Origin of the sequence: Streptomyces sp. CB01635, assembly GCF_002803065.1 — a bacterium.
Taxonomy (GTDB): Bacteria; Actinomycetota; Actinomycetes; order Streptomycetales; family Streptomycetaceae; genus Streptomyces.
On sequence record NZ_NNBL01000001.1, the window covers coordinates 57,672 to 98,721 of the forward strand.

A 41,050-nucleotide genomic window follows, 5' to 3' on the forward strand; every position below is an offset into this window, starting at 1 on the left:
CCGTAAACCCCTGAACGTTCGCTCGAATGGGTGATCCGTTTCACGCTGGGCGAGAGGGGGACTGCTCCACGTGATGGGCTCGGTAGCATCAAGCACCGGCCCGGGCGGGAACCCCGCAGACCGCCGCCGGTCGACGCAGCCGGAGGTGCTCATGAGTGCGGAGGCGACCAATCCCGCGACGCCGGGCCCGGTCACACCGGGCGCGCACCGCCGGCGCGGCCGTCCCCGGATCGACCTGCGCCGCATCGGCTGGGCCGCGCTCCTCGGCCCCGCCGCGGGCAACCGGCTGCCCGACGCGATCGGACACGTGGTCGAGGCCCACCGGGCCCACCACCCGGAAGCCCCCCTTGAGCCGCTGCGCCGGGCATACGTCCTCGCCGAGTCCTCCCACCGGGGACAGATGCGCAAGAGCGGCGAGCCCTACATCACACACCCCCTCGCCGTGACGCTGATCCTCGCCGAGCTGGGCGCCGAGACCACGACGCTGACCGCGTCCCTCCTCCACGACACCGTCGAGGACACCGAGGTGACGCTCGATCAAGTGCGTACGGAATTCGGCGAAGAGGTCGCCTATCTCGTCGACGGCGTGACCAAGCTCGAAAAGGTCGACTACGGAGCGGCCGCCGAACCCGAGACCTTCCGCAAGATGCTCGTCGCCACCGGCAACGACGTGCGGGTCATGTCGATCAAACTCGCCGACCGGCTGCACAACATGCGCACCCTCGGCGTGATGCGCCCCGAGAAACAGGCGCGCATCGCCAAGGTCACCCGGGACGTGCTCATCCCGCTCGCAGAACGCCTCGGCGTCCAGGCACTCAAGACCGAGCTCGAGGACCTCGTCTTCGCGATCTTGCACCCCGACGAGTACACGGTGACCCGCGAGCTCATCGCGGCCAACGACGCGCGGCACACCGACCCCCTCGCGGAGATCGCCGAGGACGCCCGCGCCGTCCTGAAGGACGCCGGGATCACGGCCGAAGTACTGATCAGGCCACGGCACTTCGTCTCCGTGCACCGGTCGAGACGCAAGCGCGGAACACTGCGCGGTGCGGACTTCGGGCGCCTGCTGGTGCTCGTCGGCGAGGACGCCGACTGCTACGGGGTGCTCGGCGAGCTGCACACGTGCTTCACGCCGGTCGTCTCGGAGTTCAAGGACTTCATCGCTGTACCGAAGTTCAACCTGTACCAGTCGCTGCACACAGCCGTGTCGCGCGGTGACGGGGAGGTCGCCGAAGTCCTCATCCGTACCCACCAGATGCACAAGGTCGCCGAGGCCGGCGTCGTCGCCCTCGGAAATCCCTACGCTCCTCCTTCGGAGGAGCAGGCCGACAGCGACGGGGAGCGCGCCGACCCGACCAGGCCCGGCTGGCTCTCCCGCCTCCTCGACTGGCAGGAGGCCGCCCCGGACGCGGACACCTTCTGGTCGACGCTGCGCGAAGACCTCGCCCAGGACCGCGAGATCACCGTCTTCCGGCCCGACGGCGGCACGCTCGGCCTGCCCGCGGGCGCCAGCTGCGTCGATGCCGCGTACGCCCAGTACGGCGAGGACGCCCACGCCTGCATCGGAGCCCGCGTCAACGGCCGGCTGGCGACGCTCAGCACGGTCCTGAGCGACGGGGACACCGTTCAGCTCCTCATGGGCCAGGACCCCGCTTCCGAGCCCTCCAGGGACTGGCTCGACCACGCCCGTACGCCCGCCGCGCGCATCGCCATCCGGCGCTGGCTCACGACCCACCCGGCCACACCCCAGCCCGAGCCCGAGGACCGGCGCACCCCGGAGCCGGCCCCCAGGACGCCTCAAGGCGCACCTGCGGGCCGCCCCGCCGAGGCGAACGCCGTCGTGGACCAGCCGGGCGCCACGGTCCGCCTCGCGGGCTGCTGCACGCCCGTGCCACCCGACGCGGTGACCGCCTTCGCCGTACGCGGCGGTGTCGTGACCGTGCACCGCGCGGAGTGTCACGGCGTGGAGCGCATGAAGAGCGCGGGGCGCGCCGAGGTCGGCGTGCACTGGGGCGACACCACGCAGTGCCGGGTCTCCCTGATCGCCGAGTCCTTCAGCCGGCCGCATCTGCTGGCCGATCTCACCGAAGCCATCGCCTTGGAGAGCGTCGCCGTCATCTCCGCGACCGTGGAACCGCCGACCCAGGGCCGTGTGCGCCACACCTACACGCTCCAACTCCCCGACGCGACAACGCTCCCCGCACTGATGCGCGCCATGCGCAACATCGCAGGGGTGTACGACGTCAGCCGCGCGCAGCACTCCGCCCAGACCAGCTCGTAGGGTCTCGTTCGGGTGGGTGTGGCGCGTCCCGCCCGGGTCCGGACGCGGGCGCTGGTAGCCGTAGTTCATGCTGCTCACCCCCCGCACCATCCGCATGGGCGCCGCGCTCGTCGCCGCGGCCGCCTCCACCGCACTTCTCGCCGCGAGCGCCCCGCCGCCGGCCGTCCCGCTGGGCATCGGAGACCGGCTCTTCCCGCACCTGGGCAACCCTGGTTACGACGTGGAGTCGTACGACATCGCGTTCACGTACCACGGCGACAACAAGAAGCCGCTCGATGCCGTCACCAAGATCGAGGCCACGGCGACCGCCCGCCTCGAGCAGGTGAATCTCGACTTCTCGCACGGAACCGTCCGCTCCGTGGAGGTCAACGGCAGTCCCGCGCGGTTCGACACCAGCGACGAAGACCTGGTCGTCACGCCCGAGAGGGCCGTCCCGGAGGGTGCCCCGCTGGAGATCACGGTGCGGCACACCAGCAACCCGGTGCCCGGCAAGGAGGAGGGGGGCTGGGTGCAGACCAAGGACGGTCTCGCCATGGCCAATCAGGCCGACGCCGGGCACCGTGTGTTCCCGAGCAACGACCATCCTTCGGACAAGGCCCTGTTCACGCTCCGGGTCACCGCCCCCAAGGCGCTCACGGTCGTGGCCAACGGGGTGCCCTTCCTGAAGATGCGCCACGGCGCGGACACCAGCTGGTCGTACCGCACCCTCCACCCCATGGCCACCGAGCTGGCGCAGGTCTCGATCGGTAACTCCGCGGTGCTGCATCGGGAGGGGCCGCACGGGCTTCCCGTCCGCGACGTGGTGCCCGCCAAGGACCGGAAGGTCCTCGAACCGTGGCTCAAGAAGACGCCCGCCCAGCTCGCCTGGATGGAAGGGAAGGTCGGCAGCTACCCCTTCGAGAACTACGGCCTCCTGATCGCCCAGGCCCGGACCGGCTTCGAGCTCGAGACCCAGACGCTCTCCCTCTTCGAGAAGGAGATCTTCACGGAGCCCGCGTACCCCGCCTGGTACATCGACTCGATCATGGTCCACGAGATGGCGCACCAGTGGTTCGGCGACAGCGTCAGCCCCCGCACCTGGTCCGACCTGTGGCTGAACGAGGGGCATGCCAGCTGGTACGAGGCCCTCTACGCCCAGGAGAAGGGCCACCAGTCCATGGCCAAGCGCATGCGTGCGGCCTACCGCGCCTCGGACGGCTGGCGCGCCGCGGGTGGCCCGCCGGCCTCCCCCAAGGGCCCGAAGCCGGGCCAGAAGATCAGCATCTTCCGGCCGGTGGTCTACGACGGCAGCGCCCTCGTCCTCTACGCGCTCCGCCAGGAGATCGGCACCCCGGCCTTCGAGCGCCTGGAGCGCGACTGGGTGCGCACGCACCGTGACGGCACGGCGAGCACGGCGGACTTCATCAGCCTGGCTTCGCAGACCTCGGGCCGCGATCTCCAGGGCTTCCTCCGGGCCTGGCTCTACGGGAAGAAGACGCCGCCGATGCCGGGGCACCCGGACTGGAAGTCGACGCCGGTGGCGAAGGCGAAGCCGGCCAAGGGGTAGGCCATCGACCGGCGGCGCACAGCCCAGGCAGGACAGGCTTCGGGCCCGGCGCCGGCGGGCAATAAGTCGGGTGACGAGACGGGCCGTACCGTGCGACCATCTTTCAGGTCGGCGGCACGGCCGCCCCGGGAATCTACGGACGCCCCGGGACGTTGTGTCAGTCGATGGACCACGCTGTCATGCGCGGACCGTCACCAGTTCGTATCACCTCGACGTAAGGATCCAATGACCTCCTCTTCTTCCCCTTCCCAGGACGCGCAGAGCTTCGCGCAGAACAACCCCGAAGGTCTTCGGGCCGATGCCCTGATGGAAGAGGACGTCGCCTGGAGCCACGAGATCGACGGAGAGCGGGACGGCGACCAGTTCGACCGCTCCGAGCGTGCGGCCCTGCGCCGCGTCGCCGGCCTCTCCACCGAGCTCGAGGACGTCACCGAAGTCGAGTACCGGCAGCTCCGCCTGGAGCGGGTCGTGCTCGTCGGTGTGTGGACCTCGGGAACGGTGAACGACGCGGAGAACTCCCTCGCGGAGCTGGCCGCCCTCGCCGAGACCGCCGGCGCCCTGGTGCTCGACGGCGTCATCCAGCGCCGGGACAAGCCCGACGCGGCGACGTACATCGGCTCGGGCAAGGCACTGGAGCTGCGCGACATCGTCCTCGAGACCGGAGCCGACACCGTCGTGTGTGACGGTGAGCTCAGCCCCGGCCAGCTCATCCACCTCGAAGACGTCGTCAAGGTCAAGGTGGTCGACAGGACCGCCCTGATCCTCGACATCTTCGCCCAGCACGCCAAGTCCCGAGAGGGCAAGGCGCAGGTCGCCCTCGCGCAGATGCAGTACATGCTGCCGCGACTGCGCGGCTGGGGTCAGTCGCTCTCCCGGCAGATGGGTGGCGGTGGCTCCTCCGGCTCCGGCGGCGGCATGGCCACCCGTGGTCCCGGTGAGACCAAGATCGAGACGGACCGGCGACGGATCCGCGAGAAGATGGCGAAGATGCGCCGGGAGATCGCGGAGATGAAGACCGGCCGCGAGATCAAGCGCCAGGAGCGCAAGCGCAACAAGGTGCCTTCGGTGGCCATCGCCGGATACACCAACGCGGGCAAGTCGTCCCTGCTCAACCGCCTGACGGGCGCCGGTGTCCTGGTGGAGAACGCCCTGTTCGCCACCCTCGACCCGACCGTCCGCAGGGCGGAGACGCCCAGCGGCCGGCTGTACACGCTGGCCGACACGGTCGGCTTTGTGCGGCACCTGCCTCACCACCTCGTCGAGGCGTTCCGCTCCACGATGGAGGAGGTCGGTGAATCCGACCTGATCCTGCACGTGGTGGACGGATCGCACCCGGCGCCGGAGGAGCAGCTGGCCGCCGTACGCGAGGTCATCCGCGACGTGGGCGCCACGAAGGTGCCCGAGATCGTGGTGATCAACAAGGCGGACGCGGCCGACCCGCTCGTCCTCCAGCGGCTGCTGCGCGTCGAGAAGCGCGCGATCGCGGTGTCGGCCCGCACCGGGCTCGGCATGGACAAGCTGCTCGCGATCATCGACGACGAGCTGCCGCGTCCCGAGGTCGAGATCGAGGCGCTCGTGCCGTACACGCATGGCCAGCTGGTCGCGCGTGCGCACGCCGACGGCGAGGTGATCTCCGAGGAGCACACCCCGGACGGCACCCTGCTCAAGGCGCGGGTGCACGAGGAACTCGCCGCAGAGTTCGCGCCGTACCTTCCGGCGGCGGCCGCGAGCTGACGCTCCGGCAGCAGCCGGGCCTCCTGTGCCGACGGCGAGGGCCCGCCCCCAACTTCCTGGGGGCGGGCCCTCGTTCGTTCGGTGAAGCCGGCGGTTACTGGCTGCCGTACTTCTCGCTCATCGTGTCGAAGACCTGCTGGGCGCCCTTGCCCAGCTGCGGTCCGGCCAGCCAGGTGTTCCCGGCCGGGCCGATCGACGTGTTCGACACCAGCTGCGTCTTCCCGTCGACCATCCGGAACCAGCCGCCACCGGACGAACCGCCGGTCATGGTGCAGCCGATGCGGTACATCGTCGGCATGTCGGGGCTGAGGGAGAGACGGCCCGGGCGGTCGATGCACTTGTGCATCAGCTGGCCGTTGAACGGCGGCGCGGCCGGGTAGCCCCAGGCGCCCATGCTGCTGACCGACTGGACCGCCGGCTCGGAGAAGTCGACGGGCAGCGCGTTGCCGACGGTCTCCTCAAGAGACTTGGAACCCTGCTCCGGCTTCACGTGCAGCACCGCGTAGTCGTACGGAGCGCCCGCACCGCCCGACTCGGCGCCCGTGTCGATCCACTCGTTGGAGGTGGAGGCCCAGTCGGCCCAGAAGGTGCCGTACGGGGCGATCTCCTGCGGGGCCGCGTTCTGCAGCTGCGCCTCGGACTTGCCCAGGTCGTTGTAGGCCGGGACGAAGGCGATGTTGCGGTACCAGCCGCCCGCCGAGCCCGCGTGCACGCAGTGACCCGCGGTCCAGACGAGGTTGGACTTGCCCGGGTTGCGCGGGTCCTTCACGACGGTGCCGGAGCAGACCATCGAACCCTCGGGCGAGTCGAAGAAGACCTTGCCGACCGGGGCGGCGTTGTCGTGGTACGGGGTCTTCTCGGGCACGGCCTTGACGGGCTGCGGCTCAGGGTCCGTGGCGCCCTGGTCGGCCGAGGCGTCCTTCGCGGCGATCGTCTTGTCCGGGTCCTTGGCGGACTTCATCCGCTCGGGCTTCCAGTGGTCCTTGATGACCGGGTTGACGAAGTCCTTGGCCTCGCGCAGCCAGTCGTCCTTGTCCCAGTTCTTCCAGGCGCCGTTCTGCCACTTGTCCGGGTCGATGCCGTGCTTCTTGAGCTGGTCGGCGATGCCCCCGGGCAGCTGGCCGTTGGATCCGTCGCCGGCGCCCTGTGAAGCGGAGGCGGCCGACTTGTCACTCGTCTTGTCGTCGCTCGGGCCGCAGGCCGTGGCGGTGAGCGCCAGGGCCGCGGCGAGCCCCGTAGCGGCGAGGACGGTACGCCGGCCCCGGCTCCGCATGGATGACGGACGTGTGGAACGCATGGTGCAGTTACCCCCGTTGAGCGAATATGTCATGAGCTTGTCAGGTCCGGACTGGGCTCCGTGCGGAGATCTCGGACGCAGCACCCCACTATGCCTGTGGAGTTGGGGACGAACGGCGGCGGGGTGGTGAAGGTTGCGTCACCCCGCCGCCGCCCATTGCCTGCCGGTTGGCGGTGCCTGCGTGCGGGCTGCCTACGGGCGGTACCTGCCTACTGGCCGGCGTACTTCTTGCTGACCGCGTCGTAAATTCCCTTGGCCTCCTTGCCGAGGCGCGGGCCCGCGAGCCAGCCGGCCGTCACCGGGCCGATCGACGTGTTCGACACCAGCGACGGCTTGCCGCTGGAGCCTTGCGCGATCCAGCCGCCACCGGACGAACCGCCGGTCATGGTGCATCCGATGCGGTACATCGTCGGCTCGGCCTTCGCCAGCGAGAGCCGGCCCGGCTTGTCGGCGCACTGGTACAGCGTCTGGCCGTCGTACGGCGGCGCTGCCGGGTAGCCCTTCGCCGTCATCGTCGCGATCTTGGGCACCGCGGGGGCGTTGAAGTCGACCGGTACGGCCGTACCGACCGCCTCCTCAAGGGACTTGCCCTCGCTGCCCTTCTCCGGCGTGACCTGGATGACCGCGAAGTCGTACGGCGCGCCCTGCCCGCCCGTCGGGCCGCCCTGCTCGATCCACTGGTCGGACGTCTGCGCCCACGCGCCCCACCAGACGCCGTACGGAGCGACCTCTTCCTTGGTGGCGGTCTTGAGCTGCTCGTCCGACAGGCCCGCGTTGTTGTACGAGGGCACGAAGGCGATGTTGCGGTACCAGCCGCCGTTCTTGCCGGCGTGCACGCAGTGGCCCGCGGTCCACACCATGTTCGACTTGCCCGGGTGTGCGGGGTCCGTGACGACCGTCGCCGAACAGACCATCGACCCCTCGGGGCCGTCAAAGAAGAGCTTTCCGGCGTACGGCGCGCTGTCGTGGTACGGCGTGCCGACGGCCGCGGCCTTCACCGGCTGCGGCGTCGGGTCCGTCACACCCTGGTCGCCCGAGATGTCGTTGTCGTCGACCTCGTTGTCCGGGTTCTTGTCGGCGTCACGCATCCGGTCCGGGTCCCACAGACCGTCGATGATGGGGTTGACGTAGTCCTGCGCCTCACGCAGCCACTTGTCCTTGTCCCAGTTCTTCCACTCGCCGTTCTTCCACTTGTCCAGATCAATACCGTGCTCCTTGAGCCGGTCCTTGATGTCGTCCGGGATCTGGATCTTGTCGCTGCCGCCCTGCGTCGCGGCCGCGGTCGGCTTCGAGTCCGCGTTGTCGTCGCCAGGACCGCACGCGGTGGCGGTGAGCGCGAGCGCCGCACCGATGGCGAGAGCGGCCGCCACGGGGGAGGTTCTGCGGCGCACGCTCCTCCCGAGCTGAACGGTCAAGAGCGGACGTATGGGTCGCATGTCGTGAATCCCCCTGGGCTCCGAGAACTGTGCAGTGCCGGCCGCCGGCGGTCGTGAACCGGTCGCGCCACGCTCGGCACTTGCTGTGCCTCGCCCCGCGACCGAACCCTCCGCCCTCCGTCGAACGGCAACCCACCCTATGCGCGCGCTGCGGGTGACTATCCACGGAACGGCAACGGTTCCGTCACGGCAGGGATCTTCCGCGGGCCAAGGATTTTCCGCCGACCCGTGATCCCGCGCAGTCACCGTCGTTGGTACGTACGGGGGATTCGGCGCCGCCGCTCGATCCTTGGGGTTCGGCCCCGGACATACGTACGTCAACTGATCCCCCCACACCGAGAATTCGACCGGATCCAGCGGGATCCAGGGGGAGGACCAGCAGTCGTGGCCGTCACCGAGCCTGCGCCCGCGGCGGTGCCCGCGGGGTATGAGGGAGGCGCCGCCCGTGAGGGCGCTGCCCAAGAGGGGATCCTGCGGCGGCAGTCCGCGCGGGAATCGGCGGCCCGCACTTATGCGCGCGCCCTGCCGATCGTGCCCGTGCGGGCGCGCGGCCTGACCATCGAGGGCGCCGATGGACGCCGGTACCTCGACTGCCTCTCCGGCGCGGGCACGCTGGCCCTCGGCCACAACCACCCCGTCGTCCTCGAAGCGATCAGGCGCGTACTCGACTCCGGCGCCCCCCTGCACGTGCTCGATCTGGCCACCCCCGTAAAGGACGCCTTCACGACGGAACTCTTCCGCACGCTGCCCGCCGGGCTCGCCGAACGGGCACGGATCCAGTTCTGCGGACCGGCCGGCACCGACGCGGTGGAGGCCGCCCTGAAACTCGTCCGCACGGCCACCGGCCGCAGCGGAATGCTCGCCTTCACCGGCGCCTACCACGGGATGACCGCGGGGGCGCTCGAAGCGTCCGGCGGGGCGCAGGACGTCAGGGTCGCGCGGCTGCCCTATCCGCAGGACTACCGCTGTCCCTTCGGCGTCGGCGGCGAGCGCGGCGCCGAACTCTCCGCGCGCTGGACCGAATCCCTCATCGATGACCCCAAGTCGGGGGTGCCGCACCCCGCCGGCATGATCCTCGAACCCGTCCAGGGGGAAGGCGGAGTGATTCCCGCGCCCGACTCCTGGATGCGCCGGATGCGCGAACTCACCGCGGCACGCTCCATCCCGCTGATCGCCGACGAGGTCCAGACCGGAGTGGGCAGGACCGGCACCTTCTGGGCCGTCGAACACAGCGGAGTCGTGCCCGACGTCATGGTCCTGTCCAAGGCGATCGGCGGCAGCCTTCCCCTGGCCGTCGTCGTCTACCGGGACGACCTCGACGTCTGGCAACCCGGGGCCCACGCCGGCACGTTCCGCGGGAACCAGCTCGCCATGGCCGCCGGCGCCGCGACCCTCGCCTATGTCCGGGAGAACCGTCTCGCCGAACGCGCCGCCCTCCTGGGTGCCCGCATGGTGGGTCAGCTCCAGGGTCTCGCCGCCGAACACCCCTGCATCGGGGACGTACGGGGCCGCGGTCTGATGATCGGCGTCGAACTGGTCGACGTGGGCGCCGCCCAGGACCCGAACCGGCCCGCCGGACCCGACGCGCGCCCGCATCTTCCCGCGCCCGAACTCGCCGCGTCCGTGCAGCACGAATGCCTCCGTCGTGGACTCATCGTCGAGCTCGGCGGCCGCCACTCCAGCGTCGTACGCCTCCTGCCGCCCCTCACGATTACCGACGAACAGGCTGCCGCGGTCGTCGAGCGCCTCGCAGACGCCCTGGTCGAAGCGGCCCGCACCCATCGGGGATAGCCCAGCCAGGACGGGCGCGTTCCGAGGCCCCACCCACCGGGCCGGGACCGCCACGACACCGACGATCACGACACGGACCACCACGGACAGCCGCGGAACACCGGACAGTCCGGACAACCGCATCACGGAGTCAACTACCCCACAAGGAAGCCCCGTTGAACGCCACTCCCGCACCCGACGACCGACACCGCCCCCAGGCGAGCGGAGCCTGCGACACGCAGCCCCAACTAGCCCCGGAATGCGGGACGACGGTCCCCCGGCAGAAGGACGGCAGCCAGGAGGCCGAGCATCTGCACGGCTCCACCGCCGACCTGCTGGAGCATCCCGACCCCGGCACCGCGGCCCAGGCCGCGGCCGTCGAGAACCTGCTCCGCTGCTGGGTGCGGGAGAACGATCTGGCCGAACCCCCGCACGGCACTCTGCGTATCCCTCTGCCCGCAAGTGGCACCGCCCTCCTCATCCCTGTCCACCACTGGTCCGTGACCGGCTGGCACCGGTTCGGCATGCCCCATCTCCAGGACGGCCCGCTCGACGCCCCGCGCGTCGACGCCGTCACAGTCGCCGCCCTCCTGAGCCGCGAGGCATCGGGGCCGGGAAGTGCGCCCGCGGTGCGGGGCGGAGTCCCGGCGAGGGACGCCGGCGGAAGCGGCGCCGATGTCGCCGCACGGGTGGGAGTCGTCCCGGGGCCGGCGCATACGCCGGACACCACGTCCGGCACGCACGCCGGGCCCGAGCCGGTCAACGGCCCGGCGCCGACCGCCTCGTCGCCGACCCCGAGCGTTCCCGCGCGCACGCAGGCCGTCCCGGAGGCCGTCGCTGCTGCCTCCGCCTCTATGGCCCCTCACCCGGAGACGCAGTCACCCCATCCCGAGCCCTCTCGCCCGACCACCCCCCACCACTCCCACCCCACCCCCTCCGGCGACGGAGCCGACCTGGTGGGGCGCGTGGCCGACTCGGTTCGCCGCACCGCCGACTTCATCGCTCACCGGCGCAGCAACCCCCGCGACACGACCGACCTCTTCCTGGCCGCCGAACAGTCCCTCCTGCTCGGCCACCCCCTGCACCCGACCCCGAAGAGTCGCGAGGGCCTGTCCGAGGCCGAATCCCGGCTCTATTCACCCGAGTTGCAGGGGTCCTTCCCCGTGCACTGGATGGCGGTGAACCGCTCGGTGCTCGCGATGGACTCGGCCTGGACCCAGCGAGGCCGCCCCCTCCCCGCGGACCAGCTCGCCCTCCAACTGGCCGGGACGGAACTGCCCCTGCCCGACGGCCACGCCGCGCTGCCGCTGCACCCCTGGCAGGTACGCGAGCTCAAGCACCGCCCCCAGGCTGCGGCCCTTCTGGACGCCGGCCTTCTGCGTGACCTCGGTCCGCATGGCGCCCCCTGGTACCCCACCTCCTCCGTCCGTACCCTCTACCAGCCCGACGCGTCGGCCATGCTGAAGCTCTCGCTCGGCCTGCGCATCACCAATTCCCGTCGGGAGAACCTCCGTAAGGAACTCCACCGCGGCGTCGAGGTTCACCGACTGCTGCGCACCGGCCTCTTCGAGCAGTGGCAGGCCGCTCACCCGGGATTCGACATCGTTCGCGACCCGGCCTGGCTCGCCGTCAACGGCCCGGACGGCGAACCGGTGCCCGGCCTGGACGTGATGATCCGGAACAACCCGTTCGCACCCGGAGATGACGCAGCCTGCATTGCCGGCTTCGTGTCACCCAGGCCCCCGGCTCTGGCCCATGGGCAACGGGACCGCCAGCTCATGCGCTCCCGTCTCGCCGAGACCATCACCCGCCTCGCCGGCCGCACCGGACGCCCCCGCGGTGCCGTCGCCGCCGAGTGGTTCCTGCGCTACCTGGAACACGTCGTGCGCCCCGTGCTCTGGCTCGACAGCACCGCCGGCGTAGCCCTGGAGGCCCATCAGCAGAACACGCTGCTGCTGCTCGACCCCGAAGGCTGGCCCGTCGGCGGCCGCTACCGCGACAACCAGGGCTACTACTTCCGCGAGTCCCGGCGCGCCGAGCTGGACGGCCGGCTGCCCGGCATCGGCAGCCACAGCGACACCTTCGTCTCCGACGACGTCACCGACGAAAGGTTCGCCTACTACCTCGGGATCAACAACATCTTCGGTCTCATCGGCGCCTTCGGCTCCCAACAGCTGGCGGACGAACGGCTGTTGCTCGCCGCCTTCCGCGGGTTCCTCTCCGATGTCGCGTCAGGCCCGGACAAGCTCCGCACCCCTCTGCCCAGATACCTCCTCGACTCCCCGGCCTTGCGCTGCAAGGCCAACCTCCTCACCCGCCTGCACGGACTCGACGAACTCGTGGGCCCCGTCGACACCCAGTCCGTCTACGTCACCATCGCCAACCCCCTTCATTCCTGAGGAACATGCCCCACCCCATCCCCTGAGAGGAACGTCGCCGTGTCATCCACCGACGCGCGCACCGACGCCGGAGTCACGCCCGCCACCGCCCCCACCGATGCCGTCACCGACGAGATCACCGACACGGGCCCCGGCGCCGACGAGCTCACTGGCTCCGATCCCGGCGGCGGCACGGATGTTGCCGACACCCTGGACCTGCGTCTGCCCGACGAACTCATCGACCTGATCGCCGGGCAGGATGAACCCGGCGGACAGATCAACGGCAGCGCGGGCGAGGGGACCGATGCGGGTTCCGGCGACTACGGGCACGCAGGTGACGGAACGCGAGCGCACGTACCGGGCGGCACCTCGACGGCCCTGGCGGACGACGACCTGCTCGACAACGTCGGAGCGTGGCGACCGGTCACCACACGTTCCGGCGTCTTCCAGCTGGTTCCCGTCCGTGTCGAACGCGACCTGGCGCTGATCAGTCGCTGGATGAACGATCCAGCCGTAGCTGCCTTCTGGGAACTTGAAGGCCCGGAGAGCGTCACGGAGAACCATCTCCGCCCCCAGCTGGACGGCGACGGGCGCAGCGTCCCCTGCCTCGGCGTACTGGACGGCACCCCGATGAGCTATTGGGAGATCTACCGCGCCGACCTCGACCCGCTGGCGCGCCACTACCCCGCCCGCCCGCACGACACAGGTGTTCACCTCCTTATCGGTGGTGTCGCGAACCGCGGCCGCGGGCTCGGCACAGGCCTGCTCAAGGCCGTCGCCGACCTCGTACTCGACCATCGCCCGCGCTGCGCACGTGTCGTCGCAGAGCCGGACCTTCGCAACACCCCCTCCGTATCAGCGTTCTTGGGTGCTGGCTTCCGCTTCTCCGCCGAGGTGGACCTCCCCGACAAGCGAGCCGCACTCATGATCCGAGACCGGGCCCTGCGCGCTCTGCTGTGAGCCCGTCACTCTTAGTACACCGCTCACCCCGATCCGGTTCCCTCCCGAGGAGTCCCCGTGCCGAATCCGTCCGAGCCCCAGATGTCCGCAGCGTCCTCCGCTCTGTACGACCCAGCGGAGCTGACCTCAGAGAACTGGGAGCGCGCCGCAGCCCGGCTGCTGGCGAAGATGATCGGGGAGTTCGCGTACGAGGAGATCATCGAACCGAAACGGGAGCCGGTGCCGGAGCAGGGACATGGGTCGGGGCATGGGCCAGGGCTGTTGCGGACAGACCTGTACACCCTTTCCGTCGACGGATCCCACGTGCCGCCGGGCAGCGCGTTCCGGTTCAGGGCCCGCCGGGGCGCGTACGGCAGCTGGCTCGTAGATCCGGGCAGCATCCAGTGGATCGCCGGCCGCCGGGAGAAGACCGCCGGCCGCCCCGCGCAGACGGACATGGACATGGATGGGGACGCCACCGAGCCCCAGCTGTCACTCACCGCAGCGAACCCGCCGGAACCCTTCACCGACCCCCTCGCCTTCCTCCTCCGCGCCAAGCACGTCCTCGGCCTCGACGGCGCCACGCTCGGGCATCTCATCCGCGAGCTCACCGTCACCCTTGCCGCCGACGCCCGTCTCGCCGACACCGCGCTCGACGCGGCCCAGCTCGCCGATCTCGGATACGCCGAACTGGAAGGCCACCAGACGGGCCACCCCTGGCTCGTCCTCAACAAGGGCCGCCTGGGGTTCTCAGCCTCCGACACGGCCCGCTGGGCCCCCGAGGCCCGTATCTCCGGGACGCTCCCGTGGATCGCCGTCCACACGAGGATCGCCGCCTACAGAGGCGTCGCGGACCTGGCGACAGCAGATCGGCTGTACGACCGCGAGCTCTCTCCGGCGGCGCGGGACTCCTTCGCCGAAGCTCTCCGGCAGCGCGGCCTGGACCCGCAGGCCTACCTGTACCTACCAGTACACCCGTGGCAGTGGAACAACATCGTGCTGCCGCTCTTCGCCGGCCCCGTCGCGACGGACGCCATCGTGCCGCTCCCCACCGACGGCGACGTGCGCCTGCCCCAGCAGTCCATCCGTACGTTCCTCAACATCTCGCGCCCCGACCGCCACACGGTGAAGCTTCCGCTGTCCGTACTCAACACCCTTGTGTGGCGCGGCCTGCCCACAGAGCGCACGCTCGCGGCACCGTCGGTCACGGCGTGGATGCACTCCCTCCGCGAAACAGACCCCTTCTTGAAGGACGATTGCGGGGTCATCCTCCTGGGAGAGGTGGCTTCGGTCGCCGTCGAGCACCCCGCATACGACGGCCTCGAAGAAGTCCCGTATCAGTACAAGGAGTTGCTGGGCGCCATCTGGCGCGAACCGGTCTCCCGGTATCTCGCCCCCGGCGAGCGGGCCCGCACCCTGGCCTCTCTGCTCCACGTAGACCCGCACGGCCGGGCATTCACCGGGGAGCTCGTCGCCCGATCCGGGCTGACCCCCGAGGTGTGGCTGCGCCGGCTCTTCGCGGCCCTGCTGCCCCCGCTTCTGCACTTCCTCTACCGCTACGGCACCGTGTTCTCCCCGCACGGGGAGAACGCCATCGTCGTCTTCGACGACCACGACGTGCCGGTGCGGCTCGCGGTGAAGGACTTCGTCGACGACGTGAACGTGAGCGCCGAGCCGCTGCCCGAACACGACCGCATGCCGCACGACGTACGCGAGACCCTGCTCACCGAGCGGCCCGCCTTCCTGACCCAGTTCATCCACTCAGGGCTCTTCGTCGGCGTCTTCCGGTATCTGGCGCCCCTGTGCGAGAAGGAACTGGGGGTCACGGAGGAGAAGTTCTGGTCCCTGGTGCGCGCAGAGATCGTGCGGCATCAGGCGCGCTTCCCCGAGCTCAAGGAGCGGTACGAGATGTTCGACCTCCTCACTCCCCGTATCGAGCGGCTCTGCCTCAATCGCAACCGACTGCACCTGGACGGTTACCGCGACCGGTCGCAGCGCCCCCACGCGGCCGTGCACGGCACGGTGCCCAATCCGCTGCACCAGCCGTGAGCGCGGGATTGTCAGTGGTGCCCCGTAGGGTGGTCGAGCTATGACGAAGCCCTCCCTCCCCGAGCTCCTGCACGCCGCCGTCGCCGCCGTCGGCGGTACGGAACGACCTGGCCAGGTGACCATGGCCGAGACCGTCGCCGAGGCGATCGACGGCGGTTCCCACCTGCTCGCCCAGGCAGGCACGGGTACCGGTAAGTCCCTCGGCTACCTGGTCCCTGCCCTGGCGCACGGGGAGCGGGTCGTGGTCGCGACGGCCACTCTGGCCCTCCAGCGCCAGCTCGTAGAGCGGGACCTGCCGCGCACGGTCGACGCGCTGCACCCCTTGCTGCGCCGGCGCCCCCAGTTCGCCATGCTCAAGGGCCGGTCGAACTATCTGTGCCTGCACCGCCTCCACGAAGGAGCGCCGCAGGACGAGGAGGAGGGGCTCTTCGACCAGTTCGAGGCGGCCGCTCCGACCAGCAAGCTCGGCCAGGACCTGCTGCGGATGCGGGACTGGGCCGACGAGACGGAGACGGGCGACCGGGACGATCTGACCCCCGGAGTCTCCGACCGGGCCTGGTCCCAGGTGTCGGTCTCCTCCAGGGAGTGCCTGGGCGCCACCAAGTGCGCGTACGGGCAGGAGTGCTTCGCCGAGGCGGCCCGCGAGCGGGCCAAGCTCGCCGATGTGATCGTCACGAATCACGCGCTCCTGGCGATCGACGCCATCGAAGGGGCACCGGTCCTGCCGTCCCACGAGGTGCTGATCGTGGACGAGGCGCACGAGCTCGTCTCCCGGGTCACGGGTGTGGCGACCGGCGAGCTCACCCCGGGGCAGGTGAATCGCGCGGTGCGCCGTTCCGCCAAGCTCGTCAACGAGAAGGCGGCCGATCAGCTCCAGACCGCCGCCGAGGGGTTCGAGCGGCTCATGGAGCTGGCGCTGCCCGGCCGTCTGGAGGAGGTCCCGGAGGACCTCGGCTACGCGCTGATGGCGCTGCGGGACGCCTCCCGGACTGTCATCTCGGCCATGGGCACCACACGCGACAAGTCCGTCCAGGACGAGGACGCGGTACGCAAGCAGGCCCTGGCCTCCGTGGAGAGCATCCACGACGTGGCCGAGCGCATCACGAACGGCTCCGAATACGACGTCGTCTGGTACGAGCGACACGACCGCTTCGGCGCGTCCCTCAGAGTGGCCCCCATGTCGGTGTCCGGCCTGCTGCGGGAGAAGCTCTTCGCGGAGCGGTCCGTGGTGCTGACCTCGGCGACACTCAAGCTGGGCGGCGATTTCAACGGGGTGGGTGCCTCTCTGGGTCTGGCCCCCGAGGGCCAGGAGGGCGAGGGCCTCCCGCAGTGGCGGGGCGTCGACGTCGGATCGCCGTTCGAGTACCGCAAGCAGGGCATTCTCTACGTCGCCAAGCATCTGGCACGCCCCGCGCGTGAGGGCACCCGCAGCGACATGATGGACGAGCTGGCCGAGCTGATGCAGGCCGCCGGTGGCCGGACGCTGGGGCTCTTCTCGTCGATGCGTGCCGCACAGGCCGCGGCGGAGGAGCTGCGGACCCGGCTTCCCGAGTACCCGATCCTCCTCCAGGGCGAGGAGACGCTCGGCGAGCTGATCAAGGGGTTCTCGGCCGACCCGAAGACGTGCCTGTTCGGCACGCTCTCCCTCTGGCAGGGCGTGGACGTGCCGGGCGCCAGCTGCCAGCTCGTCGTCATGGACAAGATCCCGTTCCCGCGGCCGGACGACCCGCTGATGAGCGCCCGGCAGAAGGCCGTCGAGGATGCCGGCGGCAATGGCTTCATGGCCGTTGCGGCGACGCATGCGGCCCTGCTGATGGCCCAGGGCGCGGGCCGCCTCGTACGGGCGACGGGGGATCGCGGCGTGGTGGCGGTCCTGGACCCGCGGCTGGCGACGGCCCGGTACGGCAGCTATCTGCGGGCCTCGATGCCGGACTTCTGGTACACGACGGACCGGAACCAGGTGCGGCGCTCGCTGGCCGCGATCGACGCGAAGGCGACCGCCGAAGCCGAAGAGAGCGCGTAGCCGCGCGGACCGCGCCATCGCGTGGCGGAGCCCCGGACACCCGGGGCTCCGCCCACGCGGCAGGCCCCCGGATCCGGTAGGCCAATGACACTCGGCAGGCCCAGGACACATCGGGCTTAGGACACAGCAGACTCAAGAAACAGCAGGGCCCCGGAACCGGCGCAGTTGGTTCCGGGGCCCGGTCAGGGGCGCGGGGTCACACCCGCCGCAGAACGGCCACCACCTTGCCGAGAATGGTCGCCTCGTCACCGGGGATCGGCTGGTACGCGGAGTTGTGCGGCAGCAGCCACACATGGCCGTCCTCGCGCTTGAAGCGCTTGACCGTGGCCTCGCCCTCGAGCATCGCGGCGACGATGTCGCCGTTCTCCGCGACCGGCTGGCGGCGGACCGTGACCCAGTCGCCGTCGCAGATCGCGGCCTCGATCATCGAGTCGCCGACGACCTTCAGGACGAACAGCTCACCGTCTCCGACCAGCTGCCGGGGGAGGGGGAACACGTCCTCGACGGACTCTTCGGCGAGGATCGGGCCACCGGCGGCGATGCGGCCGACGAGCGGGACGTACGACGCGGCCGGCTTGCCCGCGGTGTCCGTGGGCTGCGCGCTCGGCTGGTCGGACCCGCGGACCTCGTAGGCGCGGGGGCGGTGCGGGTCGCGGCGCAGGAAGCCCTTGCGCTCGAGGGCCATCAGCTGGTGCGCGACCGACGACGTGCTCGACAGGCCCACCGCCTGGCCGATCTCCCGCATCGACGGCGGGTAACCACGCCGCTGCACGGAGTCCCTGATCACCTCGATGACGCGGCGCTGCCTGTCCGTGAGCCCCGAGCTGTCCGCGCGGATTCCGGGAGGTCGGCCCGGCAAGGAGCGCGCGGGCTTTGGCCCCTCCGCGCTCATGGATGCGTCATTCATGGCATGCACCGGCTCGAGTCGGCCCTGGGAACGGTCCTGGGCAGTGATGGTGGCGCTGTCTGCGGTGGTGGTCACGTCGGTCGGCCCCTCTCGAGATGTTCTCCCTAGCTAGCCAACGGTAGTTGCTTTCGAAAGGTTGCGCCAAACACACGTTCGAGTGAAAAATCGCAGATTGCTTGTCGTGATCATGTGCCTGGGTGTATGCCTTGCGCTTTGCCGGAGTAGCAATTCGGTTCATTGCGGTACGCTTCACCGCCGAGGCCGAGACCCGCTCCGTGGGGCTCCCAGTGTGCCATCCGGTGGTCCGTCAACCCGGAACCGGCCCCCTCTCCGTGCGCCGCCGCCCGCGATCTGCGTGCATCCGTCACGAGCGCGCCCCCGCCCCGGTGTTCGTGAGGTGAAAGCGACACGCGTGGGGGCGAATTAGCGACCAAACCCCAGATCTAGTGGTTCGATGGCATCAGTAGCCCAGAAGTTGTGGTCCCCGGTCCATCGAGGCCTCGGTCATCGCCTATGCTTGGGGCTGCTTCGAGGGGCCTGAAGGGCCTCGCGAGGCCATTGAGTCGTGCTGTGAAGGAGGGTTGGAGTTCCATGCACTGCCCCTTCTGCAGGCACCCCGACAGCCGTGTCGTCGACAGTCGCACCACCGACGACGGCACGTCGATCCGCCGGCGCCGCCAGTGCCCCGACTGCTCCCGTCGTTTCACGACCGTGGAGACGTGCTCGCTCATGGTGGTCAAGCGGAGCGGGGTGACCGAACCCTTCAGCCGTACGAAGGTGATCAACGGCGTCCGCAAGGCGTGCCAGGGCCGCCCCGTCACCGAGGACGCCCTCGCCCAGCTCGGCCAGCGGGTCGAGGAGGCGGTGCGTGCCACCGGCAGCGCGGAGCTGACCACCCATGACGTGGGCCTGGCCATACTCGGCCCGCTTCAGGAACTCGACCTCGTCGCCTACCTGCGCTTCGCGTCCGTGTACCGGGCGTTCAATTCGCTGGAGGACTTCGACTCGGCCATCGCGGAGCTGAGGGAACAGCTGCCCGGTGCGAGCCGGGGGGACGTGGGCGGAGAGCGCGAACCATGTGGCTGCGGGCCCGGAGGGACTGTCGAAGTCCCCGTGCCCGCCACCGCTGCCGACTGACCGGCCCAGGGGTCGGTCGGCGGCCATCCAGACCTGTTGCGGGCGGCAAGAGCGGCGTCCGCAATACAAGACACACACCGTGCCACGGGAAGATCGAGGCACTTCGGGGCGTTTTAGCCCGGTATAGGGAGGCGGCATGACAGAGACGACGAGTGGCCCGGCACGAGGTTCCCGCGCCAAGGGAGCCAAGGCCAACAAGGGGCTGCGTATCGAGCGCATCCACACGACTCCCGGCGTGCATCCGTACGACGAGGTGGAGTGGGAGCGCCGTGACGTCGTCATGACCAATTGGCGCGACGGCTCGATCAACTTCGAGCAGCGTGGCGTCGAGTTCCCCGGCTTCTGGTCGGTGAACGCGGTCAACATCGTCACCAGCAAGTACTTCCGCGGCGCGGTAGGCACCCCGCAGCGCGAGGTGAGCCTCAGGCAGCTCATCGACCGGATCGTGAAGACGTACCGGAAGGCCGGAGAGGACCACAACTACTTCTCCTCGCCCGCCGACGCCGAGATCTTCGAGCACGAGCTGGCGTACGCCCTCCTGCACCAGATCTTCAGCTTCAACTCCCCGGTGTGGTTCAACGTCGGTACGCCGCAGCCCCAGCAGGTCTCCGCCTGCTTCATCCTTGCCGTCGACGACTCCATGGAGTCGATCCTCGACTGGTACAAGGAAGAGGGCATGATCTTCAAGGGCGGCTCCGGCGCAGGCCTGAACCTCTCGCGGATCCGTTCCTCCAAGGAGCTGCTGTCCTCGGGCGGCAATGCCTCCGGTCCCGTCTCCTTCATGCGCGGTGCCGACGCCTCCGCAGGAACGATCAAGTCGGGTGGCGCCACGCGCCGCGCGGCCAAGATGGTCATCCTCGACGTCGACCACCCCGACATCGAGAACTTCATCGAGACCAAGGTGAAGGAAGAGGAGAAGATCCGCGCGCTGCGTGACGCGGGCTTCGACATGGACCTGGGCGGAGACGACATCACGTCCGTCCAGTACCAGAACGCCAACAACTCGGTCCGCGTGAACGACGAGTTCATGAAGGCCGTGGAGACCGGCGGCAAGTTCGGTCTGCGCGCCCGGATGACCGGTGACGTCATCGAGGAGGTCGACGCCAAGTCGCTCTTCCGCAAGATGGCCGAGGCCGCGTGGGCGTGTGCCGACCCCGGTATCCAGTACGACGACACCATCAACCAGTGGCACACCTGCCCGGAGTCCGGCCGGATCAACGGCTCGAACCCGTGCAGCGAGTACATGCACCTGGACAACACGTCCTGCAACCTCGCGTCGCTGAACCTGATGAAGTTCCTGAAGGACGACAGCAAGGGTCACCAGTCCTTCGACGTCGAGCGCTTCTCCAAGGTCGTCGAGCTGGTCATCACCGCGATGGACATCTCGATCTGCTTCGCGGACTTCCCGACGCAGAAGATCGGCGAGAACACCCGCGCCTTCCGCCAGCTGGGCATCGGCTACGCCAACCTCGGCGCCCTGCTGATGGCCACGGGTCACGCGTACGACTCCGAGGGCGGCCGCGCCCTGGCCGGTTCCATCACGTCGCTGATGACCGGTACCTCGTACAAGCGTTCCGCCGAGCTCGCCGCGGTCGTCGGCCCTTACGACGGCTACGCCCGTAACGCCGCGCCGCACCAGCGGGTCATGAAGCAGCACGCCGACGCGAACACCAAGGCCGTCCGCATCGACGACCTGGACACGCCGATCTGGGCCGCCGCCACGGAGGCCTGGCAGGACGTCGTCCGCCTTGGCGAGAAGAACGGTTTCCGCAACTCGCAGGCCTCGGTCATCGCCCCGACCGGCACCATCGGTCTCGCGATGTCCTGCGACACCACCGGCCTTGAGCCCGACCTCGCCCTGGTCAAGTTCAAGAAGCTCGTCGGCGGCGGCTCGATGCAGATCGTCAACGGCACCGTCCCGCAGGCCCTGCGCCGCCTGGGTTACCAGGAGGAGCAGATCGAGGCGATCGTCGCCCACATCGCCGACAACGGCAATGTGATCGACGCCCCCGGCCTGAAGACCGAGCACTACGAGGTCTTCGACTGCGCGATGGGCGAGCGCTCCATCTCCGCGATGGGCCACGTCCGCATGATGGCAGCCATCCAGCCCTGGATCTCCGGCGCGCTGTCCAAGACGGTCAACCTGCCCGAGACCGCCTCGGTCGAGGATGTCGAAGAGGTCTACTTCGAGGCGTGGAAGATGGGCGTCAAGGCGCTCGCCATCTACCGCGACAACTGCAAGGTCGGCCAGCCCCTCTCCGCCAAGACCAAGACCAAGGAGAAGGAGGCGGTCACCGCCAAGGCCGAGGAGACCATCCGTACCGCGGTCGAGAAGGTCGTCGAGTACCGTCCGGTCCGCAAGCGTCTGCCCAAGGGCCGCCCGGGGATCACCACCTCCTTCACCGTCGGTGGCGCCGAGGGCTACATGACCGCCAACTCCTACCCGGACGACGGTCTCGGCGAGGTCTTCCTGAAGATGTCGAAGCAGGGCTCCACCCTCGCCGGCATGATGGACGCTTTCTCGATCGCCGTCTCCGTGGGTCTGCAGTACGGCGTCCCGCTGGAGACGTACGTCTCGAAGTTCACGAACATGCGCTTCGAGCCGGCCGGCATGACGGACGACCCGGACGTGCGGATGGCGCAGTCGATCGTCGACTACATCTTCCGCCGCCTGGCGCTCGACTTCCTGCCCTTCGAGACGCGCTCCGCGCTCGGCATCCACTCGGCCGAGGAGCGTCAGCGTCACCTGGAGACGGGCTCGTACGAGCAGTCCATCGACGATGTCGAGGTCGACGTCGAGGGTCTGGCTCAGTCCGCCCCGCGGCAGACCGAGTCCCTGAAGGCCGTCGTCGAGGCCCCCAAGGCCGAGGCCGTCGCCGCGGCGCCCGCTCCGCAGCAGGCGCACACCAGCGCCGAGCTCGTGGAGATGCAGCTGGGCATCCAGGCGGACGCCCCGCTGTGCTTCTCCTGCGGCACGAAGATGCAGCGCGCCGGCTCCTGCTACATCTGCGAGGGCTGCGGCTCGACCAGTGGTTGCAGCTGATCCGCTGACGCAGTGAGGTGAGGGGCGGCGGGCCACCAGGCCCGCCGCCCCTCACCCGTTCCGCGGTCCCGGAGCGCTCAGTGCGCGCCGCCCATCGCGGCGGCGAACGACGTCGGGTCGCTGTCGTAGCCCTGGAGCACCTCGCGGAAGGCCCACTCTCCGGAGTCGTCCCTCGCGAATTCGGCGATCACGGCCGCCGTGGAGTCGGCCACTTCGGAGAAGTCGTTCTGTGCGAGGCCGGTGTACCCCTCGCGGATACGGACCGCCGTGTTCGCCACCGCTCCGAACACCGTTGCCCGCTCTCCCTGCTGTATGGCGATACCGACGACCACGCGCGCGTAGGAGGGCGACAGGCGCTCCAGTTCCAGTGTCATGACTTCGTCGTATCCGAAGCCCTGGCCCGTCGTGCTGTCCCTGTTGAGGGTGATGGTCCCGTCGGGGGAGCGGCTGTCGAAGTGCACGACGTAGGCCGGAGCTCCGCCCGGATCGTCGGATGTGTAGGTCGCCGCGATGATGTCGAGATCATGGGGCGGCTGGCCGATCGGGCTCGGGTCCCATTTCAGTGCGACCTCGACCTTCTTGAGCCCTTTCTTGAAGCTGCTCACCGAACTCCCCCTTCTCGGCTGCTGGTTACGGCTGTTCGTCACTGACTGCTCATGACTGCTCATGACTGCTACGAACACGCTACGTCCTACGATTGTGACCATGAACTGGAACGGGGAAGACCTTGATCTCGACGCCTACTTGGCGCGAATCGGCTTCACGGGGGACGTCAAACCGGACCTGGGCACGCTGCGCGCGCTGCACAGGGCGCATATCGCGGCGATCCCGTTCGAGAACCTGGAGATCATGCTCGGGCGGACGGTGGACCTGAGCCTCGCCGCCTTGCAGGCGAAGCTTGTGCGGCAGCGCCGCGGCGGCTACTGCTACGAGCAGAACCTGCTCTTCGCGGCCGTTCTGGAGCGAATCGGATTCCCCGTGAAGGGACTTGGGGCCCGCGTCCGGGCGGGCGCCACGGCGCTTCGCGCGGTCACTCACATGCTGACCCGCGTCACCGTGGAGGACGGCCAGGAGTGGCTGTGCGACGTGGGCTTCGGCGCCCAGGGCCTGCGCGAACCGATCCCCCTGCGGGACGGGATCGAGGTGCGTCAGGGACCGTGGACCTTCGGCCTCGTGCCGGAGGGCGCCGGCGTTCTGGTCCTGTGCAGCTTGCGTCCCGGCGGCCGGGAGGAGATATACGCCTTCACCCTGGAGGAGCGTTATCCCGTCGACTACGTGGTGATGAACCACTACACGTCGACGCATCCGCGGTCCGCCTTCACTCATCGCCCCGTCGTCCAGCGTGCCGCCGTCGACAGTCAGCGCTCCCTCATCGACATGCGGATGTCGGTCGAGCTGCCGGACGGGACCCGGGACGAACAGGACGTGCAGGAAGGCGAGTTGATGGACCTTCTCGCCCGTGAGTTCGGGATCGAACTGAGTGACGAGGACGCGGCACGACTGACCAGGATGCGTGACGCCGGAGCGTGACCGAACCCACGGCGTGGGCCGTACGATGGCGCGGTGCTGGTCAAGTGGATTCGCTGCACCGTGACCGATCGACGCGGGTTCGAGCGGGGGCAGCGAAAGTGGGCGGGGCTTCTGGGGGAGCCGGGATTCCGGGGACAGGGCGGGGGCTGGAGCAGAAATCGGCCGGGGGTGGCTCATGTCCTCGGCTTCTGGGAGAGCCGTGCTTTCTACGACTCCTTCATGGCGCGCTCGCACGACCGGCTCGCGGCCGCCCAGTCGGGCACGTACAAAGACATCCAAGTGAAGCTCTTCGACCACCGGTTCGACGTGAAGACGGGCTTCGAGCCGCGCTTCACGGATGCGGACACGGTGCGCCTCGCGCACTGCCGGGTGCACGCGGACCGCGAGGAACACTTCGCGCTCATGCAGGAGAAGGTCTGGAACCCCGCGATGGCCGGCTCCCCGGGGATGGTGCGCGGACTGTTCGGTGAGGCGCCGGGCAACGAGTTCCTGATCCTGTCGATGTGGCACTCCGTGGCCGAGCACGGCAAGTACCAGGCCGAACGCGTGGAGCGGCTCTCGACCCGCGCCCGGACGGAGACCGACATCGCCGGGATCACGGGCGACATCGTCCAGCTCGAACCCTCGTGGACGGTCTGATCCGGATCGGCCACAGGAGCGACCGCGGTGTGACATACGCCGGATGGAGCCCGTACGGGTGCTCGAACCGGGCCCTTCCGATCTAGGGTTTCCGCATGGCACGACCGAGGCGCATTGTCCTTGTCAGGCACGGCGAGTCGGAGGGCAACGCCGACGACACCGTCTACGAACGCGAGCCCGACCACGCCCTGGCCCTCACCGAGACCGGGCACCGGCAGGCGGACGAGACAGGGAAGTACCTGCGGGAGCTGTTCGGTCGTGAGCAGGTGAGCGTGTACGTGTCGCCCTACCGCCGTACGCACCAGACGTTCCGCGCTTTCCGGCTCGACCCCGAACTCGTACGGGTGCGCGAGGAGCCGCGGCTGCGGGAGCAGGACTGGGGAAACTGGCAGGACCGGGACGACGTACGCCTCCAGAAGGCGTACCGCGACGCGTACGGCCATTTCTTCTACCGCTTCGCCCAGGGCGAGTCCGGGGCTGACGTGTACGACCGTGTGGGTGCTTTTCTGGAGAGTCTGTACCGGAGCTTCGAGGCGCACGACCACCCCTCGAACGTCCTCCTCGTCACCCATGGGCTCACCATGCGGCTGTTCTGCATGCGCTGGTTCCACTGGACCGTCGCCGACTTCGAATGTCTGTCGAATCCCAGGAACGGTGAGACGCGGGCACTCGTTCTCGGGAAGGACGGCAAATACACCTTGGACCGGCCGTTCGAACGATGGCGTGACCCGGAGCCTTACGGAGTCACCGGTTAGAGTGGCAGGGCGATGACCGCTGATTCCTCTCCTCATGTGCGGCTTGACCGCGCCCTGTCCAGCCTGCGCGGCCTGGCGGTGGGGGATGCGCTGGGCTCCCAGTTCTTCGTGCCCGCCAACCATCCGCTGCTCAAGCGCCGCGAGCTGCCCGACGGCATCTGGCAGTGGACCGACGACACCGAAATGGCGTGCTCCGTAGTGGCGGTCCTGGCCGCCGAGAACCGGATCGAGCAGGACGCGCTCGCCCGGTCCTTCGCGGAGCACCACGACTTCGACCGCGGCTACGGCCCTGCGGTGAACCGGCTGCTCCGGCAGATCCGCGAGGGCGGCGACTGGCGTTCCCTGTCCTCCGCGCTCTTCAAGGGCCAGGGCTCCTGGGGCAACGGCGCGGCGATGCGGATCGCGCCGCTCGGGGCCTGGTACGCGGACGATCCGGAGCAGGCCACGCATCAGGCCGAGATCTCCGCCTATCCGACGCATCAGCACCGGGAGGCCGTGGTCGGGGCCATGGCCGTGGCCGCGGCTGCCGCGATCGTGGCCGATCCGGCAGGACCGCCGACGCCGCAGGCGCTCCTCGACGGAGTGATCGCGCTCGTGCCGCGCAGTGCGGTGGGAGCGGGGCTTCGGCGGGCCAGGGACATGCTCGACTACGGCGACCCGGGGACGGTGGCCGCGGTCCTCGGCTGCGGCCGACGCACCACGGCGCACGACACCGTGCCGTTCGCCCTGTGGTCGGCGGCGCGCGGGCTCGGCGACTTCGAGCGCGCGTTCTGGGAGACGGCCCAGGTGGGCGGCGACATGGACACGACGTGCGCGATCGTGGGCGGAGTGGTCGCTTCAGGCTTGGGTGGCGCTCCGGCGGACCTGTGGCTGCAGCGGACCGAGCCCCTGCCGGAGTGGGCGCCCGGACTGCCGGTCTGACCTGTGGATTCCTCACGCCTCACCCGGTGTGACGGATAAACCGTGGGGCTAGGGCTAGGGCTCAGGTGAACGCATCGGCTTGGGTGTGATGGATGCCGGGCCGGCTTCGTCGAGTCGGACGGCCCGGCATCCACCTCCCCGGTGGACGGCTCCCCCAGTCAGCCGCCCGCCGGCCCGGCCGCACCCGCGGTACCCGCGAGTGCTTCCAGGTCGCTCTTGCGTACCCGGATCACCACAGTGGCGACGACCAGCGCGAGCAGCGCCATCGCCGCGGCCGGAATGAACGCGGTCGAGATGCCCTCGGCCAGGACCTGGTGACCCCAGGGAGCCGGGAGCTGATGGGTCTTGGCGAACTCCGCCTTCTGCTCGGGCGTGGCCTGCGCCATGAAGGAGGGGATCTGGTCCTTGGCCTCGTTCCTGCTGGCCGTACCGAAGACGGTCGTCAGAATGGAGAGGCCGAGCGAACCTCCCACCTGCTGCATCGCGTTGAGCAGCCCGGACGCCGCACCCGCCTCGTGCTGGGCGACTCCGGAGACGGCGGTCAGGGTGAGCGTCACGAAGTTGAGCCCCATCCCGATGCCGAACAGCAGCATCGGGCCGAGCACCCCACCCACGTACGAGCTGTCGGGGGAGATGAACGTCTGCCAGCCGAGGCCGAGCAGGACGAAGGTCGCGCCGGTCATCATGAACGGCTTGGGGCCGAGGACCGGAAGCAGCCGCTGCGACAGGCCCGCGCCGACGATGATCGCGGCCGTCACGGGCAGGAAGGCGAGGCCCGCCTCGATCGGCGTGTAGTTGAGGACGTTCTGTGCGAACAGGACGATGAAGAAGAACATGCCGAACATCGCCGCGGCCAGGCTCAGCATGATCACGTACGTGCCGGAGCGGTTGCGGTCGGCGAACATCCGCAGCGGAGTGATCGGTTCCTTCGCCCGGCTCTCGATGAACACGAAGGCGAGCAGCAGCACCACGGCGGCGACGAACGAGCCCACGCTGATGCTGTCCCGCCAGCCCTCCTCCGACGCCCGGATGAAGCCGTACACGAGCGAGGCCATGCCCGCCGTGGAGGTGAGCGCGCCCGCGATGTCGAAGCGTCCCGGGTGGCGTTCGGACTCGTTGATGTACATCGGCGCCAGCACCGCGATGAGGATGCCGATGGGTACGTTCACGAACAGCACCCAGCGCCAGTCGAGCCACTCCGTGAGCATGCCGCCGGCGAGGAGACCGACGGCGCCGCCGCCCGCGGAGACGGCCGCGAAGACGCCGAACGCGCGGTTCCGCTCCGGGCCTTCGGGGAACGTCGTGGTGATGAGGGCGAGCGAGGTGGGCGACGCGATCGCGCCACCGACGCCCTGCAGGGCCCGGGCCGCCAGCAACTGCCAGGGTTCCTGGGCGAGTCCGCCGAGCAGGGAGGCGAGCGTGAAGAGCAGGATGCCGGACATGAAGACCCGGCGGCGACCGAGGATGTCTCCCGCACGACCACCGAGAAGCAGCAGCCCACCGAAGGTGAGCGTGTACGCGCTGACGACCCAAGTGAGGTCTGTCGTGGAGAACTTGAGCGCGCCCTGAATGTGCGGGAGCGCGATGTTCACAATCGTCGCGTCGAGTACCACCATGAGTTGGCAGGCCGCGATGACGGCGAGGGCTATGCCGGGGCGCCCAGTCCGTCGTGCCTGCCCCGGCTTCCCCGGCTTGTTCGGCTTCTGATCTTGAGTTAACTGAGAGGTTGACACTATGGATCCCCCACAAGTGCGTTAGTGAACGCAACCGTTCACTGTCGCCTCGAACGGTAGTGACTCCCCATCAGTGAACGCAACCGTTCACTGAAGAAGCTGCCGAGAACACCCGGTTCCCCAACGGAGAGAAGACGATGGATACTTCGCGCTGGACGGCCGCCCCCGCTCGGACGGCCACCCTGCGCCGGCGTGGCCCCGTGCTGGAGCGGGCCATCCTGGAAGCCGCGCTGGAGCAGCTCAGTACGGTCGGCTGGAACGCCCTCACGATGGAAGGCGTCGCCGCCGGAGCGCAGACGGGCAAGGCCGCCGTCTACCGCCGCTGGCCGTCCAAGGAGGAGCTCGTCGCGGACGCCCTCCAGGCGGCGCTGCCCAGGCTCGACGGAGCGCCGGACCGCGGCAGCGTCCGGGAGGACCTGATCGAGCTCTGCGGCCTGATGCGTGAGGCGATGTACTCGCGCCCCGGATTCGCTCTGCGTTCGGTTCTTCACGAATGCGACTCGGCGACGGCGCAGCGCTTCCATGAGGTGATCTTCGAGGGCGTCGTCCAGCCGAGCGTCGAGCTGATCAAAGAGGTCGTGAACCGCGGGATCGAGCGGGGAGAGGTTCGCCCTGGCGCCGCTGACGCGTACGTCTGCGATGTCATCCCTGCGATGATGATGTACCGCTCAAAGGTGTGCGCGAGCGAATGGGAAGAGCGTGATCTCACGGAGATGATCGATCAGGTGATGGTTCCGCTGCTGCGGCCGCGGGGGGCGTGACGCGAGGCGGTGCCGGCCGTGGATCTGAGCCGGCGCCGGGCTGTGTGGTGGCATCGCGCCGCGTGGACGGAGAACGGGCCGGTCGTACCGGGGTGTCGCTGAGTGGTCAAGGCGGCGTAGGCTATCTGGCGCCATGCCGTACGAACCACCCACTCACAGCGTCGAGCGCTCACTGCGCGCCACCACCGGAGCCAAGATCGTCGCCGGTGTGGACGAGGTCGGTCGCGGTGCGTGGGCGGGACCGGTCACTGTGTGCGCCGCCGTCACCGGGCTGCGCCGACCGCCCGAAGGTCTCACCGACTCCAAGCTGATCAGCCCGAAGCGGCGCGAAGTGCTCGCCGAGACGCTGGAGAGCTGGGTGACGGCACATGCTCTCGGGCACGCCTCCCACGAGGAGATCGACGAGCTGGGGATGACGGCCGCTCTGCGGCTCGCCGCGGTGCGCGCCCTCGAGGCCCTTCCGGTCCGTCCGGACGCGGTCATCCTCGACGGCAAGCACAACTACCTCGGCGCTCCCTGGCAGGTCCGCACGGTGATCAAGGGAGACCGGTCCTGTGTGGCCGTCGCCGCGGCATCGGTGATCGCCAAGGTTCGGCGCGACAAAATGATGGCCGAACTGGGCATCGAACATGCAGACTTCGGTTTTGCGGCCAACGCCGGTTATCCGTCGCCGGTCCACAAAGCCGCGCTGGAGGTGCGGGGGCCCACCCCGTACCACCGGCTCACGTGGGCGTATCTTGATGCGCTGCCCCAGTGGCGGCACCTCAAGAAGGCCCGCATCTGGGCGGACGGAAACGTTCCGGAGATCGAAGGACAACTCGGCTTCGACTTCTGATCTTCCGTTCGCACTCATGTGCCACCCGCCGGGGCCACCCGCACCGGCGTTTGATAGACATCAGCTCATGCCTCTCCTTCCCGAGGAGCCTCAGATTCACGAGAGTGCCCAGGGTCCCCGCGCCACTTCGGCCCCCAGCGGCCGCAACGCGCCGACCCCCCGCCCTGTACCCGGCCCGCGTCCCGCGGCGCCGCCGCGACCCGGACGCCCGGGTCCCGCACGGCCGATGCCGCCCGCGCAGCGCACGTCGCGCGAGTCGGTGTCCGCCGCCGAGCCGGGGCCTTCGGCTCCGGCCGCCCCCGCCGCCGTGCCGACCGCGCCCGCTGCGGCGGACGCGAGCGCACAGCCGCAGATCCAGCTGATCCCGGCTTCGGTCGAGGGGGCCCTGGACGCCGCGGAGGAAGCCGTCGACCTGCTCCTCGACTCGGGCCGTGCGCCCGGCGAGGTGCTGGTGATCACCACCGGTGACCCGCACCCGTGGGCCACGCACGAGCTGTCCTTCGGCGACACCGCCTACTGGGCGCAGCACGACGCGGGTGACGATGTCTTCTACGCCGACGCCGGTGCCGCTGGGCGTGCCACCAAGCGGCCTGTGGTCGTCGTCGCGCTGAACGGCGGCGCCGATGAGGCGGCCGCCGCGGCAATGCCTCTCGCCCTCGGCCGGGCGGGCGCCCTGCTGATCGTGTGCGGCGACCCGCAGCGGATCAACTCCCTGCTGGGCGCCGGAGTCTGACACGCCGCACGCCGGCTGCCCGGACCGCTCGGCGGTTCCGCGGGCGGCCGGCGGCGTCGTGTGACTGCGGCCCGCGTCGCGACGGGCTCGTTCCAGCGGCAGCTCTCAGCGGGCGGCCGCGCGGCGCAGTACCTCCGACGCGGCTCCTCCTGCGCGCGGCAGTGGCGGCTCGACGCCGCCCTCGAACGCTTCGGGCGTCGACCCAAGGCTCGGCCGCCGGCCGCCACGTCCCTCGCCGAGTACCTGCCAGCCGTCCCGCGTCATGGTGATGTACGCCCCGCAGCGCAGCCCATGAAGTGTGCAGGCATCCCGCAGCCCCCACATCCACGCACCGTCCTCCTCCGTCCAACGCGCGTCGCCCTCGCGGCAGTAGAGCAGTACAGCTGTACGCACCGGTGTACGGCGCCGGAGGTCGTGCGGGATGACCCGGCGCAGGTGCGTGAGCAGCGCGTTGCGGAACACCCAGCCGTCCGCCGCGCTCGCGCGCCGCGTGAACGACGCGCTGGCACTGAGCCGCTCCTCCGTGTCAAGGACGGCCACGACGGCCGTCTGAGGCTTGGGGCGGTGCCGGGCGTGCAGGCCGCTGACGACCTCGCGCGGATTGCGCAGCAAGGGGATCCCCGCCGCGGCCCATTCCGCGGGTTCGAGCACCCTGGCGAGTTGATTGGCGGAGTCGGCGGACATGTCGGCACGCGTCGATGACGTCGACAATGATGTCGCCGAGGACGGAGCGAATCCGAAGGTCACGGTCCTCCCTTCGGCTACGCGCCCACACTGCGGGCGGGGTCGGACTGCGGGAGCGCACCGCGGCACAGCCCTACCGGACCACGATCGAGCCGCGCGGGAGCGATTCCAATTCTTCCCTTCGCACTGGCTTGCGGCAACGAGCAATCGGGGCCGGGGGCCGGTATCTGGGGAAGCGTCGGCTATATCCCTGCCCACCGCCGTCACCCGTGACGCCAGGATCACGTTTTTACGGCTTCGACCAGACGCCAGGATCACGTCGTCACCGCCACGACCAGCGGTAACACCCCCTGACCTCGGCGACCCGGGCGCCCGGGAATTGGATCAAGAGGGGCTCGGACCGAGAGGAGCTCGGCACCTGGCGGGACACCCTCCAGGCAGCCGGATGGAAGGGCCGGGCGGTGATCATCGCGGCGGGGGATTGGGCTGTTGTCAGTGGTGTGGGGTTGCATGGGGGCATGAGTAACCAGGAGCTGCGTGCCGAAGCCGACGCCATCCTCGCTGAGCTGGTCGGCGATCCAGGGGGTTCGGCGCGCCTTCGGGAGGATCAGTGGCAGGCGGTGGCAGCCCTGGTCGAGGAGCGTCGGCGCGCCCTTGTGGTGCAGCGCACCGGCTGGGGCAAGTCGGCGGTGTACTTCGTGGCCACGGCCCTGCTGCGGCGGCGTGGCTCCGGTCCCACGGTGATCATCTCGCCGTTGCTGGCGCTGATGCGTAACCAGGTCGAGTCGGCGGCGCGGGCCGGCATCCAGGCGCGCACGATCAACTCGGCCAACCCGGAGGAGTGGGACACGATCTATGAGGAGGTCGAGCGTGGCGAGACCGACGTTCTCCTCGTGAGTCCGGAACGCCTCAATTCGGTTGATTTCCGTGATCAGGTCCTGCCCAAGCTCGCGGCCACGACCGGTTTGCTCGTGGTCGACGAGGCGCACTGTATTTCCGACTGGGGCCATGATTTCCGGCCGGACTACCGCCGGCTGCGGGCGATGCTGGCCGAGCTTCCCGCCGGTGTTCCCGTGTTGGCCACCACCGCTACGGCGAACGCGCGGGTCACGGCGGATGTCGCCGATCAGCTGGGTACGGGAGCCGGTGAGGCACTGGTGCTCCGCGGCCCGTTGGATCGGGAGAGTCTGCGACTGGGTGTGGTCCAGTTGCCGGACGCCGCACACCGCCTGGGCTGGCTCGCCGAACACCTGAATGAGCTTCAGGGCTCCGGCATCATCTACACGCTGACGGTGGCCGCGGCCGAGGAGGCCACCGCCTTCCTGCGCCAGCGCGGCTTCAACGTGGCGTCGTACACAGGCAAGACGGAGAACGCCGACCGGCTCCAGGCCGAGATCGATCTCCAGGAGAACCGCGTGAAGGCGCTGGTCGCCACCTCCGCGCTGGGGATGGGCTTCGACAAGCCGGACCTGGGATTCGTGATCCATCTCGGCTCGCCGTCCTCGCCGATCGCCTACTACCAGCAGGTGGGGCGTGCGGGCCGCGGTGTGGCCCACGCCGATGTGCTGCTGCTGCCGGGCAAGGAGGACGAGGCCATCTGGCGCTACTTCGCCGATACGGCCTTCCCGCCCGAGGCGCAGGTCCGCCAGACGCTCTCGGCTCTCGCGGGTGCGGGACGGCCGCTGTCCGTGCCTGCCCTGGAGGCGGCGGTGGATCTTCGGCGCAGTCGCCTCGAGTCGATGTTGAAGGTGCTGGACGTCGACGGCGCGGTCAAGCGAGTGAAGGGCGGCTGGACGGCCACGGGAGCCGACTGGGTGTACGACTCCGAACGCTACGCGTGGGTGGCCAAGCAGCGGGCGACCGAGCAGCAGGCCATGCGTGATTACGCGAGCACGTCCCAGTGCCGGATGGAGTTCCTGCGCCAGCAACTGGACGACGAGGGTGCGGCTCCGTGTGGCCGTTGCGACAACTGTGCGGGGGCCTGGGCCGATTCCTCGGTTTCGGCGGAGATGCTGACGGGGGCGGCCAGGGAACTGGACCGCCCGGGGGTGGAGGTCGAGCCGCGCCGCATGTGGCCGACGGGGATGCCCGCGCTGGGCATTGACCTCAAGGGGCGCATCCCGGCCAAGGAACAGTGCTCCACCGGGCGCGCCCTGGGGCGGCTCTCGGACATCGGCTGGGGCAACCGACTGCGCCCGCTGCTGGCCGAGAACGCGCCCGACGGGCCCGTCCCCGACGACGCCCTGAAGGCCGCGGTAGCCGTCATCGCCGACTGGGCGCGCTCGCCCGGGGGGTGGGCGCCGAGTGTTCCGGACGCCTCTGCCCGGCCGGTGGGAGTCGTCGCCGTGCCGTCCCTGACTCGGCCGCAACTGGTCGGTTCCCTCGCCCAGGGAATCGCGACCGTCGGCCGCCTCCCCTTCCTGGGCACGCTTGCGTATACGGGGCCGGGGGACGTACACGCGGCACGCCGCAGCAACTCCGCCCAGCGGCTCAGGACACTGTCCAACACTTTCACCGTTCCTGACGATCTGGCTGCGGCCCTGGCCGGCGCTCCGGGTCCCGTCCTGCTCGTGGACGACTACACGGACTCCGGCTGGACCCTCGCCGTCGCCGCGCGGCTGCTCCGGCAGGCGGGGAGCGAGCAGGTTCTGCCGTTGGTGCTGGCTGCGGCGGGCTGAGTATGGGGTGCTCAGGGCTGAGGCACTGAGCTGAGTCACTGACCGGAGTCGTAGAGGGGGACGTGCGAGCCCGGAGCATGGGCGAGCGCGTCCGTTGCCGTTTCTGCTTCTGCTTCTGGCGGCGTGTGCGGCTTGAGGCCCGTGCCGTTGACGGGTTCTGCGACTTTCAGGTTCACCGCCGCAGAAGCGCAGATCGACGAGACCGCTCCCGTTATCACTCGCGAGGACAGCGTGATCCATGCGCCGCTGCGCACGATCTGGAAAGGTGCAGACGGACGTCGAGAACTGGCCGTCGTGGCAGCCCGACGTCACCACGGTCACGAAGGGCACGCCGGGCATGCTGCGGCCGGGCTCGGTGTTCCGCTGGGAGACCCAAGGGCTGGGCGTCAACTCCGCCGTCAAGCAGGTCGTGCCCGGCAAGCGGCCGGCCTGGGGAGGCCCGGGCAGGGCATCACCGCCGTCCACGTGTGGACGTTCACGCCCACCAAGAACGGCGTGCTCGTCCACACCGAGGAGTCCTGGAGCGGCGCACCGGTCGGCGCCGACACCGCCAACCGGCAGGCCGACCTCGACGCCTCGCTCCACGCCTGGGTCAACAACCTCAAGCACGGGAGCGAGAGCCACGCCTGATCGCGGTTCGTGCGCCTCTTGCCCGAAGTCCCTGTCCACACACGGCCGCTGAGCTGGCGTCAGCAAGTGAACGACATGGCTGGGACAAGCATGGCCTGATGGGTCGGCTTCGCGCGAGTGGCCCTGCCGACTTGTGGACAACTCCTGTCGTGTCCCTGATCCGGGTTATCCACAGGTAAAAACGGAACCTTGAGATTCGCGGCATGGTCGTCACATGACGAATCACAGCGAAGCAGCCGGTGCACCCGGCACGGAACAGATCACCCTGCGCAACCCGTCCGAACTGGCCGAAGCGCTCCCGTACTTGCTCGGGTTCAGGCCCGAGGACAGCATCGTGCTTGTCGCCCTGCACCGCGGACGCTTCGGCGGGCGCGTGCGACTCGGGATCCCCGAGCGCCCCGGAGACTGGCCGTCCGTCGCGGACGAGATGGCCAAGTGCCTGATCAGTGGATGCGAGAGGAAGGACGGAACGCCGGACGGCATCGTCGCGTTCCTGTGCCGGGATCCGAAGGCCACCGAGACCGGTCGGCAGATCATGGAGCGCCTGCACCCACTGGCGCAGATGCTGCGCTTGGCTTGCGGCCGCCTCGACGTGCCCGTGGTCGAGACCCTCTGCATCGCCGACGATCACTTCTGGTCGTACAGCTGCCCGGTCGCGGAGTGCTGCCCGCCCGACGGCACACCGCTGGCCGCGTCCGGTACGTCCGTCACGGCGGCCGCGATGACCTACGCGGGCATCCAAGTGCGGCGCCCGCTAAGGGAGATGAGGGCCAGGCTCACGCCGTGGCAGACGGCGGCCGTGCCGGACCAGGAGCGTGCGCTGGATGCCGCGGCCATGGCTCTGGTCCCCAGGATTCTCGCCGGAGTCCCGCGCGTCGAGGTCGCGGACGAGACGCTCGATCTCGCACGGCGGGTCTGGAGCCGTTTCGGGCACCTGCCGACCGGCGGCGACACGCTCGAAGCCGATCTCAAAGACGACGAGCAGCTCGCGCATGACGAAGCGGCGAGGCTGATCCTCGGCCTCCAGGACCGGCTGACCCGGGATCACGCCGCCGAGTGGATGGAGGGCGACGAGGCACCACTTGTTCTGCGTCTGTGGCGAGCCCTGGCCCGCCGCTGCGTGGGTCCGTACGGCGAACACGCGGCGGCGCCGCTGACGCTCGCCGGCTGGGTCGCATGGTCTCTGGGCGACCGAGTGGAGGCAGGCGAGGCATTGGACATGGCCCTGGCGGCGGATCCCCGGTACGTCTTCGCCCGGCTCCTCATGGAGGCGTGCAGCGCGGACCTGGATCCGGAGCCGGTGCGGCGAAGCCTGCGCAAGACCCGGGACGAGCGGAATGTGACGCCGTCCGGGGCAGGTTCCGAGGAAGACTCTGACGGAGCCGGGGCAGGAGTAGCGGTGGGCGCGAGGCCCGTTGCCGGCGTCAATGCCGAAGGCGCCGCCGGCCGTAAGGGCGCAGGATCCTCTGGGCGGCCAAGTGCCGAGGACTCGCGGGAACCGGCCGAGGATCGAGTGACGCGGGCCCTGGAAGCGGCCCTGCGCCGGCGCGGATCGCGACGTGCAGGCGCGGGTAAGGGGCCCGCCCAGGCTGGGGCGCATGCGCCGAGGCGACCGCAGGGACGTCGCCGAGTGGGGCGACAGGGGACGAGGCGGGACGGATGAGTATCGGCTTGTGGCGCAGGTTCCGCATGCCCGCCTTTGTAGCAGCGCGGGCACCGGCCGGCGTGGGGGATTTGGGGAGGGGTATGGGGCGTCGGCTGCTCGGCTTCCTTTGCCGCGGGCGTGACTTGGGGTGGGGCAGGCCCGTTCACCTCTGTGGCACAGCCCGTGATCGGGCTGCGCCGCTGTCTCCCCGCCGACCCTTCGGAGCGCCATCGGCGCCTCGCGCGCGCCCAGCGCGGAAGGAGCCACCCCATGCCGCCCCCCGCGTCGTCGACCGTGTCCGCCGTATCGACTTGCGCCGTGCCGGTGCTGCTCGCCCTGGAGAAAGACGCCCCACCAGATGCCGTCGGACCGCCCCGCGAGACCGGTACCGCCGGTTGTCCGGGGACGAGGCGGCGGTGATGCCTTCAGCTGCACGCGCGCCGGAGCCCGAAGACTCGTTCAAGGCGTCCTTCGAGAGTCCCTTGGAGGACTCGTTCGTCGACCGCCTCGGCGGAGGTGCGGGCCGGGCCTCTCGAATCCCCGCATGGATGTCGCCCGCTCCACCGGCTGGGGTATCGACCGCGCCCGCTGGGGTGTCGTCCGCGCCCTCAGGGCTGGGAGCGCCATCCGGCACCGCGGGGCCGTCAACCGCCATCGCGGGAGCGCCATCCGCTCATGCAGTGACATCTGCAATCGCCCCAGCGATCTCGTCCGCTCACCGCAAGGACCCGGCTCCACCTGCTACCCGCAACGCTCCGCCCCCAAATGCGCACACCGGTCGCGCGAACACCCCAGCTCCCCGGCGCTCCGCGGAGCTGCCGCCGGCGCACACGGCGCTGATCTGCGTGGCCCTGCCCTCGCTCGCGATTTCTTCGCAGCAAGGGCAGTTGACGGGCGATGGCCTGGAGGGGTTCTACCGTGCCGGGCGCCGTCTGTTGTCGCGCTGCCTGCTCCGCGTGGCGGGGCGCGAGCCGGTCGCGGTTCAGGCCCGTATGGTCGCCGCCGACCGGGCCCGGTTCGTGGCGACGCTGAGGCCTGTCGTGGACGGCGGCCCCGACCCGGACATCATGGTCGAGCGGACGCGGCATGCCGACGGCACGGAGCGGATTACGCTGCGCAGCTCGGCCACACGCCCGCTGCGACTACCGGTCGAGGTCGCGCTCGGTACGGATCTGGCCGAGCTGGGCGCGGTGGCGGCCGGACGGCCGGGGCGTGCACTGTCCGCCACCGTCCACGACTCCGGCATGCGTTGGTCGTCGCCCGCGGGCCACGCCGTCGTCACCGCCGACCCGCCGCCCCGGGATGCGCTCGCCTCCGCAGGCCTGCTGCGCTGGGAGTTCGACCTGCCTCCGGGTGGCACGTGGAGTGTCGAACTACGGGTACGGTCCGACGGCGGTGGGACGGGCCGACCGGTCGGGCATGGCACCGCACGTCCGCTCGCCGGGGCGGAAGCCGCAGGGGACGACGCACGCGTGGGGCCGCTGCTGAGAACCTGCGCCGAGGACCTGCACGCATTGCTGCTGCGCGACCCTGGGCACCCCTCGGACCTCTACCTCGCCGCAGGCGCGCCCTGGCGCTGTGGTCTGGCTCCGGCCGAGGCGTTGGCGGCCGCGCGGATGGCGCTGCCTTTGGGAACCCGGTTGGCCGCGGGCACGCTCAGGGCCCTCGCGCGGACCCAACTCCCGGGTGCAGGAAGGGAGGCGGGGACGATCCCCGGCCCGCTGAGAGACGCAGGCCCGCATCTGCCGCCCGGCTGTACTGGAACCGAAGCGACCCTCCTGTTTCCGGCGCTCCTCGCGGAGGCGAGACGCTGGGGCCTTCCCGAGCAGGAGGTCGCCGAGCTGCTGCCCACCGCGGAGCGCTGCCTGCACTGGCTGCGGGCAGCCATTGGCGAAGGGACGTACCTGGCGGACCCCGGCCCCGGAGGACCGTTGCGCTGTGAGACCCAGGCCCACGCTCACCGGGCCGCCCTGCTCGGCGCGGATCTCCTCGACGCCCATGGCCGGCCCGGCGCCGTAGAACTGCGCCAGTGGGCCGAAGTGCTGCGGACACGGTTCAGGGAGGACTTCTGGGCCGAGGACCGCGGGGGCGGCAGGCCCGCCGCTGCCCGCACGCCGGACGGACGCCTCCTGCCCCACCTCGGCAGCGCCGCGGCCCACCTCCTCGACACAGGGCTGCTTGGCGGCGGTGTGATGGCGCCGGGACTCCTCGACAAGGTGCAGATCGAACAGCTCGCACGGCTCCTGGGCGGTCCGGCACTCGACTCAGGGTGGGGGCTGCGCAGTCTGGGCGTACGGGAGGCGTCGTACAACCCGTTCGGGCACCGTGGCGGTGCCGTGCGGGTGCAGGAGACGGCGCTGGCCGTTGGCGGCCTGGCCGATGCGGGCTACGAGAAGGAGTCGAGTTCGTTGCTGCGGGGCGTTCTGTCGGCGGCCGAGGCATTCGGGTTCCGGCTGCCCGAGATGTACGCGGGGGAGCAGCGTTGCGAAGGGGGCGCGCCGCTTCCGCATCCGGCCGCCTGCAGACCCGCGGCCACCGCCGCGGCGGCAGGGGTGCAGATCCTCGCGGCCCTCGCCGGGATCCGGCCGGACGCGCCCGCAGGGACGGTGACGCTGAGACCGATGCGCAGCGCACCCCTGGGGGAGATCGGACTGGCCGGGTTGCGGGTCGCGGGCGCACCATTCTCGGTGCGGGTCAGCAGACTCGGTCTCGCCATGGTCGAGGAGGCGGCCGACGGGCTGCAGTTGGGGGTGTGACCGGGGCGGACGTGAGTTCGGGAGATCGGCGGGGTCCCACCTCGGAGACTTCGAAGAAGGCCTTGATCGACGATCGCGAAGGGAGTGTTTATCGTCAGGAAGACGACTATGATCGCGGCATGTCGCCCTACGACCCGTCGGCCTTCCCGCCCTTCGCAGTCACCGTCGACCTGGTCGTGCTGACCGTGCGTCGTCACGCGCTCTGCGCGCTCGCGGTACGGCGAGGCGAACCGCCGTTCCAGGGGCGTTGGGCACTCCCCGGCGGCTTCGTACGGGACGACGAGGACCTGTCGTCCGCCGCGGCGCGCGAACTGATCGAGGAGACCGGGCTCAGCGCCCATGATCCCGCAGACCCGGACCAGGTAAATGGCGCGCACCTGGAGCAGCTGGCCACCTACGGCGACCCCAAGCGCGACCCTCGTATGCGCGTGGTCAGCGTCGCTCATCTGGCCCTGGCGCCGGATCTGCCCGCACCGCGTGCGGGTGGCGACGCGCACAGCGCGCGATGGGCACCCGTAGAGGCACTGCTGAATCAGAGCGGGTACGGGCGCGAGGGTGAGCAGGCGGCGCCCCTGGCCTTCGATCACGCGCAGATCCTCGCGGACGGCGTGGAGCGTGCCCGCTCGAAGATCGAGTACTCGTCGCTCGCTACGGCCTTCTGCCCGCCCGAGTTCACGGTCGGCGAGCTGCGGCGCGTGTACGAGGCGGTGTGGGCCGTGGCGCTCGATCCGCGAAACTTCCACCGCAAGGTGACAGGCACCCCGGGCTTCCTCGTGCCCACCGGCGGGACCACCACCCGCCAGGGAGGCAGGCCGGCCCAGCTCTTCCGCGCCGGGGGCGCGACACTGCTCAACCCGCCGATGCTGCGCCCCGAGGTGTGAACCGGAGCTGACCGGGCCTGACCTCCGGGCTCTGCCCGCCCACGCCGCGCAGGGACACCCGAAGCGCGCACCCTGCCCGAAAAGACGGAAATATCGCGTTATCTTGCTGCGGTACCCACGGGGTTCGTCCGTCCCCGCTCGGCGGACGGGTCCCGGCCGCCGAGCGGTCGCACATCCTGCGAGAGAAGCGATGATCCAGGCCTTCGGACTGACCAGCAACCCCCGCCAGGAGCTCCCGCCCGCTGTCGACGACGTGTCCTTCGAGGCGCCGACGGGTCGTGTCACGGCGCTGTTCGGTGCCCGCGCGTCCGGCAAGACGACGGCGGTTCGGCTGATGCTCGAACTCCAACAAGGCCGTGGAATCACGCATTTCAGAGGCCGCCCCCTGCATCGCATCCCCCATCCATCCCGCGAGGTGGGCGTGTTGCTCGGCGAGGTCCAGGGACATCCGTCCCGAACCGTGCGCGGACAACTGCGTATGTTGTGCGCGGCCGCAGGGGTGCCGGTGCAGCGTGCAGACGAGGTCCTCGAAGTCGTCGGCATCGTCAGCCTGCGTGAGCAGCGACTCGGCACGCTCTCGCGAGGCATGGACAGGCGCCTCGGCCTCGCCTGCGCGCTTCTCGCGGACCCCCACACCCTCGTCCTCGACGGACCCGCCGACGGGCTCTCGGTGCGTGAGGGCAAGTGGCTGCACGGCATCCTGCGGGCCCACGCGTCGCTCGGCGGCACTGTGCTCTTCTCCACCGACGACGCCAAGGAAGCGGCGCGGACCGCTGACCGCGTGGTCACCATGGAGGCAGGGCGCGTCATCGCGGACCAGGGAGTCGCGGACTTCTCCCGTACGCGGTTGCGCCCCCGCGTCGCCGTGCGCAGCCCGCATGCCGCCCGGCTCGGTGTCCTGCTGGCCAAGGAGGCGCGCGCGAAGCAGCGATCCGTCGAGGTCGTGAACGAGGACGGCAACCGTCTCTCCGTATACGGCAGTAACTGCGCGGACGTCGGCGAAACCGCGTTCCGCCACAGCATCCTGGTCCACCAACTCGCGGACGAGGTCGGGGATGCGGGGCCGGCGGTGAGTGTTCCGGCACGGGCCCACACTGAAGCAGTCCGCGACGCGGAGCCGACCGCGCCTCAGACGACCGTCGTGGAGGTATCGCTCGCCGAGACGCCACCTCCGGCCACAGAGCCGTCGGAACCCGACGCGGACCTTGTCGGCGCCTCCTCCCCGGCCGAGTCGCCGCAGCGTGACGACCCGGGCCCTCAGGCGCCCGGAACTTCCTCAAGCCCAGCCCCCGCCCCTCCCCCCTCCCCCCTGTCCCCCCTCCCACCCCC

Annotated in this window: 31 protein-coding genes (1 of these 31 running past the window's edge); 24 read left to right on the forward strand and 7 right to left on the reverse strand. The window is 70.0% G+C overall.

Annotated features, from left to right (window positions below; genetic code table 11):
* The 4 genes from dapF to hflX all read left to right on the forward strand — a co-directional run.
* Positions 1–14, forward strand: the end of a protein-coding gene (gene dapF, locus CG723_RS00245) for a diaminopimelate epimerase (protein WP_100591102.1). 865 nt of this gene lie to the left of the window's left edge; 14 of the gene's 879 nt are visible here — the last part of the coding sequence; its start codon lies off the left edge, out of view; its stop codon occupies positions 12–14.
* A 137-nt stretch (positions 15–151) separates the two neighbouring features.
* Entirely contained in the window at positions 152–2,281 is a 2,130-nt protein-coding gene (locus tag CG723_RS00250) for a RelA/SpoT family protein (RefSeq protein WP_100591103.1), read from the forward strand.
* Between the two features lie 67 nt (positions 2,282–2,348).
* The gene (locus CG723_RS00255; RefSeq protein ID WP_100591104.1) at positions 2,349–3,827 is read left to right on the forward strand and encodes a M1 family metallopeptidase; all 1,479 of its coding nucleotides are present in this window, start codon (positions 2,349–2,351) and stop codon (positions 3,825–3,827) included.
* 225 nt (positions 3,828–4,052) lie between these two features.
* Entirely contained in the window at positions 4,053–5,561 is a 1,509-nt protein-coding gene (gene hflX, locus CG723_RS00260) for a GTPase HflX (RefSeq protein WP_100591105.1), read from the forward strand.
* A gap of 94 nt (positions 5,562–5,655) precedes the next feature.
* Here the strand turns inward: hflX and CG723_RS00265 are convergent, their stop codons facing one another.
* Complete coding sequence (locus tag CG723_RS00265) at positions 5,656–6,858, reverse strand: trypsin-like serine peptidase (RefSeq protein WP_100591106.1); 1,203 nt, start codon at positions 6,856–6,858, stop codon at positions 5,656–5,658.
* 209 nt (positions 6,859–7,067) lie between these two features.
* Positions 7,068–8,294 (reverse strand): trypsin-like serine peptidase, encoded by a 1,227-nt coding sequence (locus CG723_RS00270; protein WP_100591107.1) that lies wholly within the window; start codon positions 8,292–8,294, stop codon positions 7,068–7,070.
* 384 nt (positions 8,295–8,678) lie between these two features.
* Here CG723_RS00270 and CG723_RS00275 point away from each other — a divergent pair, with 384 nt between their 5' ends.
* The 5 genes from CG723_RS00275 to CG723_RS00295 all read left to right on the forward strand — a co-directional run bounded on the left by CG723_RS00275 (position 8,679) and on the right by CG723_RS00295 (position 17,453).
* Positions 8,679–10,085, forward strand: coding sequence for a diaminobutyrate--2-oxoglutarate transaminase family protein (locus CG723_RS00275; RefSeq protein ID WP_199841614.1), 1,407 nt, complete (start codon positions 8,679–8,681; stop codon positions 10,083–10,085).
* Positions 10,086–10,240: 155 nt separating this feature from the next.
* On the forward strand, positions 10,241–12,463 hold the full coding sequence (locus tag CG723_RS00280) for an IucA/IucC family protein (RefSeq protein WP_100591108.1): 2,223 nt from the start codon (positions 10,241–10,243) through the stop codon (positions 12,461–12,463).
* Between the two features lie 39 nt (positions 12,464–12,502).
* Positions 12,503–13,402 carry a GNAT family N-acetyltransferase gene (locus CG723_RS00285; protein ID WP_100591109.1) on the forward strand — a complete coding sequence of 300 codons (900 nt, stop codon included), beginning with the start codon at positions 12,503–12,505 and terminating at the stop codon, positions 13,400–13,402.
* A gap of 57 nt (positions 13,403–13,459) precedes the next feature.
* Positions 13,460–15,430, forward strand: a complete 1,971-nt coding sequence (locus CG723_RS00290) for an IucA/IucC family protein (protein ID WP_442802502.1) — start codon at positions 13,460–13,462, stop codon at positions 15,428–15,430.
* Between the two features lie 40 nt (positions 15,431–15,470).
* Positions 15,471–17,453 (forward strand): ATP-dependent DNA helicase, encoded by a 1,983-nt coding sequence (locus CG723_RS00295; protein WP_100591110.1) that lies wholly within the window; start codon positions 15,471–15,473, stop codon positions 17,451–17,453.
* Between the two features lie 196 nt (positions 17,454–17,649).
* Here the strand turns inward: CG723_RS00295 and lexA are convergent, their stop codons facing one another.
* Entirely contained in the window at positions 17,650–18,435 is a 786-nt protein-coding gene (gene lexA, locus CG723_RS00300; RefSeq protein ID WP_100591111.1) for a transcriptional repressor LexA, read from the reverse strand.
* Between the two features lie 516 nt (positions 18,436–18,951).
* On the opposite strand from lexA, the gene nrdR reads away from it, so the two are divergent.
* Both nrdR and CG723_RS00310 read left to right on the forward strand, forming a co-directional pair.
* Positions 18,952–19,497, forward strand: coding sequence for a transcriptional regulator NrdR (gene nrdR / locus CG723_RS00305; protein ID WP_100591112.1), 546 nt, complete (start codon positions 18,952–18,954; stop codon positions 19,495–19,497).
* A gap of 136 nt (positions 19,498–19,633) precedes the next feature.
* The gene (locus CG723_RS00310; protein WP_100591113.1) at positions 19,634–22,540 is read left to right on the forward strand and encodes a vitamin B12-dependent ribonucleotide reductase; all 2,907 of its coding nucleotides are present in this window, start codon (positions 19,634–19,636) and stop codon (positions 22,538–22,540) included.
* A 77-nt stretch (positions 22,541–22,617) separates the two neighbouring features.
* Here the strand turns inward: CG723_RS00310 and CG723_RS00315 are convergent, their stop codons facing one another.
* On the reverse strand, positions 22,618–23,145 hold the full coding sequence (locus tag CG723_RS00315) for a TerD family protein (protein WP_100591114.1): 528 nt from the start codon (positions 23,143–23,145) through the stop codon (positions 22,618–22,620).
* 100 nt (positions 23,146–23,245) lie between these two features.
* On the opposite strand from CG723_RS00315, the gene CG723_RS00320 reads away from it, so the two are divergent.
* The 4 genes from CG723_RS00320 (at position 23,246) to CG723_RS00335 (ending at position 26,385) form a co-directional block, all read left to right on the forward strand.
* Positions 23,246–24,070 (forward strand): arylamine N-acetyltransferase family protein, encoded by an 825-nt coding sequence (locus CG723_RS00320; RefSeq protein WP_199841615.1) that lies wholly within the window; start codon positions 23,246–23,248, stop codon positions 24,068–24,070.
* 33 nt (positions 24,071–24,103) lie between these two features.
* The gene (locus CG723_RS00325; protein WP_100591116.1) at positions 24,104–24,709 is read left to right on the forward strand and encodes a YdbC family protein; all 606 of its coding nucleotides are present in this window, start codon (positions 24,104–24,106) and stop codon (positions 24,707–24,709) included.
* A gap of 95 nt (positions 24,710–24,804) precedes the next feature.
* Positions 24,805–25,464, forward strand: a complete 660-nt coding sequence (locus tag CG723_RS00330) for a histidine phosphatase family protein (protein ID WP_100591117.1) — start codon at positions 24,805–24,807, stop codon at positions 25,462–25,464.
* A 12-nt stretch (positions 25,465–25,476) separates the two neighbouring features.
* A complete protein-coding gene (locus tag CG723_RS00335) occupies positions 25,477–26,385 on the forward strand; it encodes an ADP-ribosylglycohydrolase family protein (protein ID WP_100591118.1) in 909 nt (302 codons plus the stop codon).
* A gap of 158 nt (positions 26,386–26,543) precedes the next feature.
* Here the strand turns inward: CG723_RS00335 and CG723_RS00340 are convergent, their stop codons facing one another.
* Positions 26,544–28,118: an MFS transporter gene (locus CG723_RS00340; protein WP_100591119.1), complete on the reverse strand. Its 1,575-nt coding sequence runs from the start codon at positions 28,116–28,118 to the stop codon at positions 26,544–26,546.
* Between the two features lie 137 nt (positions 28,119–28,255).
* Here CG723_RS00340 and CG723_RS00345 point away from each other — a divergent pair, with 137 nt between their 5' ends.
* The 3 genes from CG723_RS00345 (at position 28,256) to CG723_RS00355 (ending at position 30,447) form a co-directional block, all read left to right on the forward strand.
* Positions 28,256–28,879, forward strand: coding sequence for a TetR/AcrR family transcriptional regulator (locus CG723_RS00345; RefSeq protein WP_100591120.1), 624 nt, complete (start codon positions 28,256–28,258; stop codon positions 28,877–28,879).
* 133 nt (positions 28,880–29,012) lie between these two features.
* Complete coding sequence (locus CG723_RS00350; RefSeq protein WP_100591121.1) at positions 29,013–29,714, forward strand: ribonuclease HII; 702 nt, start codon at positions 29,013–29,015, stop codon at positions 29,712–29,714.
* 67 nt (positions 29,715–29,781) lie between these two features.
* The gene (locus CG723_RS00355; protein WP_100591122.1) at positions 29,782–30,447 is read left to right on the forward strand and encodes a hypothetical protein; all 666 of its coding nucleotides are present in this window, start codon (positions 29,782–29,784) and stop codon (positions 30,445–30,447) included.
* 105 nt (positions 30,448–30,552) lie between these two features.
* Here CG723_RS00355 and CG723_RS00360 read toward each other — a convergent pair whose 3' ends face one another.
* Positions 30,553–31,194 carry a hypothetical protein gene (locus CG723_RS00360; protein ID WP_100591123.1) on the reverse strand — a complete coding sequence of 214 codons (642 nt, stop codon included), beginning with the start codon at positions 31,192–31,194 and terminating at the stop codon, positions 30,553–30,555.
* Positions 31,195–31,649: 455 nt separating this feature from the next.
* Here CG723_RS00360 and CG723_RS00365 point away from each other — a divergent pair, with 455 nt between their 5' ends.
* Positions 31,650–33,809: a RecQ family ATP-dependent DNA helicase gene (locus tag CG723_RS00365; protein ID WP_100591124.1), complete on the forward strand. Its 2,160-nt coding sequence runs from the start codon at positions 31,650–31,652 to the stop codon at positions 33,807–33,809.
* Between the two features lie 35 nt (positions 33,810–33,844).
* On the opposite strand, the gene CG723_RS45995 is transcribed toward CG723_RS00365, so the two are convergent.
* Positions 33,845–34,063: a hypothetical protein gene (locus CG723_RS45995; RefSeq protein WP_159032363.1), complete on the reverse strand. Its 219-nt coding sequence runs from the start codon at positions 34,061–34,063 to the stop codon at positions 33,845–33,847.
* Between the two features lie 211 nt (positions 34,064–34,274).
* Here CG723_RS45995 and CG723_RS46000 point away from each other — a divergent pair, with 211 nt between their 5' ends.
* The 5 genes from CG723_RS46000 to CG723_RS47265 form a co-directional block, all read left to right on the forward strand.
* A complete protein-coding gene (locus CG723_RS46000) occupies positions 34,275–34,439 on the forward strand; it encodes a hypothetical protein (protein WP_159032364.1) in 165 nt (54 codons plus the stop codon).
* 214 nt (positions 34,440–34,653) lie between these two features.
* Positions 34,654–36,102: a DUF4192 domain-containing protein gene (locus CG723_RS00370; protein ID WP_100591125.1), complete on the forward strand. Its 1,449-nt coding sequence runs from the start codon at positions 34,654–34,656 to the stop codon at positions 36,100–36,102.
* A 530-nt stretch (positions 36,103–36,632) separates the two neighbouring features.
* A complete protein-coding gene (locus tag CG723_RS00375; RefSeq protein ID WP_442802517.1) occupies positions 36,633–38,840 on the forward strand; it encodes a glycogen debranching N-terminal domain-containing protein in 2,208 nt (735 codons plus the stop codon).
* Between the two features lie 119 nt (positions 38,841–38,959).
* On the forward strand, positions 38,960–39,721 hold the full coding sequence (locus tag CG723_RS00380; protein ID WP_100591126.1) for an NUDIX hydrolase: 762 nt from the start codon (positions 38,960–38,962) through the stop codon (positions 39,719–39,721).
* A gap of 190 nt (positions 39,722–39,911) precedes the next feature.
* The coding region (locus CG723_RS47265; protein ID WP_234374064.1) for an ATP-binding cassette domain-containing protein at positions 39,912–41,050 on the forward strand (1,139 nt) is incomplete at its 3' end.

Coding starts and splice junctions, on each gene's coding strand:
- CG723_RS00350 (WP_100591121.1), top strand. CDS start 29,013: ATGCCGTACGAACCACCCACTCACAGCGTCGAGCGCTCACTGCGCGCC.
- CG723_RS00250 (WP_100591103.1), top strand. CDS start 152: ATGAGTGCGGAGGCGACCAATCCCGCGACGCCGGGCCCGGTCACACCG.
- CG723_RS00320 (WP_199841615.1), top strand. CDS start 23,246: ATGAACTGGAACGGGGAAGACCTTGATCTCGACGCCTACTTGGCGCGA.
- hflX (WP_100591105.1), top strand. CDS start 4,053: ATGACCTCCTCTTCTTCCCCTTCCCAGGACGCGCAGAGCTTCGCGCAG.
- CG723_RS00270 (WP_100591107.1), bottom strand. CDS start 8,294: ATGCGACCCATACGTCCGCTCTTGACCGTTCAGCTCGGGAGGAGCGTG.
- CG723_RS00375 (WP_442802517.1), top strand. CDS start 36,633: ATGTCGCCCGCTCCACCGGCTGGGGTATCGACCGCGCCCGCTGGGGTG.
- nrdR (WP_100591112.1), top strand. CDS start 18,952: ATGCACTGCCCCTTCTGCAGGCACCCCGACAGCCGTGTCGTCGACAGT.
- CG723_RS00295 (WP_100591110.1), top strand. CDS start 15,471: ATGACGAAGCCCTCCCTCCCCGAGCTCCTGCACGCCGCCGTCGCCGCC.
- CG723_RS00265 (WP_100591106.1), bottom strand. CDS start 6,858: ATGCGTTCCACACGTCCGTCATCCATGCGGAGCCGGGGCCGGCGTACC.
- CG723_RS00380 (WP_100591126.1), top strand. CDS start 38,960: ATGTCGCCCTACGACCCGTCGGCCTTCCCGCCCTTCGCAGTCACCGTC.
- CG723_RS00310 (WP_100591113.1), top strand. CDS start 19,634: ATGACAGAGACGACGAGTGGCCCGGCACGAGGTTCCCGCGCCAAGGGA.
- CG723_RS00335 (WP_100591118.1), top strand. CDS start 25,477: ATGACCGCTGATTCCTCTCCTCATGTGCGGCTTGACCGCGCCCTGTCC.
- CG723_RS00365 (WP_100591124.1), top strand. CDS start 31,650: ATGAGTAACCAGGAGCTGCGTGCCGAAGCCGACGCCATCCTCGCTGAG.
- CG723_RS00345 (WP_100591120.1), top strand. CDS start 28,256: ATGGATACTTCGCGCTGGACGGCCGCCCCCGCTCGGACGGCCACCCTG.
- CG723_RS00330 (WP_100591117.1), top strand. CDS start 24,805: ATGGCACGACCGAGGCGCATTGTCCTTGTCAGGCACGGCGAGTCGGAG.
- CG723_RS00370 (WP_100591125.1), top strand. CDS start 34,654: ATGACGAATCACAGCGAAGCAGCCGGTGCACCCGGCACGGAACAGATC.
- CG723_RS00255 (WP_100591104.1), top strand. CDS start 2,349: ATGCTGCTCACCCCCCGCACCATCCGCATGGGCGCCGCGCTCGTCGCC.
- CG723_RS00355 (WP_100591122.1), top strand. CDS start 29,782: ATGCCTCTCCTTCCCGAGGAGCCTCAGATTCACGAGAGTGCCCAGGGT.